A 57,671-nucleotide genomic window follows, 5' to 3' on the forward strand; every position below is an offset into this window, starting at 1 on the left:
TCTGGCCGATGCGGAGTGGCGGGCCGTGGCCCCCTCGGGGCTATCTCGACCGCATGAACAAGCAATGGCGATTCGTGGCCTGCTCCCGGCCGATCGTGCTGACCCGGTCGGTGCCGGGCGGGGCCGAGCAGAACGATCCGGCGCCGTGCGTCAGGCCACACGGCGACCCCGGCCGACCGCGCGGCGAGCCGTCGTAACGAGGCGTACTGGGCGCAGGCCAACGCCTCGGTCTGCGTTGGAAAGACAAGGTCGGTGCGGGCCGCGGAACCCACCAGCAGGGAACCACCGGTGAACACCCCGACCGATCGGTCCCCGTCCAGCAGCAGGAACGACAGATGCTCGTGGGTATATACGGCCAGGTGTCCCCAACGCCCGCAGCCGCAGGCCACCGAGGTCGACCTCATCACCGTCGCGTAAGCCGATGGGATGCTCGAATGGCACCTGCCGATCTGCCGGGCGCCGTCTAGCCCATCCTCCCGGTACCTGTTGCTGAGCGAAACGCGCCCGACTCCGTCGGCTGGTTTACGCGCGGCGAAGCGTTCCACGGCGCCGGTCTTGAGCGTTCCGCCCGTCCCACCCCAAATCCGGCTTTCTCCACCAACGGCAATGGCCGACGCATCGGGTAGTCACGACGAAAAGGACGACACCATCGGAATGTCGGTATAAAACTGACGGAGATGCTTGACACCCTGGCCTCTTGATCACTAGGGAGTCTGGGTGAGTGAACCCCAACTGGACCGCCAGGTGCGTCGGCGCCTGGCGGTCCAGCGTCATGTCGAGGAAGTCACCGGGAACGCGGCCATGACCTGCCGATACTTCGGGATCACGCGGCAGACGTACTACAACTGGTTACGTCGGTACGAGGCCGAGGGCACCGACGGACTGCGGGACCGGTCGAAGCGGCCCCGAAACATTCCGAACGCCACCCGCACCGAGGTGATCGAGAAGATCATCCACCTGCGCAAGAACTACCACTTCGGGCCCGAGAAGATCGCGATGTACCTCAAGCGCTACCACGACATCACGATCAGCAAGTCCGGGGTATGGCGCATCCTCCATCGCCTCGACATGGGACGCCTGCCCGCGTCTCAGCGCTACAAGCGCCACGACCGTCGCTGGAAACGCTACGAGAAGCAGCGGCCGGGCCACCACGTGCAGATCGACGTGAAGTTCGTCGAACCTCTGCCCGGCACCGGTAAGGCCGAGCTCGCTGCCAAGCCGGCCGACCGTCGCGGAAAGTTCTACCAGTACACCGCCATCGATGACTGCACTCGCCTGCGCGTGCTGAAGATCTACCCGAAGAACAACCAGAAGACCGCCATCCAGTTCCTCGACTACGTCCTCTCCCAGCTGCCCTTCGCCGTCGAGACGGTCCAGACCGACAACGGCGCGGAATTCAAGACCGCCTTCCACTGGCACGTGCTGGACAAGGGCATCAACCACGTCTACATCAAACCTGCCACCCCACGGCTGAACGGAAAGGTCGAGCGCAGCCACCGCATCGACGCCGAGGAGTTCTACCGGCTGCTCGACGGCGTCGTCATCGACGACATCAACATCTTCAACGCCCGCCTCAAGGAATGGCAGGACTACTACAACTACGACCGCCCCCACGGCGGCCTCGACGGTCAGACCCCCTGTGAGAGACTGCGCCAGAAAACGCAAGCCACCGAGGCACGCGGGTAAACGATCATCGTCAGCTGCACACCGACACGGAACCGCCTGCAAGCCGCTGACCTCTGGTTTTGTGACGGCTAGCTAGGGGGTTTCGATGGTCCTACTTCTGTGGAGCTAAGGGGAAATCGAGCCCCTGATCCCCCTATTTCGCCCAGGCCAGATCAGGTCCGGGTAGCTCTTTGGCCGTGATGGCCTGCGGCGGTGCCCACCTCACGCAATTTGATCAAGGTCCTGCGCACAATGCGCAACGCTGAACCGTTACATCGGCCGTCGCGGCTCCTGCTCGGACTCTGCCAGCGCCCGAGCGGCCCGTCCCAGTGCGTCGTTATTGATCTGTTTCAGTGATTTTTGTAGCACGGCGGTGACACGGTGCGAACTGATAGCAAGATACGTCTACGTGGGGAGTGCGATGGGCAAGACGGCGGCGGCCGACGGTGGCCGCCGGAGTCGGAGAGGTTTTGCGTACCAGGACGTAGCGACCCTGCTCGACTGCCTCGACATGCACGATGGCCAGTTTGAGGAAGTCGGCTTTGAAGACGACGATGACATCGTATGTACCTGCAACGGACACACGATCTATCGACAGGTCAAGACCTCGGAGCGAGGCCACCGGCATTCGATCGCCACGATCTGCCGACCGGAGGTCAACGGCCGGGTGGAGACGAGCATCCTCGGTCGGCTCTTCTCCGGGAAGCCGGTTACTTCGGGAACGCGATTCTGTTTGCTCCTGAACGAAACGCCACAGCCCGGTCTGGCTGCCTTCGTCGCCAATCGAGGGACCACACGTGGAGTGGTGCCGACCGAGCATTGCCTGGCGATCCAAACGAAGTTGCAGGGGCTTGCGCTGCCGGACGGAGCAACAATCTCCTGGTGTCTTGACCGGTTCGAAGTGCTCGTCGAAGCCCGCACCATCGAGCAGATCGAAGGAACCGTTCTGAAGCGGCTCCAGAAGCCGGCGGAGGCAATCCTTGGCCAGCCGCCGCTGGCGGCCGAACTGGACGACGTGCTGGCTAGGTTGCTCGGGCTCGTCGCCCGCGAGGCCGCCCGCGAGGCCATGGATATGACAGAGCGTCGGTGGAGCCCGGATCAGTTCAGCGAGTTCCTGCACCATGCGCTGGCCCAATCGACAGGCAGACGAGCCGACGGAAGCATCGAACCGCTACAAACTTTGGCCAGCAAGCTGCGGCCCGCAGGTGTACCCGCTGCCGAGGCCAAGGGACATGTCGACCAGATGCTCGACTATCGGCGCCGGTACAGGGCAGCGCTGGGTGGCGAACGGACGCGCTTTGACGTGCTCAACGACCACATCTTTACGGTCTGCACCACCATCTCGGCTAAGCGCAGAGCAGGAATCATCAGGGATGGGCCTCCCGCTTACGCCGCTACTGTCGAGGCGGCGACCGCCGTCGAACTTCCGCCACAGTACGCCGTCACCGTTGCGGACAAGCTCGCCGCGCTCTCGGACGTGACAGCCCGGTGTCAGAATCGCTATACCGATGCCTGAGCTCGGCTTCGGCGTTGTGCCACCCCTTCATCGTCCATGGGATCCGGACGACAGCCTCGATTTCCACGCTGCGCGACTACTTGTGCTGCTCCGGCGGTGCGGCGAAGGCACCCGCTACAGCATCGACGGCCGAACCAAGCTAGCGAAGCTCGACTTCTTTGTGCGCTACCCCGCATTCCTAGAACTGGCCAGAAACCGAGTCAGAGCCGACGCCCAAGCAAGGGAGTGGCAGGCGAGAGGCCCCGAGGTCGAGGCTCCCATGATCCGCTACCGCTACGGCCCTTGGGATCCGCGCTACCGGCAGTTTCTCGCCTTCCTCAGGGCACGCCAACTCATCCGCATCACCGGCAAGAACCCAGAACGCGTGTCGCTCTGCAAGAGCGGCCGCCTGCTCGCAGAGAAAATTTGCGCGAGAGAGTCCTTCCATCCGATTGTCGACCGCTGCGATGCCATGGTAGGTAATCTGGCCGCGCTCACGGGAACAGCGCTCAAAGACCTCGTCTACGAACTCTTTCCTGCCGAGGTCGGCGAGCTGCCATTACGTGCGGAGATCCGTCCATGACACCTCCTGCCAGTTCCTCGCTCCACCTCGGCCGCGGCCTCCGTATCTTGAGGGTGCAGATGGTTCAGCGCAGCGGCGAGATCGACGAGTACGACTTCAGCGGTGTAGCTACAACGATCTTGACCGGACCACGCAACAGTTCAAAGACGACAACGCTCAAGGTGATCGACTTTTGCCTGGGCGGCGGCGGAAGCGTCGCCAGGAAACTCGGCACGGCTATCGACGAAAAGTACGTTCTGCTGTCCGTGGACATAGCCATAAATGGCCAACTGCACCGCATGACACGTGATTTTGAGTTCGGACGTAGAGACCGCGTCCTCATCGACGACAGTATCGACCGAACTACCAACGAAATGTCTGAATGGTTGCTCCGCGAACTGGGGTGGCCGCAGCTCTTGATCCCGAAAGGGGTCAACGCTGGGACCGCCAGCCAACAGACCCCCTTGACGTTCCGCAGCGTCCTCCGGCATATCTACCGCCGTGAAGACTCCTGGATAGAGTTCGCGAAGAAGGAAGAAGAGTTCCTGCGCAGAGCAGTGATCAGCCTCATGCTCGGACTGGCACCGTCTCGATACGAGACAGCTGAGTACGCACTCGGCCAGGCACAACGGAAGCTAGCGTCTGCCGAAGCTGTGTATCGCGACGTTCTCACGAGCACCGAGGAGGCTGTGAGGGCCCTCGTTACGCGCCTCGGCCTGCCACCCGTCGCAGGCGAGGATAGCCTGGGCAACGTCCGGGCTGAACTCGAACGACACCTGAGCATGACTCGCGCAGAAAAGGAAGCACTTACCCAGGCGGCCGAAGACTCGACACGGGCCGCGCCTGGGCTAGATCCCACCGTGCCGCAGCAACTTGAGGACGCCGCTACCGCGGCGGCCGTGGCGGCCGAGCAGGTATCCGCTTTACGGCAGGTCATCGACGAGCACCAACGGTCACAGCTTCAAGTACAAGCCGACATCGAACGCCTAGATCGACTAATCGATGCTGTTGACCTCTTCGACGACATTCCCGTACGGGTCTGTCCCGCGTGCGAACAGTCCATCGAACCCCATAACTCCCAAGTCGGCGGAACCTGCTACCTGTGCACCCAGCCCGTTTCCGGAGATGGACGGAAACGGCGCGCCGGGCGCGAGCAGCGCGCATTGACAGCCGAGATGGACGACCTTGCCGACGCGATCGGCCGCGCTCAAGCCAACCTCGACGAGGTCAAGCAGGTTGAGACTCGTGCAAGTGCAGAACGCACCCAACTCGCAGCCCGCCTTCACGACGAACGCGTCACACACCTCGCCCCGTTCATGGCAGCCCTCGAAGACATCTCCACCGAGATCGGCAAGGCCGAACAACAACTCGCCGCTCTTCCTGCGCTGGAGGCCATTTTAGCGAGGCGCGCGGACGCCAAGAACGGCGTGGACGAAGCAAACGTAGAAGTCGAACGGCTTACGAAGCTAGCAGAAGCCGACGCACAGCTTGCAAATCGTGCTGCAGAGCATTGCGGAGCCCTGGCCGATCGCATGAACGAGTTCCTAAGTTTCTTTGGGGGCCGTGGATGGATCGACGAACTCGTGACGATCTCGTCCGACGAGCTAACCTTCTATGTGGGGACACGACCCTGGAATCAGAAACTCGGGGCAGAGGCCGCAGTACTCTTCTTCCTCGCCTACAGCTATGCACTGCTACACATCGACGTTGACCTCGGCACACGAGCCTGCCCGCCCGGTGTCCTACTACTTGACAACCCGTACCAGCAAGGACTTCCACCAGGCACAGTCGTCGAAGCAATCAACCGCATAGCGGCTGCAGCCGAAACACACGGCACTCAGGTAATACTTACACAGGCCACAACTGCACGCAATATCAGCGCTCCACATACCGAAATCGTGATGCCCCGCGAGTACGCATAACAGGCAGTGTGACTCAATACTGGGCTTCGTCTGGATCAGCCGAGTCGCCTACCCGGTGTTCGTGTTATCGGGAACGCACTGAGCATCCCACTCCGACCGCAGTTCCGTCACCAACGGAACGTCAGCGCAAATCAACAGTCCATCCCGCACGATAACTGGCCCGATCGCCACCAGAAATCATTAAAGACTCGAACCGCCGCGAGCGCGCGCCTGCGTGCGCTCATCAAGCTGACAGCGATGACGGCTCGCTCTCACGGGGTCCGGCTTCCGGTTGTTGTTCGGACCGGATCAGGGCGACGAGCGTTCTCGATCGGGCGGCACTGACGTGAAGGCGCTTGCGCAGCGTCTCCGCCGAAATCGGTCTGCGACACGTCGCCCAGTGCCGGGCATCCTCGACGCGCGCCCGGGCAAGCAACTCGTCCTCGCCTGGTTTCTCCAACACCGGCACCCGGTCACTCCGCACGTCTCCAGCCGCCTTGGCCACGGTGAGCAAGGGTGCCGGTCGGGCCGACCCGCCCAATTCGCCCTGTCGCTGTGTCCCGGTGGCGATGGCCTGCAGCAGGCCGGGACCGACTTCTGCCCATCCCATCAGCAGCAACGGCCCAACCGCGTCGAACAAGACCCGACCGAGATGCCCAGCGATCAGGGGCTCAGCCACGTTCAACGCCAAAGTCACGACACTGGCACCCAGCAACAACCGCCGCGCCGACTTCAACACCTCGCGGCCCACGCCACTCAGGGCGAAATGCCGGGTCGCGACCAGCAGGCCCAGCACCGTCAAATCCAACGCCGGCGCCACCAACGGCGCAATCCACACCGGAACACCCAGCCGAAGAGCAAGGTCAAGCACATTGCCGAACCCGAACAGGAACGTCAACCCCACCACCGTCGCCATGATCACCGACACCGACCAGACCGTCATATCAACGTGCCGGAGATCAGGCATGCTCACCGATCCCCATCCGCAACTGGGTCTCCTGAGCACGCTCAGCCGCCGCACTCGCGCCGTAGTGCCGCGGCATGTCATCCGAAGTCCAGCCCAACAGCAACATCAGATCAACTGGTGCTGAAAATTCCGGTTTCCAGCACTCGCCTCGCCTGTGCCCGGGCCGCCGCCGGTGCCTCTGGCGGGTGTCCCCTGGGCAGGGGCGGAATTGACGGGGCGGTAAGGCGGTGCCTGGCTGCTCGACTGGACTGACAGGCCAGGCTAGGCCAGGAGGGGCTTGCCGGGCGCTGGTTGTCCCTTCGAGCGTCCGGCTGCCGGTGGTGGTCCCCGTAGCGGGCTCCCCCAGCCACCGCTTCGGGGACCACCCGACGCCATTCCCGGCGGAGGTGGAGTCAGGTCGCGTCCCGGCGGCCTGCACGATGCGCCTGGGCGGGCCGCCGCGGAGCAGAGGTGTGGCTACGCGTTCGTGCTCGACGCTGGTTGCGCGGCGCCGGGTACGGAGAAACGCAACGGGTTTCCGGAGGGGTCGTGTGTGGTCAGGCTGGTGCCGGCGTACTGGTGCGGGTGACCGGCGGCAGCAAGGCGTTCGGCCAGCGCCTGGATCGCCTCCTGGGCGGTGAGCAGCAGGTCGACGTGGGTGAGCCGGGCGGTGTCGGGCCCTGCCGGGTCGCCTCCGTGGAGACTGAACCGGTTGGTGCAGACGAGGAGACTGCGGTAGTCGGCCACGCCCACGCCGACGAATCCGTCTCCCATGCGGGCGTAGAGCTGCAGGCCCAGCAGGTCGCAGTAGAACCGCTTGGTGCGGGTGAGGGCGGCGTCGGTCACCTTGAGCTGGACGTGCCCCATCCGGGTCCCGGCCGGCAGCGGGGTGGGCGTGTCCGCGCCGGGTTCGCTGAGCAGGTCCTGTACCGCGATCGGGGTCGAGACCACGACGGGCAGGCCCTCGTCGGTCCACTGCCAGTCCTCCCGCGGACAGGCCCAGGTCGCCTCGATCGTGTGACCGTCGGGATCGGTCACATAGCACGAGTGGCTCACGACGTGGTCGCGCGGATCGACGTCGAACCCGGCGTCCAGGTGCCGCCGGGTGAAGCGGGCCACGTCCGCCCGGGTGGGCACGAGCGGGGCGAAGTGACTGAGCCCGGGGCTGGAGGGCGGCGGCGCGCCAGCACCGGCGACCTCGTGAAGCTCGACCAGCATCCGTCCTTCCACCCCCAGGTGCGCTCGCTGTGGTTGGCGATCGAGGAGGCGGAAGCCGGCGACCTGGGTGTAGTAGCGCACGCTGCGTTCCAGGTCGGCCACCGTCAGCGTGACCGATCCGAGGGTGAGTGCCGGGTCCATCCGATAGCCGGTCATTGGCAACCTTTCGTCCGTGCCGCGACCCCACGGGGCACGCGACGCGTGGGGTGAGCCGCGGGTGGCGGGAGTGCTGTTCCCGGGCGGTGTTTCAGGGGGTGAGGAAGGAGTCGAGGACGGTGAAGACCGCCTCAGGCTCCTCACGGATGGGCACATGCCCCGCGCCGGGGATGAGTGCGAACCGCGCGCGGGGGAACGCCGCGGCGTAGGCGCGGCCGAACTCGGGGGTGACGACGGTGTCGTTGGCGCCCCAGAGCACCAGCACCGGGCAGGTGACGGTGGACAGGCGGGGCAGCAGACCTGCATCTGCCATGGCCGGCCCGGCATAGACGCGCATCGCGGCCATCGACTGCGGGGACGGTCCGCCCTGCGGCGCTGGTCCGCCCTGCGGCGCTGGTCCGCCCTGCGGCGCTGGTCCGCCGACCGCCGGGGACGCGAAACCTTGTGCTGCGGCCGGTGGCCTGGCGGGCACGGTGACCTGCTGACCGGGCACGACGGGGCCGATCGCGTCGATGAGGACGAGCTGTGAGATCCGGCCCTCGTGGTCGTCCAGCGCGGTCTGGGTGGCGACCCAGCCGCCGAAGGACGTGCCGATCACCGTCACGTCGTGCAGCTCGAGGTGGCCGAGCAGGTCGAGATAGGCGGCGGCGAGCGCGGGCACGGAGTCCAGCTCGTCCGGCCGTGCGGTGCCGTCCCAGCCCGGATGAGTGGGCGCGACCACCCGGTGATCCGGCGCGAGGTGGTCGATCAGGGGTGTGATGCCGGCGGGGCCGGGGCCGCCGTGCAGGACGAGGACCGGGCTGCCGCCCGTGCCGGCCTCGCGTAGGTCGAGGTCGAGGTCGAGGCCAGGCCGGATCGGGATGGTGCGCCGACGGGGCGTCGTCATGGGTTCCCTACCTTCTTCTGTCGAAAGCGTTCTATGACCGCAAAAGGCGCGAGGCCAAGATCCATAAGCAGGCCGTCCTCGCGTTGGCGCGCCGCCGCCTGAACGTGTCGTGGGCGCTCATACGCGACAACCGCACCTTCCAGGCCAGCATGTCCCAACCAGCTATTGCAGCGGCCTGACCGGCTCACAGCCGGTCACCACTGCGGCTTGACAACCTCATTGGGAATCCCCCTGGAGCTGGGTTCAGGTGGCTGAGGGCGCGGTGGTTGACAGCGCGGGGCTGACTGGGCTGACGGGCCGGAGGTGAAGAACTCGACCATCTGTTCCAGGCCTTGCTGGCCGAACATCGTGTCCAGATTGGCCGCGGACTTGGCGGCGGACGCCTCGCTGCGGGGGAACAGCGCCTGTTCGTAGGCGGCCAGGGCGGCCTCGGTGTCGCCGGGGTGGGCGGCGATGGCCAGGGCGAGTTCGGCACCGTCGAGCAGGGCGAGGTTGGCGCCCTCCCGGCGAAGGGAGACGTCACGTGGGCGGCGTCACCGAGCAGCTTTACACCCGGGACGCGATCCCTGCAGTGTCCGACGGGCAGGGCGTGGATACGGCGCGGGATGATCGTGTCCGCATCGGCGACCAAGCCGCGCAGGCTCTCGTCCCGACCGGCGAAGTGAGCCAGGACCGCGGCCTTGGCGGCGGCCGGGTCGGTGGACTCGACGGTGTCGAGCCACCCTTCGTCGATCTTGAGCGCCGTGTAGACGTGCAGGCTGTCGTCGGTCTCCCGGTGCGCGAGGACACCGCGTTCGTTCCCTAGGGCGATGAAGAAGCCGCCGCCGATGACGGCGGCGCTGCGCGGATGGCGGGTGTCGGCGTCGACCAGGTCGGTCTCGACTAAGGAGATGCCGGTGTAGGCGGGCTTGGCGTCCGAGATTAGCGGCCGGACCCGCGACCACGCGCCGTCCGCGCCGATCAGCAGATCGGTGGTGATGGTGGAGCCGTCGGCGAAGGTCACCTCGTGGCGCCCCTCGCCCAGCACGCGGGCGCCGGTGACCTTCGCACCCCAGCGGATCGTGCCCTCAGGCAGGGAGTTCAGTAGCAGTTCTCTCAAGTCGCCGCGGTCCACCTCCGACCGACCGCCGGTGCCGTCGTCCTCCTCGGCCACGTACACCGTGCCGTCGGGGTTGAGCAGGCGCATGGCCTGACCGCCCTCGTGGACGATCTTGAGGAAGTCGTCGTACAGGCCGGTGACGTGCAGGGCCTTCTGCCCGTTCTCCTCGTGGATGTCCAGCATCCCGCCCTGCGTGCGGCCCGCCGCCGACGCCTCCAACTCGAAGATCGCCGGCTCGATGCCGTTGACGTGCAGAACGCGGGCGGCGGTCAGACCGCCGAGACCTCCGCCGATGATCGCGACCGGGACATGAGGGGTACTCATAGGTCCTCCAAAGCCGTAGGGAAACGCCTCTGTCCGGCGAGCCATCGCCACGACCCGACGCGGCCCCGCCAGAAGGCGGCGTGCGCACCCGATCCGCCGACGATGACCGCGACTCCCTCACCGTAACGAACATGTTCGTTACGAACAAGTTCGTAGTGAGGTGGCTCTCAGCACCTCATGCCACACTCGGCTTCAAAGCAGATGAGCCCGGCTGACGGTGGACCGCCGCGGGCTGAATGCGTGCTCGCCGGTGGCCACCATCTGCCGGATCCCTATGTTCATGCCCAGCGCAAACAGGCACAGCAGCAACCGCCGCGCAGCGTCTTCTTCGGCAGGTTCTCCCGCGTGGCGACCGACACGAACTCCTCGGTGAACCCGGTCAGGAAGTCGGCTTCCTTGAGGATGTCGAGCAGGTCGATGGTGCCCCAGCGGCGGCCGACCTCGGCCTTGACCGCGGCCAGGTTGCGCGGCTCGGGCAGCTTCTCCAGCGTGGGCACGCTGATCCACGCCTGCCCCTTCTTCGTTTTGATCCGTACCCCGCCGGTGGTGTCCTGGGCCATCGCGGTGTTCAGCTGGTCCAACGCCCCCCCGGTGCCGCCGCTTCAAATCCTCGACGAACTCGCCGGCCTGCAACGGCTTGTTCAGCGCGGCCGGCAGCTTCAGTTCCCGCACCGCCTCCAGCTTCGCGATCTCGGAAAGCAGCGTGTCCAGCCCCAGCCGCCCCGGGTCGGCCTTCACCTCGGCCAACAACCCATCCGCGGTCAGCAACACCTGCAACCGGGCACAGCCCTCCGGCCCTAAACACGCGACGACCTCGGCGGCGAACGCCCCTTCATGACGGCGCAAGGCCGAGTTGAGCGCCCGCTCGATCTGCCCTTCGGGCGGAGGCTCGATCCCCTCACTACGGCACCGCTGCCGCAACGCCGCCTCCAACCGGTCCCGGTCCTGCTCCACCGGGCACCGCTCTGTGGCCAGCCACTCCGTCCACCGCCGCTCGTCGTCCTCGGTCGCTGGCCGGCACCCCAGAGCCCGGCGGATCTGCGTCCAGTGACGCTTCGCGGGGCGATTCGTCAGCGAGTATTTCGCGAACAGGCCAGGCTCAAGCTGCAGCAGCTCGGCCATGAAGTCCACCACCGCCGAGGGGACGTCCTCGAAGTCACTGGGGAACCGGCCCTCCATCTCGAAACACTTCAGCAGCAGCGCAAAACCCAGCCGGGTCGCACCCGTCTTCGCCCCCAGCAGTCGCCAGTCATCCTCGACCAGCGTCCAGTGCGCGATCAGATCTTCCGGCTCCCAGTCCCGCTTCACAGGCGCGGACGGTAGCCCCCACAACCAGCGACACGATCGTGCGGTAACCAAAACTCCTGATCACCGAAAACGCTTACGCAATGTCCACAACGGACACTATCAAAGCTCGTTCTCCGGCGCAGGAAGGGAACTCCCGGGAAACGTCGCCTCTCGGCGACCCGCTTCCGCCGAACCCGCACAACACACCGCGCCGTCCCGAGTCAGCCCCACGCTGCCGCCGCTCACCACGATCTCCGACATGGTGGCCCGCCACTGACCAGCGGCTATGTTCCGCAGTGGCACACCGGGCCGTAGCTCTAGGAGTCGGAGGCCGAAACGGGGGCCATGCCGCGCAGGGGCAGGCCGTCTGGGCCACGACGGCCGACGGCCCACGCTGCCAGCGAGACGACGGGGTTGAAATGCGCGCCGGAGACCGGGCCGAACAGCACGATCAGCACGCCCAGCCCGAAAACGGTGGCCAGCGAATTGCCCAGCAGTTGCACCCCGGCATCCCGCGTGAGTTCGGCGGCCTGAAATGCCCGACCCGACCACGACGGCGACCAAGGCCGCGGTACCGACCGCCTCGGCCGTGACACGGCGGCCCGGCGAGACCGTCACGCCGTCGCCTCGACCGGTTGGGAGGTGCGCAGGAACGCGGCCTTGAGGTGATGGGAGATCGTCGGCTGGGACGCGAGGATCGAGCGAATGGCGAAACGGCTCACAACCGAGCTGAAGCGGTGAGGCCGACCGGGTTGCCCCCTGGGATCAGCCCAGCTCGCACGACATCGCGGGCCAGCGGTGCGAGCAACTCGGCGAGCCGGTTCGTGGCATCAGCGCCCAGCGCCCGCCACGGCTGTTCGGCCGCGGCGTCGGTCGCTTCTTCGATCCGGGCGTGCTCGGCCACCCCCGCCTCGGTCAAGCGTCCGGCCTGGTCGATCCAGGCCCGTCCACGCAGGTCGGCCTCTGTCGCGCACCAGGTGTCCCGGTCCCATTTCCGGCCCTCGCGCAGAATCTCGGCAAGCGAGCGGACGCGCTCGCCGAGCACGGAGATGTCCGCGCCGCCCAGGTGCCCGGTGAGCCGCAGCGTGGGGAGTGATGGGCGGTTCGGGCCGCCTGGACTCGAAAAGCCCACTTTTACTCTTCGACCAGGTCGGCCCTGGTGCAGCGAGCGCAGCGTCGTACTGGTAGCGCGCAGCCGGCCCACAGCAAGGTAGATTCGTGCAAAAATTAGACCGGTTGCACTTATGGAGCGAGTATGGTTAATTGGGATGGCGGACCGGCGGGAGCGGGCTTGCCTGCCTCCTCGGCGTCCCGGACCGTATCCAGTGCGCAGGAAGGGATTTGTCCCGCGGCTATTTGCGGCGCTACTGACACTTTTGACCGCGAGACCATCCCGCCGGCGAAACCTGAATTGGACAAGCGCCGCATTCGCGCGTGCCACAGAAAATGAGGCCATCATGCACAGCCCCACCGTAGAAATCACAGCAGTAGGAGCACACGTGCTCACCGAACCCGACGGCGCCGACGACGACGAATTCTGGTTCGTCACGGTGGAGGGGAAGGACCACGGAGTGGACGTTTCGACCATCCACCTCAGCACCAACCAGGTCGGACAATCGCCACCGCTGCACCAGCACCCGTACCCGGAGACGGTAGTCGTGTTGCGCGGCCGTTCCGAATTCACCATCGGGTCCGAACTGAGGGTGGTCGGCGCCGGTACGACGCTGATCATTCCGGCATTCACCCCGCACAAATTCCGAGTGCTCGACGACGGCAGATACGAGAGCCTGGCGCACCATCTCTCCCCGGAATTCGTGTCCGAGGACCTGTAGGCCATGACTTAGTGCTCCAGCCGTACTTGGTGATCTTGGTCGTGCAGGTTGCTGATCTTGTGGTGACCGACGAGGATCTTGACGGCTGGGTGGCTGGGCTGGAGGAGTTGTTCGGGCGGGTTGCGGGCCGGTTCTACCGGGTTGAGCCGAGGCGGCGGGCGCGGGCGTATGTGCGCGGTCTGCTCGCCCCGTTGGCCGGCAAGGGCGGGTGGACGTTGGCCGAGGCTGCCGGTGACCTCACCCCCGATGGGATGCAGCGCCTGCTCAATGCCGCAGCCTGGGATGCCGATGGGGTTCGCGACGATCTGCGTGACTGCGCGGTTGAGCACGTGGGCGAGCGTGGTGGTGTGCTGATCGTCGACGAGACCGGGTTCTTGAAGAAGGGCTGCAAGTCCGCTGGTGTGCAGCGGCAGTATTCCGGTACCGCCGGTCGTATCGAGAACTGTCAGCTGGGCGTGTTTTGTGCTTATGCCACAAGCAAAGGCCGCAGGCTGATCGACCGGGAACTGTATCTGTCGAAGTCCTGGATCGGCGATCGGGAACGCTGCCGCGACGCGGCGGTGCCCGATGAGGTCGAGTTCGCGACCAAGCCGGTGCTTGTTCAGCGGATGCTCGCGCGAGCTCTGGATGCCGGTGTGCCTGCCACGTGGGTCACCGCCGACGAAGCTTACGGCGGGGACTCGAAGTTCCGTCGCTGGCTGGAACAGCGCCGGACCGGTTATGTCGTGGTGGTGCCCAGCAGCCAGACCATCCCCGCGGTGGCCGGAACATCCCGAGCGGACACCCTCGTCGCCCGCGCGCCCGACGAGGCGTGGAACACACCAACCGGAGTCTGTCACCGCGCTTCGGAATCGCCCTGTCCCCATGAACCCGGGGACCAGCAGATCGCTGAAGTGTCCGTGAACGTGCAAGGACTCAGTGGGCCGCACATCGAGATCATGGGCGCCGGGTCGGCCGCTCGCGCCCGACCCGGCGCCGCCAGGGCTCTGTCCCATCTTGGAACAGTCCCAGCTCGGCGGCGCGAGAGCCCGGTCGTGTGACCTCGTCGCCTCACCGCGCGGGCAGGATCCACGACTTCCAACGGTCGCGCGTGAAGCCGCCGTGGAAATCCCCTGGTTTCCACGGCGGCCTGTGCTGCTGCCGTTGACCAGGTCCGGCGAGGTGTCCATCACCTTCAGGTTCGGGCATTTCGCCCCAAGGGGGCATCGATGAGCAACTCAGCGAGGTGACGCGCGCCAGCCGCGTTCGAGGAGGGCAAAGGCGGCTTCCACGATGCGGGCCGGATTTTCGGAGCGGATGGCGAGTGCCGAGGTTTCCAGGGCGAAGTGGGCCAGCGCGGCACATTCGGGATCGGCTTTGGGGGCGCCGGTTTCGGCGGCAAGGGCGCGGCTGAGCGCGTCCTCATGCCGCATCCACATCCGGTGCCAGTACTCGCTCAACGCCGGAGTGCCGCGTACGAGGGTCATGAACTCCCGCGCCCCGTCGGCGGCGGCACCGTACTCGACACGGGCCAGCGTGTAGCCGCGCAACGCGTCCAGCACCGAAGTGCCCGGCGGGCGGTCGCGCACAGCGGCGACCAGAGCCTCCTCGATGCCGGTGTCGCGGTCGAAGACGAGGGATTCCTTGCTGGGGAAGTGTTTTTGCAGGGTCGTGGTGGACACGTCGGCGGCGTCGGCGATCTCGCGGACCCCCACGTTGTCGTAGCCGCGTTCGAGGAACAGCCGCAGGGCCGCGTCGGCGAGCGCCTGGTGGGTGGCCGCCTTCTTACGCTCCCGTCTGCCCATCCCGGTCGTCATACCTTGACAATATCACTGATTGCACGGTGTACTTAGTTGTACCGTATCACTTTCAAGTTGAGGGGTTCTCTGTGATTACTCGTGTTCCAGTCCTGATCAGCGGTGGCGGGATCGCCGGACTGACTGCCGCCCTGCTGCTGCGACGCGAAGGGGTGTATCCGGTGCTGGTCGAGAAGCACGCCGGTGTGTCGCCGCAGCCGAAGGCGCGCCGGTTCAACCCGCGCAGCACCGAGGTGTTCCGGCTGCTCGGACTCGCGGCCGAGGTCGCCGAGGCGAGTGCGCCGCTGGCGTCGTTCACCGAGGTCCTGACCGGCCCGACGCTGGCCGCGGCGCAGGTCCGGGACATGAGCGGCACGATGCGGCAACGGCGGCTGCAGCAGGCGAGGATTCCCGAGCTGAGTCCCGGACCGAACGTCCTGTGCCCGCAGGTCGTGCTGGAGCCGCTCCTGCGCCGGGCCGCCGAGGAACGGGGCGTGTCCTTGCGCCTGGGTACTGAACTGGTGTCCTTCGGCCAAGACGACGACGGGGTGACTGCGCTGCTGAAGCCTGCGGACGGCGAACCGTACGAGCTGACCGCGGACTACCTGATCGCCGCCGACGGCGCTCGCAGTTCCGCCCGCACCGCACTGGGCATCACGCGCAGCGGCCATGGCCATCTGGCCGACAACCTCGACCTCTACTTTCGCGCAGACCTTACGGACCTGGCACGGGAAAAGCCGTTCAACCTGTGCGAGATCGACAACCCGGTCGCCTCGGGCGCCTTCCTGTCGGTCAACGGCACCGACCGGTGGCTGTTCTCGACGGCCGACTTCCCCGAGTCGCACACGCTCGGCGACGGCGACTGGCACGATCTCCTGCGCATCGTCATCGGCATCCCGGATCTCGACGTGGAACTGCTCAGCCGGTCGCCCTGGGAGTCGGCGATGCGCGTGGCCGACCAGTTCCGGGACGGCCGCGTGTTCCTGGTGGGCGACGCCGCGCACATGATGCCGCCGATGGCCGCGGCCGGAGCCAACACCGCCGTCGCCGACGCGGCCAACCTTGCCTGGAAACTCGCGGCCGTGCTGGCCGGGCAGGCGGCGCCCGCCCTTCTCGACACCTACCACACCGAACGCCATCCGGCCGGCTACGCGATCGCCGAGGCCTCCAGCACCGTCCGCGGGCACGTCGGCGACATGCTCGCCGCCTACACCAAACCGGACGCCCGGCACGACGACTTGCTGGCCACGATGTTCGGCACCCAGTACTCCGAGGGGGCGTTCGTACCCGACGGCCGCGGTCCCGCCCCCGTCGATCACTACGCCCCGGCGGGCCGTCCCGGCACGCGCGTGCCCCACGCCTGGCTCGACGTAGACAAGTCCACTGTGGACTTCGCCGGCCCGGGCCTGACCATGCTCACCGGCCCGGACAACGGACGCTGGATCGCCGAAGCAAATCGTCTCGGGCTGCGTCTGGTCTCGGTGCCGCACCAGGACTGGCTCGACGAGGTCTGCCTGCCCGCCGACGGCGCTCTGCTGCTACGCCCCGACCTCATCGTCGCCTGGCACTCGGCATCCGGAATACCGCTCGCCGAGGCGTTGCCCCGAGTACTCGGTACCGCAGCCATCCCCGCATGACCGGCAGACCGGCTTCAGCCCGAACGGCAACCGGCCTCGACGCGCTCTGCGATCACGGCGGTCTTGTCGGCGACGCGTGAAAACTGCCGCCGACAACGAGATTCCAAAAGATCCTGTCGATCGGCTCCGAGCCCAGGACCTGAGGACGTCGAGGCACTCGAACCCAAGGCTGAAGAACGGGCAGAAGACGATCTGGCACACGTCGGTCTTGAGTTGACCAGCGTCGCGATGCCCGGGCTCGACGGACACCGGGCGGCGACGACGTGCGCCGCCGGCGATGCTCGCGGATCATCGAGCCCACCGGCAAGGAAGGCTGACAGCCGACGTTCAAGCGACGCCTGCTGGCGATCCCCAGGCACGCGGGGCTCAGATCCGCGGCGCCGCTGCCCGCGTCGGCAGTCAGCACTTCCAGGCCGATCAGAGTGATGGGTTCCGGGAGTCGGGGAGCCTCCAAGGAAGGTCTCGCGGAGCTTAGGCTCCTGCCAGCCACCGCTACCAGATTCAAATCCAGACCAGGGTTCCTCGGCTACTCACTGGCCGCACCCGCGATCGCGTCGATCGCTCGGTCCCCGCTCAGCCCGGCCGACCCACTGCCCAGGCGAAAACCGGCGGCGTGCGGCGAGCCGCCTCGGAGGTGCGAGACCTGTTGGTCTCGTTGAGCGCCGCCATGAGCTCTTCCTGGGCGTCAACGAGCAGGGCCAGGACGCTCGGGTCGAACCACCCCGGGCGGAACCCGAAGAGCAGGTCTTCGATAGCGGTGTTGCCGCCCGCCCCAGGCGCGAACGGACACCCACCGAGCCCCCCCAATGCACCATCCAGCATCTCCGCGCCGGCAGCGACGGCCGCGCACGCGTTCGCCACGCCTTGACCCCATGTGTCATGACCGTGGAAGACGATGCGGCGCTCCGGCGATTCCGCCCGCACACGGCCGACCAGCGCACTCACCTCAGCAGGGACCGCCTGCCCGAGGGTGTCGCATAGAACGATGTCATCGGAGCCGATCGCGCGAGGATCGTTGGCGATGGCCAGGACACGGTCAGGGTCCACCGGCCCGTCGAACGGACAACTGAAGCTCGTGGCAACGCACAGCTGGATCCGTCCCCCAACCGACTTAACGAGCTCAGTCGCCTCGGGCAGTGCCGACAAGCTGGTTTGAGTATCGCGCCTGAGGTTGGCTTGGTTGTGCGCGTCGCTCACCGACAAGCAGTACTGCAGATTCCGTGCGCCAGCATCCAGGGCCGCGCGTACGTGTCGCGGAGTCGCCACCCACACCCAGCAGTGCGACAGTTCCTCTTGGGTCAAGGCGGCCACCACCTCAAGCGTGCCGGCCATCTGCGGAACCAGGTCGGCGTTGGCGAGGGAACCGATCTCCACCTCGGGGACCCCGGCTCCCAGGAGTGCGCGAGCGAGCGCAACCTTATGGTCGACCGGGAGCACCGCGCCCGACAATTGCAGCCCGTCACGCAACGTTACGTCGCGGAAAGTGGTCACGCCAGTTCACCCCTCCGGATGCTCGGTCGGCTCCGGGAGCGACCGCGTCAGGACCTCTTGGTTGTGCTCACCCAGATCAGGCCCCAAAGAACGTATCGGCAGCGAGCGTCCACCGATGACCGGTACGACACCGGGGAACCCCACGCGACGCACTCCTGCTCCCGTGTCGATGTCGAAGTACTGGATCATGCTGCGGGCCGCGTACTGACTGTCGGCTGCTATGTCGGCAGCGGTGGCGATCGGCCCTCCTGGGACGCCTGCCGCCAATAGCGTCTCGAGCACCTCAGAACGCGGACGTGCAGAGGTCCATTCCTCGATCGCGGCGTCGAGTTCTTCGCGCAGGGCCCAGCGTCCCGGGTTTTCAGCGAGGTCCGCGCGACTCGCCAGGTCAGGACGGCCAATGGCGTTCATGAACCGCAGGAAGACGCCGTCGCCGTTGCCGGCGATGACCACGCTTGATCCGTCGCTACACCGATAGGCGTTGGACGGGGCGATCCCCTCAATCCGCCCGCCGGTGCGGTGACGCTCAATCCCGTAGGCGAAGTGGTCGGGCACGAGTGACTCGGTTACCGAGAGGACCGACTCGCTGAGGGCAACGTCGACAATCCGCTCAGCGAGCGGCAGGCTTGGCGAGTCCGGGTCCCGGGCTTGGTGGAGCAGCAGCACCAGGGCGCCGAAGGCGCCATAGAGACCCGCGAGGGTGTCGCCGATCGACACGCCGGTACGAGCCGGCGGCCGGTCTGGTTCGCCGACGAGTGCGCGTAGTCCTCCCACGGCCTCGGCGACGGCGGCGAATCCCGGCTCGGCTGCAAGTGGGCCGTTCTGCCCGTACGCCGAGATCCGGACTAACACGATGCCTGGCCGCGCATCATCAAGCTGCTGCGGGCCGAGACCCCACCCCTCGAGGGTCCCCGGACGGAAGTTCTCGATCACCACATCGCTGCGCGACGCAAGGTCGAGGGCCGTGTGGCGACCGGACTCGGTGCGCAGGTCGAGCTCGACTGATCTCTTGTTGCGGTTAACGGCCCGGTAGAGCATCGAGGTGGTACCCGAATAGAGACGCCAGCTGCGCAGTTCGTCACCTACGCCAGGGCGCTCGACCTTCACCACCTCGGCGCCGAAGTCAGCGAGTAACCGGCCCGCAGTAGGCGCGGCTATGTAGTTGCCCAGTTCGAGGACGCGGATTCCCGCCAGTGGCAGCGAACGGGAGATCATGCTCGCTCCCCGGTTTGACTACGGGCGAGGTCCGTCTCCTGGGTGTTGCGCTCGCGTGGGAGGCGGGCCTTGGCGATCTTATTGGTCTCAGTCAGTGGCCATTCAGTCACAAATTCGACATATCTGGGCTGCTTGTAGGGAGGTAGCCGCTCGGCGCACCAGGCACCGAGCGTTTGCGCAGTGGCATGTGCACCATCAGCGAGCTGCACGAACGCCTTGATGTCTTCCTCGGAAAGGTCGGAAGGCACACCAACTACCGCAGATGCGGCGACTGCAGGATGCGCATCAAGGACGGACTCGACCTCCGCGGGAGAAAGATTCTCGCCACGTCGACGGATCAGCTCTTTGATCCGCCCGGCGAAGCTGAATCGGCCGTCGGCGTCGCGTCGTACGAGGTCGCCAGTGTGCAGCCATCCGCCGCGCAGCAGCAAAGCTGTCTCCTCGGGCTGGCCGGCGTAGCCCGGCGTGGTCGCAGGGTTGCGTAGCTGTAACTCGCCAACCTCACCGTCGGACAGTTCTTCGCCGGTGACCACATCGACCACACGCGCCTGGTTCACGGCTCCGAGTCGAGGGTGTTGGCGGGGCCGTCCCATCGTGCCGCGCGCGTCCGAGTCGTCTCCGGCGTTGATGAGGCCGTACGGTGATTCGGACTGGGCGTAGCCGATCACGAGGCGGAAACCGAACCGCTCCTCGATCGCCACATGTCGAACAGGGTCGGGGGCTGGCGCGGAGTAGCAGAGACGCAGTTCGTGTCGCCGCTCCTCCGGGTGGGGCGGCTGAGCCATCAGCATTTCCAGCATCGCGCCGATCGTGTTGACGACCGTCGCGCCATTGTCACGCGCCTGTTGCCAGAAAGTGCCGACGGAGAAGCGTGGGAGCAGTACCAGGCGGGCGCCACATCCCCACGACCCGAGGGTCGAGTATGCCTGCGCGTTGAGGTGCGCCAGCGGCAGCGAGGTCATCAGCACGTCGCGTTCGGTCAGACCCAGCCAGAAGGGGAACCCTTCAGCGGCCATCGTGTACATAGCGTGGGTCTGAATGATGAACTTCGGCTTGCCTGTGCTGCCGGAGCTCTGGATGTACGCCGCGTGGGTACTCGGAACGACTGTTTCCACTTCCACGGTCGTCTCGTCCGGGAGTCTGAGCGTCGGCGCGACGAGCTCGGCGACAGTGGTATGAGGCAGCAGGTAGCCGTCGACCTCGAACCCAGGCTCGGCGATGAGTAGTGCCGGGTTCGCGCCGTCGAGAACCGCGGGGAGTTCTGTCGCAGCCGCGCGTGGGTTGACGGGCACGGCAACGGCCCCAGCCAGTGTGACGGCCATCCAGGCTCGGATGAACGCGAGGCCGTTGGGCTGCACGATCGCGACGCGGTCTCCGGCTGTCACGCCGCGCCGACGCAGTGCGCCGGCGCCGGCGAGCGCGTCGGCGTATATCTCGGCGCGGGTCGCCTCGCCGTCTGGAGCGGAACACCACGGCCGGTCGGACCAGCGGTGCACGCCGTCGAGTAGGAAGGTGTGCAGGTCGAGGATCTCGGTGCTCAATGGGCTGCCCTGACTGCGGGGACGGGGTCGATGCCGACCTGGCTAAGCCAGGCGTCCCGGTCAAAAAGGGTCTGCACGGAGCAGACTTGCCCGTCCTCGATTCGGATGACGGCGACCCCAGGGACTTCGAACGCTCGTCCGTTGCCAGCATGAACAGTCCCTTGCCAAGCAAGCTCGCCAGTGAAGGCCCCGCTGAAGACCACCTCGACCAGGACACGGTCCCTGGTCACTGCCGGTGCGCAGGTGAGACTCATCGATAGATCGCTGAACGTCTCGTTGACACCCAGGAAGTGGGCAATCGCCGCTTCCCTGCCGCTGGCGGCTTTGGCCCGGAATAGCGACTTCACCTGTACGTCATCACTGAGGACCGCTGCGAGAGCGGCCGTGTCGCGAGACTCATGGGCGGCGTACCAACGCTCAAAGACCGACAGGGAGTCGGTGCTGTCAGATCCGCTCACTGCTCTCCTAAATCGCATACGTTTCGAGAAACGTATGCGGTTCAAGGACCGCTTGTCAAACCAGAAGGCACCGCTCAGGACTAAGGATCGTGTACGAAAATGGTGGCGTTGTTGTAGGATGTCACACCAGGGGCCCACCTAACACGCTAGGAGCGAGATGCCGACCGCATCGTTTGAGAGCGCCGCAGACTCGGACATCGAGCCGCAGATTCGTGACCCCGAGCTCCGTCGCCACAGGGCGATGGAGCAGGCCGATGTCAGCGCTCCGGGCTCGCTGCTGGCAGACGATCCGTCGTACACGCACTCCGACGCGAGCACCGACGGGCGCCAGTCGTACATCGCCAGGGTCGCGGACGGCGCCTACAACTACGGAGCCATCGCCCTAGACACCTACGAGGTGCGCGCGCTCTGCAGTGACACCGCACTCGCGTTCGGCGACCTGAAGATGACCGCACAGGTTCGCGGGGCTCACACCAACATCCACAACCGAGGAGCAGCAGTTTGGGTCCGCCGCGACGGAAATTGGCTCCTGACGGCGTACCAGCCCACACCCGCGCGCTCACTCTGACCGAAATGGCAGCGCACCTCAGCACCTCCATTGGTCACTCGACACCCGATCGGATCGAGGTGAAGGGCTTAGACTTGGCGAACGCCCTCATGGGCGAAGTCGACTTCGGCAGCGTCTTCTTCCTTCTCGCCGCCGGACGGCTGCCCGCCATGGGTGAGGCACGGCTCTTCAACGCGATCCTCGTCGCCCTTGCTGACCACGGTCTGACCCCAAGCGCCTTAGCAGCCCGGCTGACCTACCTCGGGGCACCCGATGCCGTCCAGGGAGCCATCGCCGCCGGGCTCCTGGGGGCTGGCTCAACCTTCCTCGGCGTCTTCGAAAACGTCGGCCGTTTGCTGCGCGCCGCGATGCCCGCTTCGACAACAAGCGAAGCGGAGCTGGACGCGATCGCCGTCCGGCTTGTCGCCAAGCACGAGGAACTAGGCACACGACTACCCGGACTCGGGCACCCTGTGCACCACGGCGGCGATCCGCGGACGCTCAGGCTCATCGAAATCGCCGAAGAAGAAGGACTGCTCGGCCCGCACATCCGGCTCATGCTCCGCGTCCAAGCCCACGCCGCGGCTGGGGCAACCCGACCACTGCCCCTCAACGCGGGAGGCGCCAGCGGCGCACTGCTCTGCGACCTCGGCATCGCTACCCCAGGCTTGCGAGGGGTCGCACTCGTCTCTCGCGCCGCAGGCCTCGTCGGACACGTCCTCGAAGAAGCGTCCGCCCCGATCGGACGTTGGCTGTGGGACACCGCCGAGAACAGCGTCACCTACGTCACCCCTCGATCCTCGGACCCAGCCGACAAGAGCGTCCCCGAGAACTAGAGCGCCACGAGAACAGGAGCAACGAGTGGACTTCACCGAAGAGCAGTCGGCCGATGTGGTTGTGGCAAGCTTCGAAAACACCACCGACCCACGGCTGAAGGAGGTCATGAGCAGTGCCGTTCGCCACCTCCACGCCTTCGTGCGCGAGGTACGCCCCACCAACGCCGAATGGATGGAAGCGATCGAGTTCCTCACTGCCGTAGGTCAGGCCTGCACAGAGACCCGCCAAGAGTTCATCCTCTTCTCAGACACGATGGGCGTTTCCATGCTCGTCGAGACCATCAACGGCGCAGCCGGCAGCCTCCCCGAGTACGACGAAGCTCTGGCGCCTACCGAGCCCACTGTTCTCGGACCGTTCCACATGACCGCCAGTCCAGAACGACAGCTAGGCGACCTCCTCAACGCCACCGGAGACGGGACGCCCCTGGTCGTCGAAGGCCAGGTCACTGACATCTTGGGCAACCCCCTCCCAGGCGCCCGAGTCGATACCTGGCACGCAGACGGAGCGGGCTGGTACGACGTCCAGCCAGAGGGCGGACTGCCTCTCGGAACCGGCCGGGGAATCTTTACCGCCGACGCCGAGGGCCGCTACTGGTACCGCACGGTCCTGCCTCGGTACTACCCGATTCCAGTCGACGGGCCAGCCGGCGCGCTCGTCGTCCGAGAGGGTCGTGAACCATATAGGCCGGCTCATCTGCACTTCATTGTCGAGGCCGAAGGGTTCCAACCTCTGACGACCCATGTGTTTGTCTCCGACTGCGAGTACATCGAACGAGACGTCGTGTTCGCCGTGAAGAGCAGCCTGATCCGCGACTTCACCCAGGTCGATGACGCAGCCGAAGCCGAGCGGTACGGCGTCACCGCACCGTTCCGCCGCGTGCGATTTGACGTCGTCTTGGTGCCATGCGGGGACTAAAGGGTCCACCGGTTGTGGCAGACGGTCGCATCGGCTGGCGGGGCAGTGCGGCGCGGCTCGGCGCTCACCGGACTCTCGAAGACCTCGCAGTCCACCAGCGCGTTCTTCGTGCCATCAAGCCTGGCGAGGTAGTCGTCCGGGTTGACGCCGCTGCAGTCAACCGGAGCGACGTACTCAATGCGACGGGTGCCTTTCCGCAGGTCGAAACCGGTCGCGTGCCCGGCCGCGACTTTGCGGCCACTGTCGTCGAAGGTCCGGACGAGCTTGTTGGGACCGAGGTATGGGGCACGGGCGGCGGTGACCTCGGCCTAGCCAAACACCGGGGCGCCTCTGACATTGGTGTCGTCCGCGGATCGTCCCGGGTCGACGCCGCAATGATGCAGACCATGCTATCGATCTCGACCGAGGAGGGCTGGAGGCATCACTCCGCGCGGCCGGGGTCCACAATGTCAACGTCGCGGTCGACTGTGTGGGCCGCCAATTACCGACAGCATTGTGAACGTCCTCGCGCCGGGCGGTCGGCTCTGTCTCCTCAACGCTCCATCGGGCGGCGAACTCCGCATCGAAGACATCGAATTCTACCGACGTGCTCTGCGCATTTCAGGACTGAACACACTGACCTACGATTCCGTTCGGGCAGTCAAGATCCTCTGCAAGGTCGGGCCTGTCGGTTCCGGCTGAAGACTGGACCGGAGTTGACAGGGCCAGCGCTTCGCGGTGGTCACCTGCGACCACCGCCCATCGCCCGGACCTATCCCCTGGCCGCGGTCGCATCCGCCTACGCCGCAGTACAGGGTGGTTCAACGGGAGGACGCGTCGTCCTCCTCCCGAGCGTCGATGGTCCATACTGAGACAATGACGTCGAGACAACCTGAGGGAGAGGTCTCCAACTCGGCTTCAGAACTGGCGTACAAGGTTCTGCTCGGCGGAATTGCTGACGGCACGTACCCTCCAGGGACGTGGGTGCGCGAGCCGGCCGTGATGGCTGCAACCGGGGTGAGTCGCACCCCCGTGCGCGAGGCTCTCAACAGACTCCAGGCCGAGGGAGTCGTCGAGCTGCACCGCCACCGAGGCGCGCTCGTCATCGGCTGGACCGCAGAGGACCTCGACAACCTCTTCGACCTCCGACTCGCGCTCGAGGGATATGGCGCCCGGCGAGCCGCTGAGCGCGGCTCGGCTGAGCAGTTGAAAACACTGCGAAAGCTCTGCGACGTCATGGAGGAGCTCCTGCCATCGGCCGGCGAGTCAGAGCTCCAGCGCCTCGGCGAGCTGTGCGTGGAGTTCCACACCGAGTTGAGTCGGGCCTCAGGCAACCGACAGTTGGCTGCGCAACTACCGCGGGTCCTATCCCCGCCATTTGTCAGCGAGGCTTTTCACCACCACACGCTCGCTGAGCTCGCGAAGTCCTTCGAGCACCACCGCGAGCTGGTACAAGCGCTCGAAGCGCGCGACAGCGAGTGGGCCGAGGCCGTAATGAGGGCACACCTGCGGCACGGGCGACAATCGCTGCACCGAATGGAGGCGGACCGGGTTTGGATGCTCGGCGAAAGCTCTTCGTCGGGAAACAACGATGCCGCCGTCGAGCCCGGCCTCGCCGAGTAAACGAGGTCTTCATCTAGCCACGCGTCTCGGGCCTCGCATGCGGGCCGACTCGATCAGCTCGCTGGTCGTCTGCCGTCTCATCAGGCGACGGTCAGGCGCCATGCGGTTCAAAGGCTGGCCGGTGGGTTGCGACGGGTGCGGGCCGAAGCAAGGTAGTCGCGGCGCTGTAAGTGATTGGAGCCACGGCCCCTAGAACTTCGCCCGAACCGGGTTCGGTTGGACTCGGCGCGCCAGAGACCGCGGTATACGTAAGGACCCGGTGAAACTGTCCGGAGAAGCTGAGGAAGCTCCCGAGCGAATCGGAGCGAACGCCGACTGCCTCCCAATAGCGGGGCGCACGGCCTGGCAGGAGGTCACGTCGCTCTTCCACGACAAGGAGCTCCGAGTCGAGTTGGGCGACCGGCCACGCACCGGCGGTGAAGGCCGACGGCTCGCCGGGAGCGGCTTTGAAGAAGGCGTTCTCTTGAGCCGTCAGGAGCTGACGGGCTTGCGCGAAATAGTCCGCCGGGTGGTCCCGGTAGAGCTCGGCGTAAGTGTCTTCCCAGTCGGCCAAGGACTCGAAGCGGTGGAGGTGCACAATCTGCTCAGCGGCTCCTGCGACGGTCTCGAAGTAGGAGACGGTGTGGCTAAGCAGTCGCCGCATGGCGCTGGTGCCAGCAAATTCCCGTTGCAGGTCCCAGAACCACTCCGCGGCGCCGGGTCGCAAGGTGTAGGCCCGTCGTTCCAGAATCACGGTGCTCCTTCTCGGTAGGTACGAAGCCGACCAGGTCGCTGCCTCCGCCGGTCCGCGCTGCCGGATCGACGTCGAGGTCGTTGACAACCAGTGAAGATCACGCTGGTGCGCCGCCGATTATTGCTGTCATCTCATCGGCGGCCGCACGCAAGACGGATCCCCTCCGCGCGAGTTCAGCCTCCTCCAGTCTGCTGGACAGGTCTCCCCAGATCATCACCAGGAACGCGACCTCGCTGCGTGCGCCGAACACCGGCGCCATGATCCCTCGGACCCGAGTCGGAGCTAGGCCCACTGTGCGGGTGGGGTCGTACTCGTCAGCCACCGCGCGGATGTGCTGACGCAGGACAGACATAGATAACGCCGAGCGTCCATGACTCATCTCGAGTGCCAGCGCATCCATTCGATCGTCGGACGTGACCGACGTGGCGTACCCGCGATCCCGCACGTCATCGAGCATCGCCAGGTAACGCATTCGATCCGCAGCAGTGGCGTCGGCTCCGAGGTTGCCGAGCCAACGCTCACGGAGCGCGTCAGAACCCCAGGCGGCATGGACACTGCCCAGTGGGGGAACGAACGGCGCGCGGTACCCGACGCGGGAAGCAAGCTCCCCGGCCGACGACGCGCCATAGGACGAGGTGACGACGACCTCGTCACCGAGTCGGACGATCGTGGTGACCTCGGAATTCACCTCGGTGGCCAGGTCCGCTAGACGCTGGCGTACCAGGTGGACCGCGCGCATGTGGTCGACGAGTTCTGCTTCGCCGGAGAGCATTGGCCCCGGCTGGAACGAGCCGTACCCACCGCGGAAGAAGAGCAGCGGGAGCGTGGGGTGCTCGACCGAGAGCTCTCGGACGCGACCGAGGACGATGTCGTGGTCGCCTCCGTCAAAGACGTCCTGCCGCGCGCACTCGATCGTTGCCACGCAGCCGGTCAGCACCGGGTTGCCGAGCCTCGACATGTGCCAGTCGAGTCCCGCGAACTTGTCCTGCTTCCGAGACGCGATCAGACGGCACACCTCGTCCTGGTGGGCACCCAGCACGTTGACGCAGAAATTGGTCAGAGGCTGCATCGAGGCCCACGACGCCGAAGTCTTCGACGGCATGAAGGACACCAAAGGTGGTTCCATCGAGACCGACGCGAATGAGCCGACCGTCATGCCGGTCGGCTCACCACCCATGGTGAGCGCCGTGACGACTGCGACGCCCGTGGGGTATTGCGACAGCACGTGGCGGAAGTGCTCGCGGTTGACCATCGCTCCTACCTCGGCGCTCTTCGTGTCCACTCGTCCGCGGGCTGGCTGCGGATTCACCGTTTTTTGGTAGCTGGGTGGTCGGACGGCAAGTGCGGGCCGTGGCCGAAGAGCTTTTCGCGGAAGGTGCCCGGGCTGTAGGCGGTCTTATAGCGGCCGCGTTCCTGCAACTGCGGAATCACCATGTCGATGAACCGCTCGAGCCCCTCGAAGCTCAAAGTACGCGAGATGTTGAAGCCATCGAGATCAGTCTCGTCGGCCCAGGCAATGAGCTCCTCGGCGACCTCCTCGGCACTACCGATCAGGGGGATGTTGGTGCCTGAGAGCGCCTTGGCGTCCATCGCCTCTCTCAATGTCCACTGGTTGTGCTTGGTCATGTTCTCCATCACCGTGCGGTTCGCGTCGTTCTCCTGGAACCGCAACGGCTCGTCGAGCGGGTACTGGGACAGGTCGATGCCCATCGCACCCGACATGAGGACCATCAGACCCTCGATGCTCGCGTACTGCTTGTACTCCTCGTAACGAGCCCTTGCGGCCTCGGCCGTCTCGTCGACGAACACCGAGACGCCTGCGAAGACCTTCACCGACTGCGGGTCTCGGCCTTCCTCGGCGACGAGTTTGCGGAAAGCAGCGACCTGCTCGGCAGCCACTTGGCGCGAGGTGCCGTTGATGTAGATCCCTTCAGCGTGTCGCGCCGCGAAGGCTCTCCCTCGCGGTGAGGCGCCGGCCTGGAAGATGACCGGCGTTCGTTGTGGGCTGGTCTCGGTGGCATGGATTGTGCGGAAGCGGTAGTGCTCACCGCGGAAGTCGATTTCGTGGACCTTGGCCGGGTCGACGTAGATGCCCCGCTCCTTGTCCTTCCGTACCGCGCCCTCCTCCCAGGAGTCCTCCCAGAGCCGGTAGACCCCGTCGAGGAACTCGTCGGCCACGTCGTAGCGCAAGTCGTGGGAGCCGATGCCGTCACGGCCCATCGCTCGGGCACCGCTGTTGAGGTATCCGGTCACCACGTTCCAGCCCAACCGTCCCCGGGTCATGTGATCCAAGGTCGACATCCGACGCGCGAAGCTGTAGGGCATCTCATACGTCGCGTTGCCCGTGACGGTGAAGGCCAAGTCACTCGTCACGTGGGCCATTGCCGAGATCAGCACGACCGGATCGAGGATGGGACCCTGAGAGCCGTTCCGCAGCGCGGCGTCGACACTGCCGCCGTACACATCGGGGGTGCCGTGGACATCGGCAATGAAAAAGTTGTCGAACAGCCCGCGCTCCGCGAGGCGCGCGTACTCCACCCAGAAGTCCAGCGAGGTGTACTCGACCGCACGATCTCGGGGGTGGGTCCACAACCCGAAGGCCGCAAAGCTCGCATTGCACTGTTCCAGCACGTTCAGCCGGATCTGTTTAGCACTCACAGCACCCACCACTCACTTCCAGTCTCGGACTTGCAACACAGGTAAACGTCGGCGGACCCGCGGCCAGCTCAAGGGCGGGAATTACTGATCCGACACATCGATGAGGACCTTGCCGATGGCGCCCCGCTCGACCGCGTCGTGTGCGGCGCCGGTCTCGGCCAGAGGGAAGTGATGCAGCGGCACGCCCGCTTCCTCTCCAACCCGCAGCGCGCCAGCCGCCACGGCGGCCGTTACATCTGCGCTCCCGCGCGCGATGGCCTCGTCGCGGAGGAAATACAGAACGAGGTACTGATAGCGGAGGTTCTTGAAGTAGGTCTCGAAGATCGGGACCACGAACTCCTCACCGCCGTGCTTCGCGTAGATCGAGACTGTGCCACCGACCTTGAGGACGGCGAGATCAACAGCGTTGTTCTGAGCGGGCGCCACCTCAACAACCAGGTCGATACCCTCAGGTGCGACAGCGCGAATGGCTGCCTCCGTGTCACCTTCGCGGTAGTTCACCACGTGGTGTGCTCCGGCCGCGCTGGCCAAGGCGGCCTTCTCAGGAGAGCTCACCGTCGCGACGACAGTCGCCCCCGACCACCTTGCCAGCTGGACGGCGGCATTGCCGACCGCGCCGGCCCCACCTTGGACGAGAACCGTCAATCCATCCATCGTGCCGGGGCCCAGCCGGTCCGGCCCCGGGTCACCCACGGTCAGCGCTCGGTGAGCCGTCATGGCAGGAACGCCGAGTGCGGCCCCGAGATCGAAGCTTGCGCCTTCGGGAAGGTGGGCCACTCGCGTAGAGGGCTGGACTGTGTACTGTGCGGCCGTGCCATACGCCCTCTGATGCTGGGCGAGCATCAGCCACACGCGGTCGCCGACCGCGAAACCTTCCACCCCGGGACCCAGCGCGTCGACATAGCCCGCCCCGTCCTGGCCGGGCACCACCTCGGCGTAAGCAAGCGGGCGAACCCGGAACCGCCAATCCGTCGGATTGACGCCTGACCGCACGAGCCTCACGCGGACCTCGCCGGGCCCCGGCTGCGGGATCTCGCGTTCGACGACCGACAGAACAGACGACGGGCCTGGCTCGGTGTAAACCACGCTTTTCATCAAAGTAATGGACGACATAGCCCTGGATCGTACACGATCTCGGCCGAGCGTTACAGGCCATCGTCGACGTCTTCGCGGGATAAGTCCCTATGCTTCCGCGAAATCGTATACGTATAGCGCTTCTCGCAATGAAGGTCACACAGCGCCCAGAGAGCAGGCGAGCCGTATCCGGTCTCGTCCCCTAGCTAGGCCTAGTAGTGTGTCGCCGCTAGAAATGGCTGATGGTGCTGCAGGGCAGTCTGACCGCGCGTCGCCAACGACACGCTGACCACAGACCTCGACGAAGCCAGAGGCGCTCGCCTCCGGGACGGGCGCCTCAACCTGCCCTTCGACAGGGCGTCGCTACATATCAGTTGACCTGGAGTTCGCGGCCCTCCCAGTATGGCGCGCGCAGCTTGAACTTCTGCAGCTTGCCCGTCGCCGTGCGCGCCAGTTCGTCACGGAACTCGACGCTGGTCGGCGCCTTGTAGCCCGCCGCCTTGGCCTTGCACCACCTGATGAGGTCAGCCTCGGAGACCTCCTGGCCGGGCTCTAGCACGACCAGCGCCTTGATCGTCTCGCCCCACTTCTCGTGAGGGATGCCGATCACTGCAACCTCGGCCACCGCCGGGTGACTGAAGATCACGTCCTCGACCTCGATCGAAGAGACATTCTCGCCCCCGGTGATGATCACGTCCTTCTTGCGGTCGGCGATGGAGAGGTAGCCGTCCTCGCCGAGCAGGCCGCCGTCGCCGGTGTGGAACCAGCCGTCCCTAAGCGCGTGGTCGGACTCCTCCGGCTGCTCCCAGTAGCCATCGAGGACGACGTTCGATCGGGCCAACACCTCGCCGGTGGCGTGCTCGCCCTCTTCCTCCGAGGGGGCGTCGATCTTGAGGGTCACGCCGATGGCGGGCGCTCCGGCACGAGTGAGCTTGTGGGCCCGCTCCTCGGCCGAGAGGTCGTCCCACTCTGCGCGGGTGCGGTTGATGGTGAGCAGCGGGCTGGTCTCAGTGAGGCCGTAGATTTGGATGAACTCCCAGCCGAGCTCCTCCTCGACCCGCATCACGGTCTTCGTCGGCGGTGGGGCGCCGGCCACGATGATCCGCACCTTGTCACGGCCGGGGATCTCGCCTTCCCAGCTCTGCGCGGCCTCGAGGACGGCGGCCGCGACCGCGGGAGCTGCGCACATCACGGTCACGCCGTGCTTCTCGACGCGCCTAAGGATCTCGGTGCCGTCAACTTTGCGCAGCACGATGTTAGGTACGCCGAGCCCCGTCATCGCAAACGGCATCCCCCAGCCGTTGGCGTGGAACATCGGCAGTGTGTGAAGGTAGACGTCCCGGTCGGTGACGCCGGCATGCAGCGCGAAGGTGACCGCGTTGGTCCAGATGTTGCGGTGGGTGATTTGGACGCCCTTGGGTCGGGCCGTCGTGCCGGAGGTGTAGTTGATCGTGGCCGTGGCGCCCTCGTCGTGGGTCCACGGCATCGGCTCGGCGGCTCCTCCTTCCGACACGTCGGCAAACAGCTCCTCGTCGTTGCCGAGCACGTACTTGAACTCAGCTTCCACGTCCTTGAGCGAGTCGACCAGCTCGGGGTCGACGTAGAGCACCCGCGCACCGGAGTGCTCGACGATGTAGCGCACTTCGTCAGGACGGAGGCGGAAGTTCACCGGCACCAGCACCCGCCCGTAGCCGGCAACCCCAAAGAACGACGTCATCAGCCGTGCGGAGTTATGGCTGACCACGGCGATCCGGTCGCCGAAGCCGACGCCGAGCTGGTCGAGGTGGGCGGCCTGCCGCTTGGCCAGCTCACCCACCTCAGCGTAGGTGAGGTTGCCCAGCGACGGCGCCGGCTGCTCCGGCTCGTCGACGATTCCCACCCGGTCGCCGTACACCTGCACGGCGCGGTCTATGAAATTGGCGACGCTAAAGGGGACGAGCACGATTCCTCCTGAGCCGGTTGAAACGAGTGGACAGGCTGCCTGATCGGCGAGCACGCGAGGATGAGTCCGCGGGAGCGGACACCGTCACTCGAGGCGGGTGTTCTTCTTCCCCCCGCTGCCGCGGTAATGCAGGAAGTTGACCCACTCGTAGGCCGACGCAGCGTCGATGGTGAGGTTGAGCTGCTCGGCCACCCTTCGCTTCACGACTCGCTTCGTCATCGCAAGCGCATAGGCCGACTTGGCAAGCAGCTGCTGGGTCATGTCAGCCACAACGTCGTCAAGCCGCTCAGCGGGGACTGCGTAGTTGATCGCTCCCATCTGCGCGAGCTCCGACGCAGTGTAGGGCTTGGCGAGCAACAGGTACTCCATAGCCTTCGCGGGGAACATATGCAGTGGTACCAGTGCCGAGCCACCGTCGCCCGGGACGGTGTCGAAGCCGAAAAGCTTCTGCAGGTCCATGTGCACGTCGGCGACAACGGCATCCTCGCGAGCGACAATCAGGTCACAGCCGAACATGATGCTCTGGCTGAACCCGATGCAGTCACCGTTGACCTTGGCGATAACTGGCTTCTCCATCTCCGCCAACGTCTGATGAGTCAGTCGCACCCCCATGAATCCCTTCCACATCCAGTCTGGAAAGTCCACCGGCTGTGGATCGAGTGCGGAGCCTTCGGGGTAAGGCGGCGCAGGGAGGACCCAAGGTTCACCGTCAACGATGCCAGTAATGACTACAACTCTCACCGCATCGTCTTCGCGAAGACGAGCCAGCGCCCGTCCCAAGTCAAAATGAAGGTCTGCCTGAGAACCCTGCGCACTCAGCACCGCAATGCGCTCCATTGCCAAGAGCTTCACTGTTGCGACCGCATCCGCGATCTCAACCTCGACGGCCTCGAACGGCTCGTAGCCCGCATGAGTCATGACGTTCTCCTCAGCCCTTTCCCCTATTTGCCGCGCGAGCAGCTACGCTCGCGAACTCCCTTAGCGATCCCCTGTAGGCGAAGGCACAGACCCGACGGGCCGAAGCCAGCGCCCGGCCCGAGCCAGATTGGGGACCCAACCAGTCGAAGCTCGCCGCCGAGGGCGTAGGGGTGGACAACGTCGGCCCACCCCCTGAACCTTCGTCGCCGGGCTCACATGGGGTGCCCGCTCCGGACCGGACTCGCGGTCGACAACGCCTGAAGTCACGCGCCTTCTCCGACCAGCCAACACAGCGTTGTGGCCTCCGAGAAGAAGTCAATCGCATACGATTAAACCGTATGTGATGCGCAGACGCTTTGTCAACGGACCAAACTTGGTGTCTTCTTCTCAGAATCGTGTACGTTCGATCGTCAACGGCGCAGCCTCGCCACATGTCGAGGTCAACAAGCGCGGGCTTGAGCGTCATGCGCCGGGCCGCTGGGCACACAGGTGCCGAGCCATGGCAATGGGCCGTCGCGACAAGATGATGGGAGAACTTCACGAGGTGCCGGACCTGGCGGGTCGGCATGCCCGTCGTACGACGTTGCTGCAGCGGGTGTTCAGCGCGGTCGGGCTGGCCCTGGGCGGGCGGGCCGGTGCGCGGTTGACCAGACATCTGGCCGCATCGATCAGCCGGATGACGCTGCTGCGTATCGTGCGCTCGTTGCCCGATCCTGACCGGCCCACTCTCAGGGTGCTGGGTGTGTGGACGACTTCGCTCTGCGTCGCGGCCATCGTTACGGCACTTTGCTGGTCGACATCGAGTCCCACCGGCCGGTTGACATGCTCACCGACCGCACCGCCCAGACTCTGACCGCGTGGCTGCGCACCCGTCCCGGGGTTGAGATCGTCTGCCGAGACCGTGCCAGCGCCTACGCCGAAGCCGCCCACGACGGCGCGCCGGACGCGATCCAGGTTGCTGACCGGTGGCATATCTGGAACAACGTGGCCGTAGCGGTTGAACGCACCGTGGACTGCCTGGCCGCAGCCCTGACCGTCGTGGCCGACAGCCACACCGACGGCAACACGACCGAGTGCCACGGGCGCTCCAGCCTGGAGGTGCGACCCGTGGGGCCGGGCGAACGAACAGATCGATGAGCCGTGCGGAGCGCGTGAACGACACGCGGCCGTGCACGCCTTGCTGGCTGAGGGCGTGGCCATCAGGGAAATCTGCCGGCGACTCCGTCTCGCGCGCGGCACGGTCCGCCATTTCGCGCGCGCCGACACCTTCGAGGAGTTGTTGACCCGCAACGGAACCGGACGCCGCCCCAGCATTCTCGAACCGTTCAAGCCCTACCTGCACCAACGCTGGAACGTGGGCTGCACCAACGCCACCGCATTGTTCACCGAGATCAGGCTTCGGTCGCAGTCGCGCGCGAACCCTCACGTCCCCAGAGCCGGGCCACGGGAGGAGCCTTCGGAGTTACGTCGAGCTGCGGCTGTGCCCGCAATTCGTCCAAAGACCAACGCGTCCGTCAAACCTCCGCCGTGGTCGATCAGGTGGTTCCACACCGAACTGACCGCGCCAGCGGCGAAGAGTCCGTCTACCACCTCATGGCGAGATCGAAGCACCCTTGCATCAGCGTCGTGCCGAGGACCACCCGTCGTACTACCTAGGCTCGGCCAAACCTCGATGGCATACAGGCGCGACTTGTCCAGCGGAAGCAACGTGTCCGGCGCCCGCCCGAAAGCTGGGTCCACCTTTTCCTGAGTGGCGGCTTCGTAAGCAGCGATGGTACGACCCAGCACATCCCCGTCTGTGCCCATCAACGCAGCCAGCTCCTTGACCGTGGTCGCCTCAAGGATCCAACCGCGCTCGACCTCGGCTGAGTTGTCCCAACTCCACCGGTACTCATTGGGCGACCCCAAGCTTCCGCTCAAGGGACCCGCTCTGCGGGTCCCTTCGTCGAAGATGACCCAGGCTGGGAGTCTGGGGCGGTTCGGTCTGCCTGGCAGGTAGGTGGTAAGCGCGCGCAGTTGATCGTGCACCTCGAATCCTGTCTCATCGCAGAATCTGTGACCATTCGCATCCACCATGAGGTGGCCATGTCGCGGGAGTCGAATGGGAAACGGACTGGCAAACTCCGAGCTGACGTGCGCGAACCAGCCGAAGGAGCCGTACATGTGCCACGGTTCGGCGCCAACTGACTGGCCCATTCGAATGCCAGTTCCGGTATTGCGGCCGTGCCCAGCGGGCGCTGCGACCGGAAACGGTAGGTAGCTCTCGACTAGCACGGGATTCGCTTCAAAGCCGCCGCAAGCAAGGACCACACCGCTTGCCGCGCGGAAGGACTGGCTTCCGCACTCGACGCCGACGACGACGTCGTCTTCGACAAGAAGCCCGTCGACCTCTGTGCCCGTACGGACAGCGATGCCGCGGCGTCCTACCGCCGACTCAAGCCGCTTCCACAGTTCCTCGCCGCGACGACCGGATCCGCCGGTCACTACGCTGTAACGCACGCTTGAGCCACCCGGGAAATGCGGCCAGGCGGGGAACGTTGGCGGCAAGGGAGCAAGCGGCTCGAAATCAGCGCCTAGTTCGGAGAGCCAGAACGCCAAGTCGTGCAGGCCGTCAGCGTAGGCCTCGAGCACCGAGCGATCGGTACGCCCGAAACAAAGCGCATCCAGATGCTCGACGCATTCGTCTCCCGGGATGTCTAGGAGAACCCCTCCGCTATAGACAGCGTTTCCTCCGCCAGACGGCCCGCTCTCAAGAACCAGAACCTCAGCTCCAGCATCGTGGGCAGCAATCGCGGCGGCGGCACCTGCTGGTCCGTATCCGACAACAATAACGTCGACCATGGTCACGAAGGCCTTTCAGACGACGGCACTTTTTTGGGGCCGAACTCGACAAGCGATGGTCGGCAGCGGCGAGATTCAAGGCGGCGCAGAGGTCGATCGACTCGCGACGGACACCGTCGGGTGTCATCACGAAGGTCAAGCACGCGGGGGTGCTCGCCGGGCCGAACCTCTGAGACGTAGGCATAGCCGGGCGCGGCGCGACGCAAGGTGAGCCAGGCGTCCATGCCTCGCCTCTATTCTTGCCAGCGCTCGCGGATCCTGCGGCTGAAACACTCAGCTGACCGCTTCACGAAGCGATGACGTCCGCAACTGCGGCAGCTTATGGATCCCGCCCCCCTGCATGATCATGGCAAGTCGCGCCGGGTCCTGCAGGATGGCGATGTCCGAGGTTGGATCGCCATCGACCAGCAGCAGGTCAGCGAGATAACCCTCACGGACAAGGCCGAGTTCGTTATCCATCCCCATGGCGAACCCACCGAACTCGGTGGCGCACCTCAGTGCTTCGCTGGGCGTCATGCCGAACCAGTCAACGAACAGTTCCAGGTCGCGCGCGTTCTCCCCCGTCGGCGCAACACGGAATCCGTAGTCACCGCCCGGAACGATACGGATCCCGGCCTTCCACATCTTCGGGACGGCTTGGCTCAGGCTGTCGATCGTTCGCTGCGTCTCCATTCCCTCGGTCGGCGGATACTCAAGATCGTGGAGGAGCCCGTAGAGGATGCCCGGCGACGGCGCGACGAACACCTTGTCCTTCACTGAGGCAAGTTGCTCGATCGTCTCGTCATCAGCGAAGGACACGTGATAGACCGCACGGAACCCGTGGCGGATCGCCATCTGAATGCCTTCGGACGAATGTGCGTGGGCGGTCAGCCAGAGTCCCCGCTCCCGCGCCGCGTCGGCCGCTGCTGCGACCTCCTCGTCGTTGTAGACGAGCTCCCGCGAGGTGTTCTCGGCTTGTACGCCCCACGGGCCGAGACCGCTCTCACCGGTCAGCGGCATCTTGATGATGTCGACGCCCAGATCAGCCATCGAGTGCACCCAGTTACGAAGCCGGCTCGGTACCGACTCGCGGTCAGTGTGAAGTGGATGGGTCGGATCCAGGATGCTGAGGGTGGTCGACTCCCAGGAGGCGACCCGCAGACGAGGACCGGGCATCCACCCCTCGTTGATAGCCTCGCGAAGGCCGACGACTGCTGGCACGTTGCGATCTCCACCGAGATAGGCGCCCGTGAATCCATAGTCCAGCATGGTCTTCGCAGCATGCGCGACCATCAGGACCTTCTGCTCGGCGGTCGCCCCACCGCTCAACGTGTGGTGAACCGTGACCCCGCTTCCCAGATGCGCGTGCCCGTCGATCATGCCGGGCATGAGCGTGAGCCCGGTCCCGTCGATCGTCGTGGCATCCGGGCACGACTGTGGATCGATGTCGGCAGCCACGCGTGCGATGCGATCACCTCGCACCAGGACGTCGGCCACGAACGTCCTCGAGCCCGTGCCGTCGAAGACATGAGCATTCGTGATCAGCCAGGCTGCGGGCCTTGAATCATGACCGAGCATCAAATCATCCTCCTTGGATCGACGGCGCCACCTGCCGAGGATCGGCAGTCACGCCCGGCAGGTTTGCCACTCATTTGGTGACGATGCCTATGACGTCCAGACGGGCCGCTACTCACTGTCAACGGCACCGCCGGCCGGCGGCGCACCCTGTGGCACCCCGGTGAAGTCCCGAACATCTGCCTCGCCGTCCCTTAACTATATGTGAACTCTACCTCTTATGGTGAACGCTGTCGGTTCCGAAACCGCCAGGAGCTGGGCATCTCCCGGTGCCGATGTCACCTCACACTCGCAACGTTCTTGCGCGGGTCGCCCGGGCGTGCGAACGTCGGGCCCGCGACCTTCTGGCGAAGCCGCCCGATTCCCTCGACACGACTGACGAGCTCGTCTCCGTGCCGCAGGAACCGAGGAGGGGTCATGCTCGCGCCGATTCCGGACGGCGTGCCGGTGAAGATCAGGTCACCGGGAAACAGGGGCGTGATATGGGAGATCCACGCGATCAACGTCGGGATCGTGAACAACATCCCCGACGTACGGGCGAACTGCACCCTCGTGTTCGAGAGCGAGCACTCGATCTGCAGGTCGTCCGGATCTGCTAGCTCGTCGGGCGTCACGAGGACGGGACCGGTAGCACCGAAGCCCGGGAACGACTTCGCCAACCCGAACTGCGGGGCCGGACCCGAGTGCTGGAGCTCTCGCTCAGAGAGGTCCTGCCCCACCGTAAGGCCAGCGACGACTGCCCAGGCCTGCTCCTCATCAATACGCTGAACGTGCGCGCCGATGACAACGACGAGCTCAACCTCCCAGTCGACACTGCCCTCCGGCAGGGCGAGCGTCTGGTTCGGACCGACAATGCACGAGGGAAACTTGGTGAAGACGACCGGACTATCGGGCAGGGCGAAGCCAGCTTCGCGCGCATGCTCGACATAGTTCAGCCCTACCGCGAAGACCTGACGTGGGCGCGGGCTGGGAGCTCCGACCTGAGATCCGCGCAGCCACTCGGGTTCGTCGACCACATCGTTCGCGTCGCACTCCGCTTCCGCCCACGCCTTGAACGTCGCCCAATGTTCGAACACTGCTTCGGGCGACGGGCCGAATGCACCCTTGCTCGCCTCCCAGATGTCCACGGGTTGTTCACGATGAGCCAACACGGCACGACCGTTAAGGTTTGCAATACGCACGGTTTCCTTCTCTCTTCGACACAAATTTGGCCCGCCCCTCAGAGCTAGGAGAGTGCCGCAGCCCAGCGGCTGCGGAATGGGGGAAACTAGGCCGGGGACGACGACATCACTTCGAGGGGTGCGGCCAGGAGATCGGGTAGCGCACCTCGCGAGGACGCCGACCCGAAGACGTAGCGATCGGGGCGCACGAGAACCGCCCCCGCCCCGTGGCGTTCGAGCCAGGCCGCATAGAAACCATCCACATCGCCCACGACTTCTGACCGCTCGGAAAGCGCACCGCTGGACCCGCTCAACGCGACGAGGCTGACCGTGGCGTCACCCCAGCGCTTCAGATCCGCGGCGCCGAGGATGTCGAGCCACGCACCGTCGCGCACCAGAAGGACCCAGCCCCCGCCCGCGATGTCATCAAATCTCCTACGCGCTCCCGACCGGTCGACGACCGTGGTCTGCGGAAAGAGCATCCCGCGAACCTCCTTCCCGGACGACGCCGGATCAAGCAGGCCTCGGTCATAGCCCGGGAACTGAAACGCTTGCGGCGACTCTCCTCGCTCGACCTGATCGACGAGGGCGGCATCTCGCTCGAGCGCATCCACTGGGTCGCGGACGGTCTGAACGCGTCCCAGCTCGACGGCACGTTCGACGATCGCGCGCACGTGCGGAGAGCGCTCGGCGGCGTAGGTGTCGAGCAGGCGGTCGTCCGCGTCGCCACTCAGCACCACTGACAGCTTCCAGGCCAGGTTGTGTGCATCGCGAAGACCCGAGCACATGCCCTGCCCAAGGAACGGCGGCATCTGGTGCGCGGCATCGCCAGCCAACAGGATCCGTCCTTGGCGCCAGGACTGTGCCACCGTCGACCGGAACGTGTACGGGGCTATCCGAATGAGCTCCGCGTCATCCGCGGTGATCCAACGACTCACCCGCTCCCACACGTCACGCGTGACCGTCTCGTCCAGCTCGTCGACAACGGCATCGAGCATGAACGAGAAGCGATGATGATGCGGACCGATCGAGATGATCGAGGTCGGCTGGCGGGGATCGCTCAGCTGCTGGGCCATGGGCAGATCGACCTTGCGCTTGAGCCGGAAGTCGCAGACGAGCCACGGTTCTTGGAACTCGTAGTCGTCGAACTCGACCCCGAGAGCGCGTCCAACCGTGCTGTTTCCCCCGTCGCAGCCGAGCAGGTATCTCGCGCTGAACGAGCGTTGCGTTCCGTCCGGGGTTTCCACGAGGCCGCGTACGAGACCGTCAAGCTCCGCGACGCCGACGAGAGTCATCCCCCGGTTGATCTCGATTCCGGGGGTGCTGCGGCACAGCGCGTCCAAGGCGTCCTCGATCACGGGCTGGAACATCATGTTGAACTCCGGCCAGCCGGAGAGCCCGACGTCTGAGAACCGGTTTCGGATCAGAACCTCGCCTGCGGCATTGACCCAGTCATAGGTCGCCTGGGCACGAGCACCCGCGCTCACGGAGTCGGCGATTCCAAGCTTCTGGAACAGCCGCATCGTCTCGTCGTCGAAGGTGGCGGCGCGCGGCAGGTTATAGAGGCTGGGATAGCGCTCCACGACGCCGACGCGATGCCCCTGTTGACCGAGAAGCGCCGCCGCGACCATGCCGGTCGGTCCGTATCCAACGATGAGGACGTCGAAATCCGTCGCCACCATGCTCACCGCGACTCAGAAAGGATCGGCGCTTTCATCGCCTCTGGCACGAGAGGCCTGTCCTCCAGGGCAGGCGAGGCCCACGCCGCCACCGGCAGCTCCTCGCTGTCGGGACCCGGGTCCCAGAAGAACGGTCCGTCGGCGAGCTCGTCCATCTCCGAGTGGTAGTACTCGGCGAAAGCTCCTGCGGGATCCTTGAGGTACCAGAAGTAGTTGGCCGAGGCTGCGTGACGCCCGAGCCCCCACGCGTGCCGTTCCGGATGGTTCTCGATCATCCTCGCGCCGCCGTAGCCGATCTCGTCGACATCGCGGACCTTCCATGCTGTGTGGTGCAGCAGCGTCATCGGCGCCGGCAGCAGCACGATGTTGTGGTGGTCAGTGTCGAAGCGCATGAACGGACCACCCATGACGTAGTCACTGATGCGCATGCCGACGCCTTCGACGAAGAAGCGTTTCGCCGCTTCCACGTCAACGCACCCGAGTGCGACGTGCCCCAGCCGCAGGGGCTTCACCGGCTCCCGGCGCACTAGGTCGTTCCGGTCGATTGACGTAGGCGCACTCGCGCCCGGGTCGCGCGCCAGGCGCTCGCCAATCGACACCCGGATGAGGATCGAGGTGGCGGGCTCGAGCACCTGGAGCTCCCCGTTGACCAGACTCGCCGTGATACCGAGCTCAGCAAGCCGGGCCCGGATGCTCTCAAGATCTGCTTCGTCGTCCGCCGCGAGGCTCAACTCGACCACTCGGGGAGCAGCACCGGAACGAAGGATCAGCTGTTCGCCGCCCAGGACTGTCGAGAACCGCCCAGGTGCGGTCTCCTCGAGACCAAACTCGACGAAGAACGATCGGGCCAACAACAGGTCCGGGACCTCTCGGACCAGACTGACGATGCGATGAACGGCCACGGGTACCGACTCCCTCCAGATTCAAGAGCAAGTTGTTCCTCTTGAGTGAATGACATGCATATTACGTAACCGCCATACTATGTGCATGCCCGATGCTGACCGTCAAGGGATCCAGTCCGTCGAACTGGCCATCAGAGTTCTTACGGCTCTTGAACAGGCAGGCCGACCGGTCCCGCTGTCCGAGGTGGCGAAACTGGCCAACCTCTACCCGAGCAAAGTCCACCGCTATCTCGTCAGCCTGATCCGAGGCGGGTTGGCCGAACAGGAACAGTCGTCGGGTTACTACACGCTCGGGCTTGCGGCCCGTCGTCTCGGCGTGGAAGCCATCCGGCGCGGCGACGAAGTCACGCTGGCGACTCCCTACGCGTCGCGGCTGCGCGACACGACCGAGCACACCACGAACCTGGCCACCTGGGGCGATACCGGGCCCCTCATCGTCCGGTGGGACTATGGCGCGTACCCGCTGCCGATCACCGTCCGCGTGGGCTCGACGCTGCCGATTCTCGACTCATCGGTCGGACGTGTGTTTCTCGCGCACCTTCCGTCGGCCTTGACTGCGCCGGCACTGAAAGCCCAACAGAAACGCGGCGAAACCACCCGCATGGACGACGACCGGGTCAACGACATCTGCCAGCAGGTGCGCGACAGCGGATACTCACTCACCACGGGGGGCGTCATACCTGGCCTAGCAGCGATCGCTGCACCGGTATTCGGACCGGGACTGGGGCTGGCTCTGGTCATGAGCATCACACTCCCGACGGCGGCACTCACCCGCTCCGTCGAGTCCCAACTCGTCACGGCTCTTACCAATGCGGCAGCGGAGTTGGCCCGCGACCTCGGAGCGTGACGACCTGTCGCTCGCCTCGCTCGATACCAAACGCGGCCCGCTGTGTAGCGGGACCGACGGAGAGCAGACGGCGGCCAGGCCTCACGCTGCCCACGCCTGGCCGCTCTGCGCCATCCTCACAATCGAGACGTGGAACCACTACTCGGGCGTGCGCAGTGCCTTCATGATGTCGAGGTCCGGCCGGTCCATGCGTACCGCGGACTCCACGACCGCGTACTCGTCGTACCCCATGCGGGTCATCGGCTTCATCGCCGCCGTATCCACTCGACCATCAGCGATGAACCGATCGTCGATGTACACACCCACGACCTCGCCAAGGATCAGCCGAAAGTGGTGAGCCGATCCGTTCGCCGCGTGTGGCACGAAGGTCTCGGTATAGACACACTCCAGCGCAGCCGGAGACCTGGCGACCCGAGGGGGGCTCACAATTTGAGAGGGCACCAGCGCCAATCCGGCGAGTTCTGCCTCGTCGACACCCTCCTCGACTGAGCTAGACGTCATGTTCATCTGTTCGCGCAAGTCCCACGTGGCGAGGTTGCAGACGAACTCACCCGTCTCCTCGATGTTGCGCCTGCTGTCCTTCTGACGGCCGTCAACGCGCTCGCCGATCGCTAAAGACACCATGTTCGGGCTATCGCCGACAACGTTGAAGAAACTGAACGGGGCCAGGTTGATGGAGCCGTCGCTTGCCACGGACGTGATCCATCCGATGGGACGTGGTGCGACGAGCGCCTTGAACGGATCCCACGGGAGTCCGCCGTTTTTGGGCTCGCCAGCGAGCGGCGTGCTGCGGATAAACATCCTTCTCCTCCAGCGCGCACAGAGGCCGCGCGAATGTGTCGGGTCGACATCGCAAAGCGGATGCCGCTTCAGCTAGGGGCGAAAGGACCTCTGCCGGTGCCCACGAAATCGGTCTGTCAGGTTACGAAGCCACGGCGGTCGGAAGCTCGCCCGTGCGCAGGAACGCGAGAACGGTTTCCGCTGCGTCCGCTCTCGCGCCGTCCGAGTCGTTCCACTCCTCAATGACCCGAGCGTTCTGGGCAAGATCGCCGATCTTCACGCCAATGCTTCGTGGGTGAAATGGATCGTCCTCGGAGCCTGGCAGGACCAGCATCGGGGTGGTGACAGATCGGACCTCGTCGTCTGTCATGCTCACGACGAAATCTCGGTCCTTCCACATCCTCTCGGCGAACTCGACGATCTTGGCCTCCGAAAGCTCCGGCCGGAACTGGACGAGACCGTCTCGCCACGTCTTCCACTGACCTTCGAACTTCACTTCATTGCCGCCGGCGATGCCGATCGGCATCTCGAGCACTGCACCGCGAAGCCTGCTGCCGATGAGCTGAGACAACTTCAGGATGAACGAACCGCCGATGCAACACCCGACGACGTGGAATGAGTCTGCGTCGAGATACTCCATCAAGCGCAGCTGGTCGTCGGCATAGGTCGACCACGGATCACCGGCTGCCGGGAAGTTTCCCACCGACCTACCGGCATTGCGCTGGTCCATCACCACGACCTGGAACTCATCGGGCGGCAGCAGCTGGGTCATGTCGAGCGGAGCTCGAGCCCAGTACGGAGCGGCAGACTGAACTCCGCCCGGCGCGATCATCAGCACTGGCAGGCCTGCACCCCAGGTCTCGTAGTAGATGCTCGTCGAGTCATCCTTCACAAAGAAGGGCATGCGCTTTCCTTTCTCTCGTCTTCACCGGATGGTTTCGTTCGCTGCCGAGAGCTCGACAGCGCTCACGCCGTGCGGCGCGAACTGCATGGCCGCGCCTTCGCCCCGTGCCGCCAGTGGCGTCCAGGTCAGCCGGCCGGGGATGCTGGGGTCACCTGTCTGAACGAACCGGACCCACGCGGACGCCATCAGATCAGCAGTCGAGCGATCGCGCGCCGTCCAGGCCCATGGTTTCGTATCCAGGTTGTCCCACACATAGGCCAGCTCGGCCGTGTGGTAGGCGCCGTACGTCGACAATCCATCGAGGGGTGGTTCGACCAGGTCCCCAATGGGCACCGGGGGTTCGCAGGAGAATCGGTAGAACCAGACGTTGTTCCCGACGCTCGCATGGGCGCGGGCCCACGTCAGGGCCGGGCGGATAAATCGATCGGACCCGATGGTTCGCCGGTCGGGGAGCGACTGATCGGGCCGAGCCGGCTCCTCGGCGGGTCCGGTCACGTGGTTCGACGCGTACGGGGACCCCTCATCGTCGTTCGAACCGACCAGGAGAGGCGCGCTTCGCTGCCCTCCGGATGAAAACACCGCCGCGGGATCGTGATCGAGCAGCCAGCCGTCCACCACTGCCTCCGCCTCACCGCCGACCGCCACGTCGAGAGCAGAAAGCTGGCGAAGATCCGCGATGGTGCGGACGCCGCGGCTCTCCGCGAATCGGATGCCGTCGCCTTCTGCTTCGGCCAACGACGCGACGCGTTGCCGCGCTCCCGCTGCCGGGCCGCCACTCTGACCGATGGCCTGCCCGAAGAGACCCTCCGCTTGGGGCGAGACCATCAGGTGCGAGACGTGTCGGGCGCCGGCCGAGCTTCCGGCGACGGTTACGCGTGCGGGATCTCCACCGAACGCCGCGACGTTATCGTTCACCCACCGCAGACTCGCCAGGATGTCGCTCAAGGCGTAGTTCCCACTGGCGGAGTGAGCGCTCTCGGCCGTCAGGTCAGGATGCGCGAGGAACCCCAACGGGCCAAGTCGATAGTTCACGGTCACGACGACGATGCCGCGAGCGGCGAGCCGTCGTCCGTCGTAGATGGCCTGCCCCCCGTGCCCGAATCGGTTAGCACCTCCGGGTATCCAAACCATGACGGGGAGCCGGTCCTGAGCACTTAGGGACGGTGTCCACACATTCAGATACAGGCAATCCTCGCTCATGACGAGACCGGTCGGATCCGCGAAATTACTCTGGTAGAGCACTGACCTCATTCGTGGTTGCGCCTGCACGGGTGCGGGTCCCGGGCGATTTGCAGCGCGTACGCCATCCCAGGTCGGAACCCCGCTTGCGGGCCGCCATCGTCGATCGCCTACCGGGGCCTCGGCGAACGGGATCCCTGCGAACGCCTGGACTGCGGCATCGGGAGACGAGCTGCTCCTGAGCCTTCCACCAGAGGTGCGCACCACGTGCGCGGAACCATTCACGGGTTGCCGACTAATCTTCGACGGAGCGCCGGCTGGGGTCGACCAGCTCGATGAGGGCGCCGTCAGGGTCCCGAATGAAAGCCGCGAATGCTCCGCGGTCGGAGAGCTCGGGATGATCTTCGGGCAGATGGAGCTCGCGCGCACTGCGCTGGACCGTGGCGATGTCCACGCCGAGCTCGACCAGCGCACACAGGAGGCCCTGCAGTTCACGGACCTCAAAGGCGACGTGCTTCGTGCCTCCCGTCGCCAGGTCGGAGATCGGGCTCCGGCGGCCGTCCGGGACCCCGGCGCCCCCCTGGACGCTCCACAGCTCGACGCGGACGCCGTCGCGTACCAGGAACGCGTTTCGACCAGCGAACTCGGGAGTGTCGAACGAGCCTTGCCGCTCGAGCTGCATGCCGAGCACTGACGAGTACCACCGTATGGACTCGTCGATGTTCTGCACGGCAATACTGAAGTGGTGCATCTGCAGCGTAGGGAAAGGGGATCGGACTTCGGTCATGGCATCTTCCCTTGTGGTGTCGGTGCGCCAGGCTCCTGCGGCGATGGATCAGCGGAGAGATACGCCTCCTCGATGCGGCTGACGTCCCCTCGGAAGTCCTCGGCACCACCCGTAAGGTGAATGCGCCCACGCCTCATAACGTAGATCCTGTCGGCGATGTCGGTGGCCTTGTGCACGTATTGCTCGACCAGGATGATGGCTGCCCCTCGCGCCGCCGCGGTGGTGACGACCCCGAGCAGCCTGTCGACGACCTGCGGTGCCAGACCTAGCGAGATCTCGTCGATGAGCAGGACCTTCGGCTCCCCACGCGTCAGCGCGCGGGCCAAGGCGAGCATCTGCTGCTGACCACCTGACAGAAGTCCGGCTGGCCGCGCGAGATGTTGCTCCAGTTCAGGGAAGTACTCGAGTGCCACATCCGTTCGACATCGACTGACCTTGAGATTGTCCGCCACCGTCATGCGCGCGAACACAGAACGCTGCTCGGTCACCAGTCCAACGCCCGACCTCGCCCGCACGTGCAGAGATGCGGTCGTGGCCACGCCACCCAGCCGCACCTCGCCGCCGATGACAGGCAAGGCTCCGCACAAGGTCATGATGGTGGTCGACTTGCCCGCGCCGTTGGGTCCGAAGAGGGCGACGATCTCTCCCTCGTCCACGTGCAGGTCCAGGCCGCGCACCACCGCGACACCGGCATATCCGGCATCCAAGGACCGCGCTTCGAGCAGGCTCATCGTCGACTTCCGATCTGCTCACGATCGTCTGACGCAGCGGGAGCACCTAGATACGCCGCAATGACGGCGGTGTCCTTCCGGATGGCCTCCGGCGGCCCTTCAGCGATGACTCGACCGAACTCGAGGACGACGATTCGGTCACAAAGGTCGAGCAGGAGCGGGACATCGTGCTCGACGACAAGGACGCCGATCCCGCTGCGTGCCGCGACGCACTTGATCGCTCGGGACAGTTCGCGGCTCTCGACGTGATCGAGCCCGGCGGCCGGTTCGTCGAGGAGGAGGATGCGTGGTTCAGCCGCCACGGCACGGGCGATCCCCGCGAGCCTCGAGGTCCCCTGAGGAAGCGACGTCGGGAAGCTTTGGAGGACGGGTTCGAGGTCGAACTCGGCGATCACCTCGTCCATCGCGGTCGTCCGGATGCGGCTGCCGGGCTGGAGGAGATCGGAGAAGTAGCGTCGGACTCTCTGACGATCAGCCGCCACTTCCAGGTTCTCGCCGATCGTCATCGACCGAAACAGGCCGACACCTTGCCACGACCGGATCAGGCCAGCTCTCGCGCACCGTTCGGGACTCCAGCCGTCGATCTGCTGTCCGTCGAGCAGCCGTCGGCCTTTGGTAGGTGCAGTGAAGCCCGAGGCCACGTCGAGGAGCGTCGTCTTGCCAGCACCGTTGGGGCCGATGAGGCCGACGATCTCCCCCGGGTTTATCGACAGCGACACGTGATCAAGTGCGACTACTCCGCCGAACTGCACCACGATGTCTTCAAGTTGCAGGGCGACAGGCGACCCTCCACTCGCCCTTTGGCGGTCGGGGGTGACGCTCGCCCGAGGGATCCGAGCCCAGTCCAACGACCGGCGGCTGAGCCTGGCCGCACCCGCAATGCCCAGGGGAAAGGCCAGCAGCTGGCACACGACGAACAGCTCGATGCGCATGCCCTGGGCCTGGAAGACGAGAACCAGCGCAGCCCCCAGAGCCTCGAGCACCGGCCACACGTGCTCGACCGCCAGAAGCCGCCCGGACGTACGACCCTCTACTAGGCTCCTCAGGACGAGAACGACCAGGACCGACACCGCAGCGATGTACTCGATCGGCTCGACGACGAGGCCGACGATGAGGCCCGCGCTCGCCAGGAGATCGACACACCCCGTGGCCCGCCAGAAGCGACGACGTGCACTCGACCGGAACTCGCGAGCGCGGTCGTCGTCTCGCCCGAACGCCTCGGCCCAGACCCGAGCGATGCCGTCCGGCGACGTCCGCAGGATCGCGATCAGCAGGACACCGGTTGCGAGCCCCATCCATATGGCCACGTTCGCCACACCGCCAAGGGTCTGGTCGACCAACTGGGACAGCAGGCCGCCCCCCGCCATCGAACCTCCGACGGGCGAGCCGGATGCCCAGCCAAGTCCTCCAAGGACCGTGTTCTGGACGGTCAGTACCGACGTAACGGCGTCGTAGTTCGTGAACGAGGCGCTGGGAAACTGGAAAGCGAGGTACCCGCCGGCAAGCCCGGCGAGACCAGCACCCACTCCGAAGGCATACAGCTTCGCGGTGTAAACACTGACCCCCAGCGAGGCTGCGGCGAGCTCGTCGCTGCGTACTGCGATGAGCCGGCGGCCTGAGCGGCCACGCCGGATGTTCGCGGTCAATAGACCGCCGAGGACCCACAGGATGAGGCCGAGCGCGGCGTAGCGCTCGGGATATCGGATCGGATCGAGGTCGAGGCCGAAAACACTCGGCGTCCCGACGACAAGACCGTTGTAACCGCCCGTCAACGAACTGTTGCGGAAGATGAGAGAGTTGAGCAGCAGGGCCAGAGCGAGCGTCGCCACGGCTAGTGACATCCCGCGGGCGCGCGCCGCAGGCACGGCGACTGCGAGTCCGAGGACGATGGCGCAGGCCACACCGATCGCGATGGCGACCAGAAAGTTCATGCCCCACGTCGACCCAACGCGTGCTGCGACCCATCCTCCGAAGCCTGCGAGGGCGAACTGGCACAGTGACAGCTGGCCGGCATAGCCCGTCACGACGACCACAGAGAGGATCACAAGCCCCGCAGCAGCCGTTGCAATGACGGCGGCACTCCATTCCGGCGCGATAACGAGGACCGCAGCCAGCCCGATTACCCCGATCACGAGCGGCAGCATCGAGATGTGCCCGTCCCCGATGTTCGGCAACACGGCCTGGCTTTCTCCTCGCTGCATGCGGGTGCGTCCCCGCACGGCGATCAGTCCCACGATCAGTGCCAGCGGAACCGCATCGGACAGGCCGGTGAGCGACTGTGCGTCAACGTGCAGAGCCGAGGCGAGATCACTGGTCCTGTAGGAAATCTCGCTCCCGCAGACGCCGATTACCAGCGCAGCGCCGATCGTCACTCCGAACGACGAGAAGCGGCCCACCAGCGCCGCGGCGAGGGCCGGAAGGATGACGGCCGAAAGGACAACGGCGTTGAGTCCGATGAGCGGCGAAAGGAAGATCGCGGCCAGAGCGGACAACGCACCTGCGATCGCGAAATTGATCTTCTCGATGCGGCCGGTCGACCATCCAGATGCAGCAGCGAACAACCTGTTCTCGGAGACTGCGGCCGTCGCCAGCCCGAACATTGTCCGGTTGTATAGAAGAGTCAGGAGCCCGGCGAGTATCAGAGCGCTCACTGCGAGGATCAGCCGGTCTGTCCCGATCTCCACCGGTCCCCCGAGGCTGATCCCGTGCGTCGGGAGAAATCCTTCAGGAGCAGTTGAGATCGGACCCCACACCAGCAGCATGAAGGAGACCGCGCTGGTGTACAGACCCAACGTGACGATCAGCTTGACCAAGGGTGATGCGTTCTCTCCGGCCAGCCGCATTGCATAGTAAGTTCCGATCCCCAACATCGCGCCCACCAGGATGCCGACGGCTATCGCTGCGGCTGCCGGCATGCCGTCGTCGCGAAGGGTGTAGCAGACATACGCTCCGATCGCGCCGAGAGCGGCGGCCGCGAAGTTAACGACGCCGGAAGCGCGATACACGACTACGACGCTCAACGACACGAGGCTCGTCAGGGCGCCAGCGGCGAGGCCGAAGAGGGCAAAGACAATAGCTTCTCTCAACGCGATCCCTCGATGCTTGAAATAGCCAATTGATGGGTCATGACTCACACGCCCGCAATCTGGTCGATCACTGGCGCGAGAGCCGTCATGTCCTCGTGGCGAACGATGAAGTACGAGATGCCCCACCGACTCCGCCGCGCGAGGAGATCGTCAGCGATCTGCGCCTCCGAGCCGACGAGCACCGACGGTGACAATAGGGCCTGATCAGGATCACGAAGGCCGGTGCTGTGCAAGGTCGCGAGGCTTTCGATGCGTTGCTGCGCGGCTGACCGCCGGTCGCCCGAGGAGACGATGACCGATCCGACCATCATGGCGAGCTCGAGCTCGCGAGTGCGCGCATGTCGCGCCCCGAGGTCGTTCAGCTTGGCATCGACGTCCTCGTAGCAAGCGTCGTGGCTGCCGACCATGTTGAGGTTCACGATGTCGGCAAACCGGGCAGCGATGCCGAGCACACTGGATCCCTTCCCACCCAGCATGAGCGGCGGAGGCGGGACGGTGGCTGAGGCCGAACCAGGCATCTTGTCGAGATGGAAGAACTCGCCGTCGAAGTCGACGCTCGTCGACGAGTGCAGGACCGCACGCACGACCTGCGCATACTCCGCCAGGCGCCGGACCCTGGTCGCGGAGTCATCGAACGGGATTCCTGCCCAGTCGTACTCCGTCTTGGCCCAGCCCGCTCCGATCCCGAGTTCCAACCTGCCACCGCTCAGCTGCTGGATCGTGGCAGCTTCCTGAGCCACGACGACCGGATGGCGCAGATCTTGGTTGAGGACCGCCGTGCCGACATGCAATCGCTCGGTCAACATCGCGGTCGCCGCCGTTGCCGGCAACGGTGACATCGTGCTGACGTGGCTACCGCTGAGATCGAGGTGGTCAGACAGGAAGACGGTCGAATACCCCAATCGCTCCGCGCCCTGCACCAGTTCCGTCCATCCGGCTGTGTCCTTCGCTCCGGCCATCACCCCGAATCGGAACGGGCGGGGGCGGTCGCTAATCGGCGACGACGAGCTAGGCGCGAGTTCGGTGCTACTCATGGGCGGAGATATCGCCGGTCACGCTCTGGAAGGACCCGACCGGAACACTGATCCCGTCCTTGATGGCGAAGACCTGCTGAGCCTTGGAGAAGACACGACCCTGGCCTAGCGGTGAGGTGGCCGGGAAGGGGTTGCCGCTGGAGAAGTCGAACGGCGCGAGAGTCGGTAGAGCGTACTCGCCGTGCGACACGACAGCGTCGATCGCTGAGTCCGACGAGAGCTTCTCGATCTTTGCCTTTTCGAGGCCCTTCAGCGCCTCGCCGAAGGCGTGCACGGCCGTCCACTCCTGCACTGCGTACGTACTGATCTGGGGAGAGAACGACTCGCCGGCCGCCTTGTACTCGTCCGTCATCTGCCTGATTCCCGCGTTCGACTCCGTCGACGCCGGGATGATGCCGCCTACCTCGTAGGCGCCGTTGAGCTCGGTGGCAAGGGTTTTCTTCTGATCGGGCGTGATGATGCCCTCATCTGCAATGATCGTCGACTTCGACGGGTCGAAGCCGGCGCTATAGAGCGCCTTGACGAACTGCTGAGGCTGGATGACGAGCGGATCCACTGACTCCGTCCCCGATGACACGAGCTGAGCCGCCACCGAGGCAAAGTCGGTCGTTGTCAGAGGGAAATAGAGCTCGTGGAAGGCAATGCCCCCGGCCTTGGCTGTGTCCGAAGCGATCTGGGCCTGCACGTGGGCCGGCGGGACGTCGACGGCCGTCAACGTGAAGGACTTCTTATCAAGTGCCTTCGCGACCTTGACCTGTCCGGTCACGCCGAGCAGCGGGTAGTTGCTGGGATACGACAGCTTGCTGGTGTTGTCCCACCCGGTCTGATTCGTGGTGAAGAAGGCCGGGAGGTTGGCCGTCTGCGCACCCTGATCGGAGCTGCCCGCACCGGCGGTGAACCCGATCAGTGCGAGGGTTCCGTTACTGCGCGCCTTGTTGCCGCACAGAACCGAACCGTTGGCACTGCTCTGATCGTCGCAGACCGTGATCGCGACAGGTCGTCCTCCGGCGCAGGTGCGGTTGAGCGCCTTGGCCGCCACTGATGCGGCAGTCGGCACCTCATTCTTCGTAGTGGCGAGCGGGCCACTGAGAGAAAAGATCGTCATCAGCTTGATTGGCTCACCCTTGCAGGAGCCGGAGTCGGCTTGGCTACCTGACCCGGCCTGGGACCCCGATGTCCCGCAGCCGATGAGTCCAAGGGCGAGCAGCGTGCCGATCGCGGCGGCGGTCCTGAGCTTGAGGGTGCTGGATCGGCCGTCTCGTGCCGCTTCGTTCCGGTACGTGCTCACTGGGTAAGCCTCCTTTGGCTTCTGTGGCGTCGCGCCGAGACGACCTGGCAGAGACAGATCTCGAGCCACGTTTCGTCGACGCATCGCGTCGAAATGGGAAGTTAACATTCACGATGGATGAAGTCAATGAGTATATATGAACGATCCGATGGGCGCCGAGGTGAAGAGGAGGAAGCTCCGACTGCCCGAACTGACGGGGGAAGCCGACCTCCGGTGAGAGTCCAGTCGATCGTCATAGTGCGCACGGGGCCCGACCACCTTCAGATCGAGGGGCTCCACCCATCGCTCAGGTCAGCGACGGCCAGTGACGCATACGTTGACGCCGTCGGTCACCGGCGCCCGGGGTTGCCGACGGCAACGTCGAGCGCGATCCGGTTTGAGTGGACCCGAGTTCCGGACTGCCGACGAGGCGCGGACCGCACCGGACAACTGGTCTCTGCGGTCGCGAGTGTGCCCCGGCCGGTAACCCGCTGAAGACGTCGCTCCATACCGTTTGTCGGCGCGAAGCGGTGGCCATTAGCGGTGGCGACTTCGCCGAAGCCGCACTACTCCTCCGCAGCGGAGGTGACCTCGGCAGACCAGATGCCGTTCTGGCTGCATCGGTCGGCAGGCGTTCAGCCTTGGCAAGACTCGAAAGCCGGCCTGTGCGTTGCAACCGGCGCAGGACGGAGCAACGTGACAGCAGCGCTATAAGTGAGCGGAGCGACGTCGGTAAGGAGCTCTGGCGAGCCCGGCGAGTTCCGACCGGGCGCCTCCGACGTTCCCGCGTAGTCCAGGACCCGGTGGAACTGTCCTGTGAAGCTCAAGAAGCTGTCAAGGCCCTGGCTGGAATGAGCCGTATCCCCACGGAAGAAGAGGAGCGGCAGTGTGGGCTCGTCCGGCACCGGACGAAAACCCGCTGGGCGCGTGGTACGTCACTTGCACGGTGAGCGAGGGCAGGGGATGGGCCGCTGACCGGACGGACCGTCGCGGTCAAGGACAATACCGCGGTCGCGGGCGTGCCCATGATCCCGGACCGATTGCCAGCCGCGGCCACGAACGATCGGGTTATGGATCAACTCGCCCTTGAAGAGCGAGTTGATGCCTCAGCCATCGCACTTCGATACAGGCTCTGACGGGCCCGACCACTAGGTGGTCCGGGCGCGTAGGTGGGCACGTTCGCCTTGCCTCCCGAACAGGACGAGGACCTCGACGGGGGTCTCGCCTGCAGCGCCGAGCCAGTGCGGGACGTGAGTGGCGAACTCGGCCACCTCTCCGGGGCGCAGTACGAGGTCCTGGTCCCCAAGCAGCAGGCGTAGCGTCCCGTTGAGCACGTAGAGCCACTCGTACCCCTCGTGGGTCTGCAAGTCCGGCGCGACCGGTGCCGGCGTCACCGGGATGATGATCTTGTACGCTTGGAGGCCGCCCGGGCGGCGGGTCAGCGACATGAACGTCTGGCGACCGCGGCGAACGGGTTTGATGTGCACCCGCGGGTCGCCGGTGTATGGCGCCCCGACAAGGTCGTCGAGCGGGGCACCGTAGGTCGCCGATAGTGGGAGCAGTAGTTCGAGGTTAGCTCGTCGCTTACCACTTTCGAGCCGAGAGAGAGTGCTCGCGGAGATACCGGTGGCCGCGGACACCTCGGCGATGGTGAGGCCCCGGCGAAGGCGGATCTCGCGCAGTCGGCGCCCCACGGCATCGATGACGTCGTCGACGTGGCTCATGGTCGGGAGTGTGCCGAACCCTCCGGTGCTGGGGCAACGCCAGGTTCCGGTGCGGGGTTTCTCATTACCACCAGCACGCACAGCAGGGCGATGACGAACAGGATCCCGGTCACGGTGAACGCCAGGTGGTAGGCGGCGAGGTCTGCGTCGAACGGGTCGCCCGGCGCCCCGGTCTGGCTGTTCTGGCGCGCGAGTGTGTAGAGCGTGTTCAGTAGGGCCACACCGAGCGCGCCACCGAGTTGCTGGGTGGCGTTGACCAGGCCGCTGGCCACCCCCGCGTCGCCGGGGTCGATTCCGCTCAACGCGGTGCTGTTCATCGGGGTGAAGACCAGGCCGAGCCCGAAGCCCATGAGCACCAAGGGGATCAGGGCGCCGCCGACCAGGCCGCGAGAACCGTCGATCGTAGTCAGCCAGAACATGCCGGCTGCGGCAATCGTCATGCCGATGGCCATGGGCGGACGCGGACCGAGATGGGTCAGGCGCGGGGCGAAGAACAGCGGAACGAATACGACACCGGCGCAGAAGGGCAGGAAGGCCAGACCAGATTTCAGTGGCCCGTAGCCCAGGTTGCGCTGTAGGTAGTAGGCCAGGAACAGGAACATACCGAACATGCCGGTGCCGACGAGCATCGCGGCGGCGAACGCGCCGCCGCGGGTGCGGTCGGTGATGATGCGCAGGGGCAGCATCGGCGCCTGTGCCCGGTGCTGTCGGACGGCGAAGCCGGCCAGCAGCGTGACGGAGGCGACGAGGACGACCAGGACCGGCGGTGAGGCCCATCCGTCCGCAGACTCACCGGCGAGGGTGAAACCCACGACGAGGCCGACCGAGCCAGAGGTGGCCAGCAATGCGCCCGGCACGTCGAGGCGGCGGGGGCCGGTCGCGGCGCTCTCACGGGCGGCGCAGAGGGTTCCGGCGACCGCAATGGCCGAGATGGGCAGATTGACCAGCAGACACCAGCGCCAGTCCAGGAACTGGGTGAGCAGGCCGCCCGCGATCAACCCGAGTGCGCCACCAGCGCCCTGCACGGCGCCGAACACGCCGAAGGCTCGTGCTCGTTCGCGGGGTTCGGTGAAGGTGACGGTGACCAGCGAGAGTGCCGCTGGAGAGAGGACGGCGGCGAAAGCGCCCTGAAGGATGCGGGCTAGAACGAGCATCGTCGTGTTCGCCGCCAGTCCACCCAGGGCGGAGGCGACCGCGAAGCCGACGAGTCCGACTATGAGCATGCGCCTGCGCCCGAAGAAGTCGGCGATGCGGCCGCCCAGCAGCAGGAGGCCCCCGAAGGTGACTGCGTAGCCGGTGACTGCCCAATGCCGGTTGGCGTCGGAGATGCCAAGGGCATGCTGTGCCTGCGGTAGAGCGACGTTGATGATGGAGGCGTCGAGAACCACCATGAGAGTTGCCAGACTGATCGTCGCGAGCGCGACCCAGCGGCGGGGATCAGGGAGGGCCGCGCCCTCGGTTGTGCTCACGGTCGCTCCACGGTGTAGGTCAGGCCCAGGTGGTCGCGGATCTCGGCGATGAGGTGCTCGAGGCCCGCAGCGCCACCTGGCAGGATGTTGATCATGGTGAGGAAGCCGTGCATCTGGCCCACGGCCACGTGGGCACGCACGGGGATGTCGGCGGCCGCGAGCGCTGCGGCGTAGGCCTCGCCCTCCTCGCGCAGCACGTCCTGCTCGGCGGTCACGATGACCGCGGGCGCCACGCCGCGCAGGTCGTCCGCACGCAAGGGGGAGGCATCCGGATGGACGCGACCGGCCAGGTCAGGCAGGTAGTGGTCCCAGTACCAGCGCATGGTCTGACGACTGATCATGAGCTGGTTGGCCGGGTCGAGGTAGCCGGGACGGTCAAGGTCGGCGTCGACGACCGGGTAGACGAGCACCTGTAGGTGCACCAGCAGGTTCTCGTCGCGGGCCCGGCGGGCGGCCACGGCTGCCAAGGCACCGCCCGCGCTGTCCCCGAAGACGATCACGGGCACCGAACAGTCGGCGAGCTCCTCGACGTGCCCGCACACCCAACGCAAAGCAGTGACCGCGTCATCGATAGCGGCCGGAAAGGGATGCTCGGGGGCGAGGCGGTAGTCGACGACGACGACAACGGCGCCGAGGTCGACCGCGAGCCGCCGGCCGAGGTGGTCGTACTCCGCGAGGCCACCGTGCACCCAGCCGCCACCGTGATACAGCACAAGCACCGCGCTGGGGGTGCCCGCCGGGGTGAGTATCCGCACGCCCACGGACACACCGTCGACGGAAACCTCACGGTCCGCGCTGCCCGCCACCTGCGGGCCGGGTCCGGACATCTGCGCCCCGTTGGCGGCCATCGCACGGGCCTCGGCGACCGACAGTTCGTGCATCGGCGGCGCACCGGAGTCGGCCATCATCTTCAGTAAGCCCCGGGTAGCAGCGTCGAGCGTCACAACACATCTCCGGCCAAGGTGCTCTGCACGAGCAGGGCGTGATCGGTGACTATGGCGGTCTCGCCGTTCGTGCCAGTGGCCTTGCGCTGCGGACAGTCCCAGCGGACGGGGATCCAGCCCGCCTCGTCGAGCCTGAGCTCGCCATAGGCCTCGTCGGGGACGCTTCGGGACAAGTCTTGGGCCTCAACACGGACCTGCCCGGCGAGTCCCTCAATCTCGGCGCGGCGGGCGACACCCGCGCCCGCGGCGATGTCCACAGCGACAACCTGCCAACCACGGTGAGTCAACCCGAGACTGTCGGCACCGCCCCCGCACGCCAGGTCAAGCGCGGCCGTACCCGCCGACAGACTGAAGGGCTCGACGATCTCGGCCGGCAGTGGGCTGACATGGACGGCCTGTCCTTGGCCGTGGTTGGCGTACCGGTTCTCTCGGAACCGGGCAGTTTCACTGCCTGGGATCCTCGTCCCGCGCATGAGGTGCTCCTCACTGTGGTTTCTCGACCCGCCTCCGAACGCGGTCGCTGTTCGCCAGCGTGGTCGACCGTCCGGACGCGGTGCACGCTTTCGTGCCGAAACGGCACGGACAATCTCTGGATCGGGCCCGGGCGCCGCCCATGGGTAACACCGCGTTTTCCGTGGCGTTCACCGTTCGGATCACTGTCGCCATTTCGGCACGATTTGTGGCGCGCTTCGGGCCGCTCGTGGAAGGTGGCGAACATGACTTCGAGCTTGCGGGGCGTCTATACCGGCGTCGCGGCCGAGGGTCCGCGCCTCGGAGACCTCCGAGCGGGCGCCCTGACCAAGGCAACCATCGAAATCGCTTGGTCCGGCACGGCCCCGGTTTGTATCGAAGTCATTCGGAAAGGTGATGCATACAGCTCCGTGGAAATTCGGAAACCTTCCATGTGACGGCGTGTCGCGCGATCAAGCTTCACCGTCTGCGCACCGAACTCACCATCGGGCTGCTTCCCGGTAACCGCGGGCGCCGTGGTAGATCATTCTAAATGGCCTCGGTATTGCGCATCACGCGAATCTGCCAGCGTTGAAATTCGGACAAGTCCCAACCCTGAACGCCGCTGCATACCGGCGGACTTGCAGCCCTTCTTCAAGAACCCGGTCTCGTCGACGATCAGCACACCACCACGCTCGCCCACGTGCTCAACCGCGCAGTCACGCAGATCGTCGCGAACCCCATCGGCATCCCAGGCTGCGGCATTGAGCAGGCGCTGCATCCCATCGGGGGTGAGGTCACCGGCAGCCTCGGCCAACGTCCACCCGCCCTTGCCGGCCAACGGGGCGAGCAGACCGCGCACATACGCCCGCGCCCGCCGCCTCGGCTCAACCCGGTAGAACCGGCCCGCAACCCGCCCGAACAACTCCTCCAGCCCAGCCACCCAGGCATCAAGATCCTCATCGGTCACCACAAGATCAACAACCTGCACGACCAAGATCACCAAGTGCGGCTGGAGTATTAGTACTCCAGCCGCACTCTGTAGTCATTGGTCTCTCTGCGCCGGCAGTGAGTTTGTTGGGCGCGGTATTGGTGGCGTCGGCGCCACCGGGATCAAGTCCAGAGGTCAGGATCAACAAACCAGACGAACCGACACACAATAGGAGCCGCCAGCCGACTCAATGAATCCCTAAAATACCTGCCTCAAAAATCTTGACATGCAGCGGACCGCCGTCCCGCGTTCATGGCGCATGAGCTAATTATTGGTGTCGTCGTTCACGCCTGTATGTCCATGACGAGTAGGCGGTCGGTGATGCTGCGCGACAGGCCAGCAGCTTCCTCGTGCTGCGGATGGTTGTAGAAGTTTTTTAGTACGGCTGCGTCTGGAACTGCAAGTAACGATGCATGCGTCAGCCCCTCATTCAAGGGAACTACACCGAGGTTTGCGCCCGAAATCGCCCATTCCACCCCGGGAATCATACCAAAATCGGCAGCCCTGCGCATGGATTCTTGCACGTCGTGATCGCTAGCTGACGAATTGTATGACCTCAGTGTCACATGATAGATCAACGTGTCTCTCCAATCTAGTCCAATTACTGTAATAGACGGTGACTACGACT

48 protein-coding genes and 4 pseudogenes are annotated in these 57,671 nt (G+C 65.6%); 15 read left to right on the forward strand and 37 right to left on the reverse strand.

The genetic code is table 11. The annotated features are described in order from the left end of the window. Positions 1–717 precede the first annotated feature (717 nt). From ACFSXZ_RS00680 to ACFSXZ_RS00695, 4 genes are all read left to right on the forward strand, one after another. Entirely contained in the window at positions 718–1,686 is a 969-nt protein-coding gene (locus tag ACFSXZ_RS00680; protein WP_378260092.1) for an IS481 family transposase, read from the forward strand. A 400-nt stretch (positions 1,687–2,086) separates the two neighbouring features. Beyond that, positions 2,087–3,181, forward strand: coding sequence for a dsDNA nuclease domain-containing protein (locus tag ACFSXZ_RS00685; RefSeq protein ID WP_378260094.1), 1,095 nt, complete (start codon positions 2,087–2,089; stop codon positions 3,179–3,181). Continuing rightward, positions 3,174–3,743: a hypothetical protein gene (locus tag ACFSXZ_RS00690; protein ID WP_378260096.1), complete on the forward strand. Its 570-nt coding sequence runs from the start codon at positions 3,174–3,176 to the stop codon at positions 3,741–3,743. The genes ACFSXZ_RS00685 and ACFSXZ_RS00690 overlap by 8 nt, the downstream gene beginning before the upstream one ends. Next, the gene (locus ACFSXZ_RS00695; RefSeq protein WP_378260098.1) at positions 3,740–5,644 is read left to right on the forward strand and encodes a hypothetical protein; all 1,905 of its coding nucleotides are present in this window, start codon (positions 3,740–3,742) and stop codon (positions 5,642–5,644) included. Before ACFSXZ_RS00690 ends, ACFSXZ_RS00695 begins: the two co-directional genes overlap by 4 nt. A 223-nt stretch (positions 5,645–5,867) precedes the next feature. On the opposite strand, the gene ACFSXZ_RS00700 is transcribed toward ACFSXZ_RS00695, so the two are convergent. From ACFSXZ_RS00700 to ACFSXZ_RS00730, 7 genes and pseudogenes are all read right to left on the reverse strand, one after another. After that, a complete protein-coding gene (locus tag ACFSXZ_RS00700) occupies positions 5,868–6,590 on the reverse strand; it encodes a hypothetical protein (protein ID WP_378260100.1) in 723 nt (240 codons plus the stop codon). Positions 6,591–7,046: 456 nt separating this feature from the next. Next, complete coding sequence (locus tag ACFSXZ_RS00705; protein WP_378260101.1) at positions 7,047–7,943, reverse strand: VOC family protein; 897 nt, start codon at positions 7,941–7,943, stop codon at positions 7,047–7,049. 91 nt (positions 7,944–8,034) lie between these two features. Next, on the reverse strand, positions 8,035–8,829 hold the full coding sequence (locus tag ACFSXZ_RS00710; protein ID WP_378260103.1) for an alpha/beta fold hydrolase: 795 nt from the start codon (positions 8,827–8,829) through the stop codon (positions 8,035–8,037). A 299-nt stretch (positions 8,830–9,128) separates the two neighbouring features. Beyond that, positions 9,129–10,252: pseudogene (locus ACFSXZ_RS00715) on the reverse strand (FAD-dependent oxidoreductase); the annotation flags it as partial. 192 nt (positions 10,253–10,444) lie between these two features. Further along, complete coding sequence (locus ACFSXZ_RS00720; protein ID WP_378260105.1) at positions 10,445–11,560, reverse strand: DUF4158 domain-containing protein; 1,116 nt, start codon at positions 11,558–11,560, stop codon at positions 10,445–10,447. 296 nt (positions 11,561–11,856) lie between these two features. After that, the gene (locus ACFSXZ_RS00725) at positions 11,857–12,135 is read right to left on the reverse strand and encodes an aquaporin (RefSeq protein ID WP_378260107.1); all 279 of its coding nucleotides are present in this window, start codon (positions 12,133–12,135) and stop codon (positions 11,857–11,859) included. A 122-nt stretch (positions 12,136–12,257) separates the two neighbouring features. Next, complete coding sequence (locus ACFSXZ_RS00730) at positions 12,258–12,671, reverse strand: helix-turn-helix domain-containing protein (protein WP_378260109.1); 414 nt, start codon at positions 12,669–12,671, stop codon at positions 12,258–12,260. Between the two features lie 367 nt (positions 12,672–13,038). On the opposite strand from ACFSXZ_RS00730, the gene ACFSXZ_RS00735 reads away from it, so the two are divergent. Next, on the forward strand, positions 13,039–13,371 hold the full coding sequence (locus tag ACFSXZ_RS00735; RefSeq protein ID WP_378260111.1) for a cupin domain-containing protein: 333 nt from the start codon (positions 13,039–13,041) through the stop codon (positions 13,369–13,371). A gap of 59 nt (positions 13,372–13,430) precedes the next feature. Continuing rightward, positions 13,431–14,186 (forward strand): annotated as a pseudogene (locus ACFSXZ_RS00740) (IS701 family transposase); the annotation flags it as partial. 402 nt (positions 14,187–14,588) lie between these two features. On the opposite strand, the gene ACFSXZ_RS00745 reads toward ACFSXZ_RS00740, so the two are convergent. Then, on the reverse strand, positions 14,589–15,167 hold the full coding sequence (locus ACFSXZ_RS00745) for a TetR/AcrR family transcriptional regulator (protein ID WP_378260113.1): 579 nt from the start codon (positions 15,165–15,167) through the stop codon (positions 14,589–14,591). A 71-nt stretch (positions 15,168–15,238) separates the two neighbouring features. Here ACFSXZ_RS00745 and ACFSXZ_RS00750 point away from each other — a divergent pair, with 71 nt between their 5' ends. Next, a complete protein-coding gene (locus tag ACFSXZ_RS00750; protein WP_378260114.1) occupies positions 15,239–16,783 on the forward strand; it encodes an FAD-dependent monooxygenase in 1,545 nt (514 codons plus the stop codon). A gap of 573 nt (positions 16,784–17,356) precedes the next feature. On the opposite strand, the gene ACFSXZ_RS00755 is transcribed toward ACFSXZ_RS00750, so the two are convergent. Genes ACFSXZ_RS00755 through ACFSXZ_RS00770 form a run of 4 tightly spaced genes read right to left on the reverse strand, consistent with a single transcriptional unit; the run spans position 17,357 to position 21,488 of the window. Further along, entirely contained in the window at positions 17,357–18,274 is a 918-nt protein-coding gene (locus ACFSXZ_RS00755) for a hydroxymethylglutaryl-CoA lyase (protein WP_378260116.1), read from the reverse strand. Between the two features lie 6 nt (positions 18,275–18,280). Then, positions 18,281–19,489, reverse strand: coding sequence for a CaiB/BaiF CoA transferase family protein (locus ACFSXZ_RS00760; RefSeq protein WP_378260118.1), 1,209 nt, complete (start codon positions 19,487–19,489; stop codon positions 18,281–18,283). Continuing rightward, entirely contained in the window at positions 19,486–21,030 is a 1,545-nt protein-coding gene (locus ACFSXZ_RS00765) for an AMP-binding protein (protein ID WP_378260120.1), read from the reverse strand. Before ACFSXZ_RS00765 ends, ACFSXZ_RS00760 begins: the two co-directional genes overlap by 4 nt. Next, a complete protein-coding gene (locus tag ACFSXZ_RS00770; protein ID WP_378260122.1) occupies positions 21,027–21,488 on the reverse strand; it encodes a nuclear transport factor 2 family protein in 462 nt (153 codons plus the stop codon). The genes ACFSXZ_RS00765 and ACFSXZ_RS00770 overlap by 4 nt, the downstream gene beginning before the upstream one ends. 157 nt (positions 21,489–21,645) lie before the next feature. On the opposite strand from ACFSXZ_RS00770, the gene ACFSXZ_RS00775 reads away from it, so the two are divergent. The 6 genes and pseudogenes from ACFSXZ_RS00775 (at position 21,646) to ACFSXZ_RS00800 (ending at position 25,389) form a co-directional block, all read left to right on the forward strand. Next, positions 21,646–22,056 carry a nuclear transport factor 2 family protein gene (locus ACFSXZ_RS00775; protein WP_378260123.1) on the forward strand — a complete coding sequence of 137 codons (411 nt, stop codon included), beginning with the start codon at positions 21,646–21,648 and terminating at the stop codon, positions 22,054–22,056. 5 nt (positions 22,057–22,061) lie between these two features. Further along, on the forward strand, positions 22,062–22,871 hold the full coding sequence (locus tag ACFSXZ_RS00780) for a citryl-CoA lyase (RefSeq protein ID WP_378260125.1): 810 nt from the start codon (positions 22,062–22,064) through the stop codon (positions 22,869–22,871). Between the two features lie 25 nt (positions 22,872–22,896). Further along, a complete protein-coding gene (locus ACFSXZ_RS00785; protein WP_378260127.1) occupies positions 22,897–23,787 on the forward strand; it encodes a dioxygenase family protein in 891 nt (296 codons plus the stop codon). Continuing rightward, a pseudogene (locus tag ACFSXZ_RS00790) lies at positions 23,775–24,059 on the forward strand (alcohol dehydrogenase catalytic domain-containing protein); the annotation flags it as partial. The gene ACFSXZ_RS00785 and the pseudogene ACFSXZ_RS00790, both read left to right, overlap by 13 nt. 223 nt (positions 24,060–24,282) lie before the next feature. After that, complete coding sequence (locus ACFSXZ_RS00795; protein WP_378260375.1) at positions 24,283–24,468, forward strand: hypothetical protein; 186 nt, start codon at positions 24,283–24,285, stop codon at positions 24,466–24,468. Between the two features lie 174 nt (positions 24,469–24,642). After that, entirely contained in the window at positions 24,643–25,389 is a 747-nt protein-coding gene (locus tag ACFSXZ_RS00800; protein ID WP_378260129.1) for a GntR family transcriptional regulator, read from the forward strand. Between the two features lie 91 nt (positions 25,390–25,480). Here the strand turns inward: ACFSXZ_RS00800 and ACFSXZ_RS00805 are convergent, their stop codons facing one another. The 6 genes from ACFSXZ_RS00805 to ACFSXZ_RS00830 form a co-directional block, all read right to left on the reverse strand. Beyond that, positions 25,481–26,122, reverse strand: coding sequence for an NIPSNAP family protein (locus tag ACFSXZ_RS00805; protein WP_378260131.1), 642 nt, complete (start codon positions 26,120–26,122; stop codon positions 25,481–25,483). A gap of 97 nt (positions 26,123–26,219) precedes the next feature. After that, a complete protein-coding gene (locus ACFSXZ_RS00810) occupies positions 26,220–27,431 on the reverse strand; it encodes a flavin reductase (RefSeq protein WP_378260133.1) in 1,212 nt (403 codons plus the stop codon). Continuing rightward, positions 27,428–28,792: an LLM class flavin-dependent oxidoreductase gene (locus tag ACFSXZ_RS00815; RefSeq protein WP_378260135.1), complete on the reverse strand. Its 1,365-nt coding sequence runs from the start codon at positions 28,790–28,792 to the stop codon at positions 27,428–27,430. Before ACFSXZ_RS00815 ends, ACFSXZ_RS00810 begins: the two co-directional genes overlap by 4 nt. Positions 28,793–28,861: 69 nt before the next feature. After that, complete coding sequence (locus ACFSXZ_RS00820; protein WP_378260137.1) at positions 28,862–29,875, reverse strand: NADPH:quinone reductase; 1,014 nt, start codon at positions 29,873–29,875, stop codon at positions 28,862–28,864. 349 nt (positions 29,876–30,224) lie between these two features. Continuing rightward, positions 30,225–31,796: an AMP-binding protein gene (locus ACFSXZ_RS00825; protein WP_378260139.1), complete on the reverse strand. Its 1,572-nt coding sequence runs from the start codon at positions 31,794–31,796 to the stop codon at positions 30,225–30,227. An 84-nt stretch (positions 31,797–31,880) separates the two neighbouring features. After that, positions 31,881–32,714: an enoyl-CoA hydratase/isomerase family protein gene (locus ACFSXZ_RS00830; protein WP_378260141.1), complete on the reverse strand. Its 834-nt coding sequence runs from the start codon at positions 32,712–32,714 to the stop codon at positions 31,881–31,883. A gap of 744 nt (positions 32,715–33,458) precedes the next feature. Here ACFSXZ_RS00830 and ACFSXZ_RS00835 point away from each other — a divergent pair. Beyond that, entirely contained in the window at positions 33,459–33,851 is a 393-nt protein-coding gene (locus ACFSXZ_RS00835; protein WP_378260143.1) for a transposase, read from the forward strand. 285 nt (positions 33,852–34,136) lie between these two features. On the opposite strand, the gene ACFSXZ_RS00840 is transcribed toward ACFSXZ_RS00835, so the two are convergent. The 5 genes from ACFSXZ_RS00840 to ACFSXZ_RS00860 all read right to left on the reverse strand — a co-directional run bounded on the left by ACFSXZ_RS00840 (position 34,137) and on the right by ACFSXZ_RS00860 (position 40,850). Next, entirely contained in the window at positions 34,137–35,555 is a 1,419-nt protein-coding gene (locus ACFSXZ_RS00840) for an FAD-dependent oxidoreductase (protein WP_378260347.1), read from the reverse strand. 273 nt (positions 35,556–35,828) lie between these two features. After that, positions 35,829–37,112 (reverse strand): amidohydrolase family protein, encoded by a 1,284-nt coding sequence (locus tag ACFSXZ_RS00845; RefSeq protein WP_378260145.1) that lies wholly within the window; start codon positions 37,110–37,112, stop codon positions 35,829–35,831. Between the two features lie 275 nt (positions 37,113–37,387). Then, the gene (locus tag ACFSXZ_RS00850; RefSeq protein ID WP_378260147.1) at positions 37,388–38,236 is read right to left on the reverse strand and encodes a fumarylacetoacetate hydrolase family protein; all 849 of its coding nucleotides are present in this window, start codon (positions 38,234–38,236) and stop codon (positions 37,388–37,390) included. 140 nt (positions 38,237–38,376) lie between these two features. Continuing rightward, positions 38,377–39,951: a bifunctional 3-(3-hydroxy-phenyl)propionate/3-hydroxycinnamic acid hydroxylase MhpA gene (gene mhpA / locus ACFSXZ_RS00855; RefSeq protein WP_378260349.1), complete on the reverse strand. Its 1,575-nt coding sequence runs from the start codon at positions 39,949–39,951 to the stop codon at positions 38,377–38,379. Positions 39,952–39,953: 2 nt separating this feature from the next. Next, a complete protein-coding gene (locus tag ACFSXZ_RS00860; protein ID WP_378260149.1) occupies positions 39,954–40,850 on the reverse strand; it encodes a VOC family protein in 897 nt (298 codons plus the stop codon). An 85-nt stretch (positions 40,851–40,935) separates the two neighbouring features. Here ACFSXZ_RS00860 and ACFSXZ_RS00865 point away from each other — a divergent pair, with 85 nt between their 5' ends. Further along, positions 40,936–41,697, forward strand: a complete 762-nt coding sequence (locus ACFSXZ_RS00865; RefSeq protein WP_378260151.1) for an IclR family transcriptional regulator — start codon at positions 40,936–40,938, stop codon at positions 41,695–41,697. Between the two features lie 138 nt (positions 41,698–41,835). Here ACFSXZ_RS00865 and ACFSXZ_RS00870 read toward each other — a convergent pair whose 3' ends face one another. The 14 genes and pseudogenes from ACFSXZ_RS00870 to ACFSXZ_RS00935 form a co-directional block, all read right to left on the reverse strand. Beyond that, positions 41,836–42,498 (reverse strand): flavin reductase family protein, encoded by a 663-nt coding sequence (locus tag ACFSXZ_RS00870; RefSeq protein ID WP_378260153.1) that lies wholly within the window; start codon positions 42,496–42,498, stop codon positions 41,836–41,838. Positions 42,499–42,619: 121 nt separating this feature from the next. Continuing rightward, positions 42,620–43,381 (reverse strand): alpha/beta fold hydrolase, encoded by a 762-nt coding sequence (locus ACFSXZ_RS00875; protein WP_378260155.1) that lies wholly within the window; start codon positions 43,379–43,381, stop codon positions 42,620–42,622. A gap of 21 nt (positions 43,382–43,402) precedes the next feature. After that, on the reverse strand, positions 43,403–44,845 hold the full coding sequence (locus ACFSXZ_RS00880) for a carboxylesterase/lipase family protein (protein ID WP_378260157.1): 1,443 nt from the start codon (positions 44,843–44,845) through the stop codon (positions 43,403–43,405). Positions 44,846–44,855: 10 nt separating this feature from the next. Then, positions 44,856–45,347: a VOC family protein gene (locus ACFSXZ_RS00885; RefSeq protein WP_378260159.1), complete on the reverse strand. Its 492-nt coding sequence runs from the start codon at positions 45,345–45,347 to the stop codon at positions 44,856–44,858. Next, positions 45,344–46,078, reverse strand: a complete 735-nt coding sequence (locus tag ACFSXZ_RS00890) for an ABC transporter ATP-binding protein (RefSeq protein WP_378260161.1) — start codon at positions 46,076–46,078, stop codon at positions 45,344–45,346. The genes ACFSXZ_RS00885 and ACFSXZ_RS00890 overlap by 4 nt, the downstream gene beginning before the upstream one ends. Further along, entirely contained in the window at positions 46,075–49,212 is a 3,138-nt protein-coding gene (locus ACFSXZ_RS00895; protein ID WP_378260163.1) for an ABC transporter permease subunit, read from the reverse strand. Before ACFSXZ_RS00895 ends, ACFSXZ_RS00890 begins: the two co-directional genes overlap by 4 nt. Then, entirely contained in the window at positions 49,209–50,198 is a 990-nt protein-coding gene (locus tag ACFSXZ_RS00900; protein WP_378260165.1) for a TIGR03621 family F420-dependent LLM class oxidoreductase, read from the reverse strand. The genes ACFSXZ_RS00895 and ACFSXZ_RS00900 overlap by 4 nt, the downstream gene beginning before the upstream one ends. After that, complete coding sequence (locus ACFSXZ_RS00905) at positions 50,191–51,486, reverse strand: ABC transporter substrate-binding protein (RefSeq protein ID WP_378260167.1); 1,296 nt, start codon at positions 51,484–51,486, stop codon at positions 50,191–50,193. The genes ACFSXZ_RS00900 and ACFSXZ_RS00905 overlap by 8 nt, the downstream gene beginning before the upstream one ends. 1,127 nt (positions 51,487–52,613) lie before the next feature. Further along, positions 52,614–53,189, reverse strand: a complete 576-nt coding sequence (locus ACFSXZ_RS00910; RefSeq protein WP_378260169.1) for an XRE family transcriptional regulator — start codon at positions 53,187–53,189, stop codon at positions 52,614–52,616. Then, positions 53,186–54,658 carry an MFS transporter gene (locus ACFSXZ_RS00915; protein ID WP_378260171.1) on the reverse strand — a complete coding sequence of 491 codons (1,473 nt, stop codon included), beginning with the start codon at positions 54,656–54,658 and terminating at the stop codon, positions 53,186–53,188. The genes ACFSXZ_RS00910 and ACFSXZ_RS00915 overlap by 4 nt, the downstream gene beginning before the upstream one ends. Continuing rightward, on the reverse strand, positions 54,655–55,602 hold the full coding sequence (locus ACFSXZ_RS00920; RefSeq protein WP_378260173.1) for an alpha/beta hydrolase: 948 nt from the start codon (positions 55,600–55,602) through the stop codon (positions 54,655–54,657). The genes ACFSXZ_RS00915 and ACFSXZ_RS00920 overlap by 4 nt, the downstream gene beginning before the upstream one ends. After that, entirely contained in the window at positions 55,599–56,075 is a 477-nt protein-coding gene (locus ACFSXZ_RS00925) for a hypothetical protein (protein WP_378260175.1), read from the reverse strand. Before ACFSXZ_RS00925 ends, ACFSXZ_RS00920 begins: the two co-directional genes overlap by 4 nt. A 596-nt stretch (positions 56,076–56,671) precedes the next feature. Then, positions 56,672–57,025 (reverse strand): annotated as a pseudogene (locus ACFSXZ_RS00930) (transposase); the annotation flags it as partial. Between the two features lie 302 nt (positions 57,026–57,327). Further along, positions 57,328–57,609, reverse strand: coding sequence for a Dabb family protein (locus ACFSXZ_RS00935; protein ID WP_378260351.1), 282 nt, complete (start codon positions 57,607–57,609; stop codon positions 57,328–57,330). Positions 57,610–57,671 lie beyond the last annotated feature (62 nt).

The organism is Amycolatopsis pigmentata (assembly GCF_042684065.1).
GTDB lineage: Bacteria > Actinomycetota > Actinomycetes > Mycobacteriales > Pseudonocardiaceae > Amycolatopsis_E > Amycolatopsis_E pigmentata.

Excerpts from the sequence above, each read along its gene's own strand:
- ACFSXZ_RS00690 (WP_378260096.1), top strand. The coding sequence starts at position 3,174 with ATGCCTGAGCTCGGCTTCGGCGTTGTGCCACCCCTTCATCGTCCATGG.
- ACFSXZ_RS00780 (WP_378260125.1), top strand. The coding sequence starts at position 22,062 with ATGGCAGCGCACCTCAGCACCTCCATTGGTCACTCGACACCCGATCGG.
- ACFSXZ_RS00910 (WP_378260169.1), bottom strand. The coding sequence starts at position 53,189 with ATGAGCCACGTCGACGACGTCATCGATGCCGTGGGGCGCCGACTGCGC.
- ACFSXZ_RS00820 (WP_378260137.1), bottom strand. The coding sequence starts at position 29,875 with ATGAAAAGCGTGGTTTACACCGAGCCAGGCCCGTCGTCTGTTCTGTCG.
- ACFSXZ_RS00840 (WP_378260347.1), bottom strand. The coding sequence starts at position 35,555 with ATGGTCGACGTTATTGTTGTCGGATACGGACCAGCAGGTGCCGCCGCC.
- ACFSXZ_RS00875 (WP_378260155.1), bottom strand. The coding sequence starts at position 43,381 with ATGCCCTTCTTTGTGAAGGATGACTCGACGAGCATCTACTACGAGACC.
- ACFSXZ_RS00775 (WP_378260123.1), top strand. The coding sequence starts at position 21,646 with ATGCCGACCGCATCGTTTGAGAGCGCCGCAGACTCGGACATCGAGCCG.
- ACFSXZ_RS00695 (WP_378260098.1), top strand. The coding sequence starts at position 3,740 with ATGACACCTCCTGCCAGTTCCTCGCTCCACCTCGGCCGCGGCCTCCGT.
- ACFSXZ_RS00885 (WP_378260159.1), bottom strand. The coding sequence starts at position 45,347 with ATGACCGAAGTCCGATCCCCTTTCCCTACGCTGCAGATGCACCACTTC.
- ACFSXZ_RS00900 (WP_378260165.1), bottom strand. The coding sequence starts at position 50,198 with ATGAGTAGCACCGAACTCGCGCCTAGCTCGTCGTCGCCGATTAGCGAC.
- ACFSXZ_RS00800 (WP_378260129.1), top strand. The coding sequence starts at position 24,643 with ATGACGTCGAGACAACCTGAGGGAGAGGTCTCCAACTCGGCTTCAGAA.
- ACFSXZ_RS00830 (WP_378260141.1), bottom strand. The coding sequence starts at position 32,714 with ATGACTCATGCGGGCTACGAGCCGTTCGAGGCCGTCGAGGTTGAGATC.
- ACFSXZ_RS00685 (WP_378260094.1), top strand. The coding sequence starts at position 2,087 with ATGGGCAAGACGGCGGCGGCCGACGGTGGCCGCCGGAGTCGGAGAGGT.
- ACFSXZ_RS00890 (WP_378260161.1), bottom strand. The coding sequence starts at position 46,078 with ATGAGCCTGCTCGAAGCGCGGTCCTTGGATGCCGGATATGCCGGTGTC.
- ACFSXZ_RS00700 (WP_378260100.1), bottom strand. The coding sequence starts at position 6,590 with ATGCCTGATCTCCGGCACGTTGATATGACGGTCTGGTCGGTGTCGGTG.
- ACFSXZ_RS00745 (WP_378260113.1), bottom strand. The coding sequence starts at position 15,167 with ATGACGACCGGGATGGGCAGACGGGAGCGTAAGAAGGCGGCCACCCAC.
- ACFSXZ_RS00705 (WP_378260101.1), bottom strand. The coding sequence starts at position 7,943 with ATGACCGGCTATCGGATGGACCCGGCACTCACCCTCGGATCGGTCACG.
- ACFSXZ_RS00925 (WP_378260175.1), bottom strand. The coding sequence starts at position 56,075 with ATGCGCGGGACGAGGATCCCAGGCAGTGAAACTGCCCGGTTCCGAGAG.
- ACFSXZ_RS00865 (WP_378260151.1), top strand. The coding sequence starts at position 40,936 with ATGCCCGATGCTGACCGTCAAGGGATCCAGTCCGTCGAACTGGCCATC.
- ACFSXZ_RS00845 (WP_378260145.1), bottom strand. The coding sequence starts at position 37,112 with ATGCTCGGTCATGATTCAAGGCCCGCAGCCTGGCTGATCACGAATGCT.
- ACFSXZ_RS00760 (WP_378260118.1), bottom strand. The coding sequence starts at position 19,489 with ATGATCTCCCGTTCGCTGCCACTGGCGGGAATCCGCGTCCTCGAACTG.
- ACFSXZ_RS00710 (WP_378260103.1), bottom strand. The coding sequence starts at position 8,829 with ATGACGACGCCCCGTCGGCGCACCATCCCGATCCGGCCTGGCCTCGAC.
- mhpA (WP_378260349.1), bottom strand. The coding sequence starts at position 39,951 with ATGGTGGCGACGGATTTCGACGTCCTCATCGTTGGATACGGACCGACC.
- ACFSXZ_RS00870 (WP_378260153.1), bottom strand. The coding sequence starts at position 42,498 with ATGTTTATCCGCAGCACGCCGCTCGCTGGCGAGCCCAAAAACGGCGGA.